Below are 40,628 nucleotides of genomic sequence, written 5' to 3'. Positions count from 1 at the left end.
GACAAAAACAGTGGACCATCCAGCCAAAGCCGGATCATCCATCCGATAACGCCTCCAAGAGAACCGGCGCCGCCGCCAAGACCAAAGTCCCGCTGGCCGCCGCCGATGAACAGGCTTCTACGGGCCCATAGCCCAACCGTCAACGGCCAAATGACCGAACGATGCGATTTTCGCGACAGATCAACGACACCCCAGCCAAAGACCCTGGGAACGTAGGGAAACGCCAGCCCAATCCGTCATGGCTGCGGGCCGGCATCAGCCCGCGGGTGAACGGCCCTCGACGATACGGCGCCGAAACCAATCCCGCAGCAGGTCACGCTCGTGGTCGAACGCTCCTTTGGCGAAGCGCGATGCCCGTAACAGGAAATTGAGGTCCGTCACCGTCTCCTCGGCGGCGGCCAATCGACGGCGGCCTTCTGTCAAGGCGTAGCGCAGGCGAAACCGCGGCGGAGAAATGTCGCTGACGACGCGTAGGCCGAACGGCACGTTGGCACCCGGTCGTTCGATGCCAGCGAGGTCGATGCCAGCGAGGTCGATGTCGAGAACGTCGATGGCGAGGGTCCGGCCCGGCGGCAATCCCCGTGTCGCGAGCCCTTCGAAGATGCGGCGGATCTCCCCGAGGGTGACCTGCAGTGTGGCGCCAGACCCGAAACGGTTCTCCGCATCGGTGTAGCGCTCGGGCTCGATGAAGCGGACAGTGACCTGCGCCGTGGCCGCATTGGTCCAGAGGGTCAAAGCAAGGGTGAGAAGCATCAGGCCGGCGCGCATCGTCAGAACCCCTTCTTCACCTGAGCCAACGCCCGCGTGAGTTCCTGCGCGATCTCCTCGCGATCGATCGGCGAGACGTCGCGTGCGACAACCACATACTCACGGCGCGACACCAGGGTCAGGGTTTGGAGGCCGTACTCCTCGTCCTCGATCCGGGTCAGCTTCGTCCACAGGGGGTTGAAGCGCCATTCGCGCCGCTCGCCCCGATGGGTGACACGGGCCAGCATCACCACGAGGGGCGTGATCATCACCTCCTCGAACGACCGTCCCCGACGGAAGCTTGCCTGGAGGGCAAGGTAGAGGCCGATCATATCGAGGCCGAAGAACCCGGCCACGGGCCAGAATCCGGCCCGGATACAGGCGATGGAGGTGACGAGGGAGACGAGCCCGCACCCGATCATCACGTTCCGGAAGCCTCGAGGACTCAAGGATTGGTTCGGCCGGATCGTCGCCCGGAACACCGGACGGTCGAAGCTGTCGGGGTCGAGGCCGTCAGGGTGCATCGGGATGTTGCCGCTCGCCATGCGGGCAATATAAGGCTCGGATGCGCACCCGACAGACGGCCTCGCCGAAGAACCCCCGAATTGTTGCCGCCCTTGTCGAACCGATCGTCGCAGAGGCCGAACCGGTCCGCTCGGTCGTGCCGCCGGATGTGCTTGCGGAAATCTTCGCGCGGTTGCGTGCCGCGGATCCCGAGCCGCGCGCCGAGTTGGTCTTCGGCAACGCCTATACGCTCCTTGTGGCCGTCGTGCTGTCGGCCCAAGCGACGGACAGGAGCGTGAACCTCGCCACCGCCCCGCTCTTCGCCATCGCGGACACACCGGAGAAGATGCTGTCGCTCGGCGAGGAGCGGGTGCGGGATTTCATCCGAACCATCGGGCTGTTCAACACCAAGGCGAAGAACGTCATCGCGTTGTCGCGCATCCTGGTGGAGCGGCATGGCGGTCAGGTGCCGAAATCCCGCGAAGACCTCGAAGTGCTTCCCGGTGTCGGCACAAAGACCGCGAGCGTCGTCCTCAACGTCGCCTTCGGGGTTCCGACCATTGCCGTCGACACGCACATCTTCCGGGTCTCCAACCGCATCCCCCTCGTGATCGCGCCGACGACGGACAAGGTTCAGGCCGGGCTGGAGGCTATCGTGCCGGAGCCCTACCGGCTCAATGCCCATCACTGGCTGATCCTGTTCGGCCGCTACGTCTGCAAGGCACGCAAGCCCGACTGTCCGATCTGCCCCATCGCAGACCTGTGCCGGTATCCAGCGAAGACTGCGCCCCCCTGAGCGCGGCATGTTCCATTCACCGTGCCGCCCGATACATGGGGCCAGCCCTCCCCCGCGCGGATGGCACCCATCCGGCCAACGCGTTGTGCTGACACGCCGCTTCGGGTAGTTTGCGCCACGGTCGCGGAGGCTTTCGACGAACGATGCGTTTTCACGGCCCGACCGCTTCGGCAGTCACCACGCCGCGGATTCCGCATCGTCTCTCGCTGAAAGGAGCCACGGCCCTTGGACTTCCTCAAACCACGGTACACGCCTATGAACCGCCGCCGTCGCATCTACGAGGGCAAGGCGAAGGTCCTCTACGAGGGTCCGGAGCCGGGAACGCTCATCCAGCATTTCAAGGATGATGCCACCGCCTTCAACGCGCAGAAGCACGATGTCATCGACGGCAAGGGCGTGCTGAACAACCGGATTTCCGAGTTCGTCTTCCAGCACCTCAACGACATCGGCGTGCCGACGCACTTCATCCGCCGCCTCAACATGCGCGAGCAGCTGATCCGCGAAGTCGAGATCATCCCTCTAGAAGTGGTGGTGCGCAACGTCGCCGCCGGCTCGCTCGCCACGCGCCTCGGCCTCGAGGAGGGCACACAGTTGCCGCGCTCGATCATCGAGTTCTATTACAAGAACGATGCGCTCAACGATCCGATGGTCTCCGAGGAGCACATCACGGCGTTCGGCTGGGCCACGCCCCAGGAGATCGACGACATCATGGCGCTCGCGATCCGGGTCAACGACTTCCTGTCGGGCCTCTTCCTCGGCGTCGGCATCCGCCTCGTCGACTTCAAGATCGAGACCGGCCGTCTCTGGGAAGGCGACATGATGCGCATCGTCGTGGCCGACGAGATCTCCCCGGATTCGTGCCGCCTGTGGGACATCAAGTCGTCGGACAAGCTCGACAAGGATCGCTTCCGCAAGGATCTCGGCGGTCTGATCGAGGCCTATACCGAAGTCGCCAAGCGTCTCGGCATCATGTCCGAGAACGAGAAGGTGCAGACGGGCGGTCCGCGCCTCGTCCAGTAGCCGTCAGCGTGGCGCGACCGGGCCGGTCATCTGCCAGCCGGATCGCAGCCGCGTGTAGGTGCCGAGATCGGGGTCGAACCCAGAATGATAATGGGGGTCCTGCGCCAGCAGCGGCCCCCATCGCTTTTTGAAGGCCGTGACCTCGCGTTCATGCCGTGCCTTGGCCTCGGGCGTCCAGCGGCGGCTCGCCGCTTCGTCGTGGATCAGGATCGCGCCGCCGACGTAGAGGGTGCGGTAACCGGCCTCGTTCAAACGCAGGCACAGGTCGACATCGTTGAAATCAACCGCGAAGGCGCCGGCGTCGAAACCGCCGACGGCTGCGAACTTTCGTGCTTCGATTACCAAGCAGGCCGCCGTCACCGCTGACACCGCACGGGTGGCGAGCAAGCCGGACAGATAGCCCGGAGCGTCCCCGGAAAAGTACCGATGCGCGTGGGTGACGAGGCCGCCGGGGCCGAGAATCACACCGCCGTGCTGGATGCGCCCGCGCCCGTCGATGAGCCGTGCACCGACGGCGCCGATCTCTGGCCGCAGGGCCTCGCGAACCATTCGGTCGAGCCAGGTCGGATCGGTGACGGTCACGTCGTTGTTGACGAAGGCGAGAACCCGCCCCTTTGCGACGGCCGCCGCCCGGTTGTTCATGGCCGCGAAATCGAACGGGCCGGGACACGGTACGACACGGATGACGCCGTCGGCTGCGAGATCGCCGAGATAGACCATGGTTTCTGGATCGCGACTGTCATTGTCACACACCAGGATCTCGCGGTCCGGCCAGTCGGTGCGATGGATCAGGCTGTCGAGGCAGGGTCTCAGGAGATCGAGGCGGTCGCGGGTCGGGACGATGAGGCTTACGCTCGGTACCGGGTCGGGTAGTGAGCGCCAGAGGGTGATGACGCCGTCCTCGTCCATCCGCGTCGCGACATCGCCCTCCCCCGCGCGCACGAGATCTCGGCGGACAATCGCGAGGCGGCCGGCGCGGCGGCTCCGCCCCCCCTCCCCTGCCGCAACCGCCGCGCCAATGGACAGGATCTGCGGGAGATGGCCGATACTGTCAGAGCCGAACCGTCCAGCGAGGCGCAGCAGAGCATCGAGAGCCGGCGCTTCGGGATCGAGATCGATGATGCCGCCGATCGCATCCAGGGCAGTGCGGCGCACGGCGACGACGGGGCCGATGTAATCCACCGCCCTCAGATACTCTGCATCGAAGGCAGGCCGGAGGAGGGGCATAATCCTGTCCCCCGACACGTCGAGGGCATCGCCATAGAGGGCAACACGGTGCGGATGCGCCGCGAAGGTGCGAACCAAACGTTCTTGGGAGCCCGACACCAGAGTGTGGCCGGGGGTGGTGAGAACGACGAGGTCCCTCTCTTCGATCACCGGCACGACCTCGCTCAGGAGATTGGCGATGCGCCGGTCCCGCCGCGTCAGCCAGAGTTTCCGGTGATCGAGCCCCAGCAGCGCGGCCCGGGCTTGTGCAGCACGGACGCGTTTGCCCATGAGCCGCGCCTTCGCGATGGCGAGGGTGGCGCTGGGGTGCTGCGCGAGGATCGCGACGGCCATGCGAAGGCGCGCGAGGATGCCCGGACGGATGCGGTGGGCGAACAGCAGGGCATCGCGGTGCTCGTCGGTCAGGGGACGCTCTCCCACCGGGGCGCCGTCATTCGAGATCCTCGCCGAAGGTCGTGAGCGACAGACCCGGATGATAGAACGGGTCGTGCCGGATGGTGTCCCGCCAGCGCGCGACGAAGCGATCGGCCTCAGCCTCGAACCGGGCGCGGGCCGGGCCGATGGATGGGCCGCGGCTCGTGGATTCGAGATGGGCGAGGACGGCGTGGGGCGTCCAGACGGTCTTGTAACCCGCTGCGTTCAGGCGAAGACACAGGTCGACGTCGTTGAAGTCGATGGGAAACGCTTCGGCATCGAGGCCGCCGACCGCGTCGAATTTGCGCTTCTCCACGGCGAGACATGCGGCGGTGACGGCCGAGACCTCGTGGGCGACCCGCAGCTGTCCGAGATGCCCGGGGCTGTCCGAGGGGCGCCGGCGCAGGATATGTCCGGCACGCCCACCGAGGCCGACGACGACGCCGGCATGCTGGAGGGTGCCGTCGGCGTAGAGCAGTTTCGCCCCGACGGCACCCACCTCCGGCCGGCAGGCCTGCCGGACCAAGGCGTCGAGCCAGTCGTCGCGCAGCACAGCGATATCGTTGTTCAGCAGGACGACGACCGAGCCCCGCGCCGCCGCGACCCCCGCATTCGTCATGGCGGAGAAGTCGAACGGAGCCGACCAGTCGAGGATCCTGACACGCGGATCACGTCGCAGACGCTCGTAGTAGGCGTGGACGTCCGCGTCGATGGAGCCGTTGTCGACGATGACGAGTTCGATCGCAGGATAGGCTGTGGCGCCGAGAACCCCGTCGGCGGCGATACGGATCAAGTCGAGCCGGTCTCGCGAGGGAACGACCACGCTGACGAGCGGGACGGGCTCGGGGAGGGGCCAGAGCAGATCGGCGATGGCTGGATCGACACGCGGGCGCGACGGAACTTCGACCGCCTTCAGATTTTCCTCGAGGCGTTCGGTGTGCCGCGCCGTGGACTCGTTCGTGGGCCCGCGAAGAAGGACCCGCGGCACGTGGGCGACACGCGCAGGCAACACCGTCGCCGCGGCACGAACGCCGAGATCGATCCGGCAATCCTCGGGTGCGCCGAGGGGCAGATCCAGCAGCCGCGCCAGGAGTACACCCTTATGGAGTGTGAAGCCGGCATAACCCTGCGCCAGAGCGAGATCGGGACTCCAGTCCGGTTTCAGCCGCGGGCATAACGGGGCATCGCCGGTTTCCTCGTCGGCGTAAGCCATCTCGCCGCCATCGGGCGATTCCAGAGCTCTGGCGAGGAGCGCGAGGGCCTCCGGCTGCAGGCATTCCCCAGGGCTGAGAACCCCGACACAGCCCATCTCATCGCCAACGAGATCCCGAAGGGTTCCGCCCGCGGGCCATTGCTGGTGGGTTACCCGGGGATCGGTCGCCTCGTCTACATCCGGTCCGTCGACCCAGGCGACGACCGCGCGCCAATCGGCTCCGACCTGGGCGGCGAGGCAGCGCAGGGTTTCGGCGACCCGGGCGTGATCGGCGTGCCGCGCCGGAAGGATCAGGCAGACCGGCAATGCCGAGGTGCCGACTGGGAGGACGGCGTCTCCCCTTCGCCGCGACTCGGCCCAGACGTCGTAGTGCGTCCGGGGTGTCGCGCCACAAGTACCGCGGAGGATGTCCCGAAAGCGGCGCTCGTCACCACGCATCGCATTGTAGAGGGCCGCCGCGGCACGCAATGGACGCTTGCCGAGGCACTCGGCCGTCACGCTCAGATGCGTGCGTAGGCCGACCCGCTCCAGCACGAACTCCGTGCGAGGATCGATGGCGAGGTGAAGATCGGTACAATCCTGCGGCAGGTAACCGAGCCAGGACGCCGCCCCGAGCGCTGACCCCGGCAAGACAAAGTCTTCGTACCGGGCTGGTCCGCGGATAAGGCGGAGCAGGGGCCGGAGCGGGCGCGCCACCGCCCGCTCGCGGTAGGTCAGCACGATCCAGCATCCGCGCGGCGACCCATGCAGGCGCAGGCGCCGACCGAAGACCGGATCATCCTGGGGCTCGAGGGTGAAGGCCGCGGCACGGCCGAGCCATCCACCGCGCGGCGGCGTGGTGCCGTCCCGTGCGCTCAGGAGCCGTGCCCTGGCGGCGGAGTACTCATTCGGCCGTCGCCGGAACAGCAACCGGCGCCTCGGAGGTCGCCAGCGGCGGCGCCGGCTTGCGCTTGGCCGGCGCGCGTTGAGGCGTCCCACCCCCGAGACGAACCTCGATGTCGTAATCACCCGTCTGGGCGACGGGCACCATCAGGTCGTCCTCGATGATGGAAAACAGACCCTGTGCCTCACCCGGCGGGACGATGACGGAGACGCGGCGGGCGCGGGAGACGATCGTCTTGCCCGAGGATTTGAGGGAGACCGTCAGCGGTGCCTCGAACCGGCCCGGCGCCCCGGCGGGGCCGAGGAGCACGTGGCCCTCGATACCGACCTTCACACGGATCGAGCCGTCCTGGAGCCGGTTGCATTCGCGGGCGAGGCGCCCGAGCGTGGTCTGGCTTCGCAATCCGGCGCTGCCCGTCGCACTGGGGGGATTGCGCAGGGCCGCGCCGCCTTCGGGCACATCCACCGTCGGGCAATAGGCCTCGTCGAGGGGCGCGGGCTGCGAGGGCGGAACGGTGGTACCGCCGTACCTGAACAGGTTCGAGAAGGCGTTGCCTTCCTGTGCCCCGGCCCCGTCCGCGGCGACGAGAACCGGAAGACCTACGATCAGGAGTCGCAGAGCGATCCGGCTGGCATGCTTCGACATGATCCGTTCCCGATTGGTGCCGGCGGACTGCCCGGTCCCGTTACTTCAGGCTCTCGAAACCTTGGCCGAACCCCTTCATGGAGAGGGGAATGCCGACGCCCTCCTCCGGGGTCTGGAACACGATGAATGTCGCCTGGGCACCGGCGTTGAACTGCTTGATCAGGCCTTCGTCCATCACGACCTCGGCGACGCAGCCCGTGGTGAGGCAGCGCACGAACCCGGCGCGGCCGACATCGGTCTTGTCGATCTTGAGCCCGAGGCCGGACGGCAGGAGCACGCCGAGCGGCGCCACCACCCGGAGCAGGTAGCCACGATTGTCGGCCGTCTTCAGAACGATCACCACGAGGGTCAGATTGGGGCGGTCCTCGGCGGCGAGATACTGCACCATGGCGCATTGCTCGGCTTTCGCGCCAGCCGGCGTCTCGCAGCGCAACTGCCAGTCCCCGAAGGTGTTGCGGACCATGCCCTGAGCGGCGGCGGGAAAGGCGGGCACAGCGCCCAGGAAACCCGCCGCTAGGGCGAAGCCGAACCAGCGGGCGACGGCACCTTCGCGTCGCAGCATTGCTCGAAACTCCACGCGCCAAACCCTTTCGTGCCGCGTCGGGCGCGGCGAAATCCGGGGCGTTGGGACCATGCGGACGCCGCATCTGTCAAGCGATGACCGTGCCGCGAGGCTCTCCAAACGCGAACAGGCGGCGCCATCGCGCCGCCTGTTCGATCATTCCGGACCTGACCGAGATCGGTCGGCCGATGAACGTTACTTCTTGCCGAACGACAGCGCGCCGAAACGCGAGTTGAAGCGCGAGACACGACCACCACGATCGAGCATCTTCTGCTCGCCACCGGTCCAGGCCGGGTGCGTGTTCGGATCGATGTCGAGGTTGAGGGTGTCCCCCTCCTTGCCGTAGGTCGACCGGGTCATGTAGTCGGACCCGTCGGTCATCACGACCTTGATGAAATGATAGTCGGGATGCTCGGTACCCTTGGCCTTGTCGGCCGCACTCTTTGCCATGACGAATCCTTGAGGTGCCACGCCGACCGGCTCGTCTGGCGGCCCGCGGCCATAGATCACGCGCAATCGGATGAAGGCGCGCCTATACCCCAGGCGTCGCCGCTGGACAAGCGCGCCGTCCCGGGCAATCGCGGGTCCGTCGAATTCCAAGTCCAGAGCAGCGACGTCCAGACAACCGGCGTCCCCAACACCGACGAGGCATGATGGCACGCGGTTCGAAGAAGAAGGCATCCGCCGAGGGACGGCCCAGGGCGCCCCTCGGCTCCCTGCGTCCGCTGGTCCCGTTCGCGGCCGTCTATCGCGGGCGCATCCTCGCCGCGTTCCTGTCCCTGCTGATGGCCTCGCTGGCGACCCTGGTGGTTCCCCTGGCGCTGCGCGGGGTCATCGATCACGGGTTCTCGCCGGAAGGTCAGAGCGTCATCAACGCTTATTTCGGCGGGCTCATCGGCGTCGTCGCCGTTTTGGCGATGTCGAGCGCCGCCCGGTACTACACCGTGGTCACGCTGGGCGAGCGTGTCGTCGCAGATCTGCGAAGCGCCGTGTTCCGCCGCCTCACCGAACTCGATCCGGCCTTCTTCGACCGGTCTCTCTCGGGTGAGATCATCTCACGGCTCACCGCCGATGCCACGCAGGTGAAGGCGGTGTTCGGCGTCAGCATCTCCATCCTGCTGCGCAACGCGTTCCTGTTCACCGGCGCCATCGCCATGATGGTGATCACAAGCCCGAAGCTCTCGATCCTCGTTCTCGTGGCGATCCCCCTCATCGTGTTCCCGCTGATCCTGTCGGGACGCGGCGTGCGTCGTCGCTCGCGCGCTGCGCAGGACCGGCTCGCCGATGCCTCGGCCTACGCCTCCGAGGCGGTGAGCGCGATCCGGACCATGCAGGCCTTCGGCATGGGTCGCTCCGCAGCCGCACGCTTCGCCGAAGCTTCGGAGAACGCATACGGCGCGGCCCGCAGTTCGATTCAGGCCCGCGCGCTTCTCACGGGGGTCGCCATCTTCCTCATCTCGGCGAGCGTCGTCGGGGTGATGTGGTACGGCGCGCAAGGCGTCCTCGCGGGCACCATGACGGCGGGCCAACTCTCGCAGTTCGTGCTCTACGCGGTGTTCGGCGCGAGCGCTTTGGGCCAACTGTCGGAAGTCTACGGTGAACTCGCCCAGGCGGCCGGTGCTGCGGAGCGCCTCGGCGAAATCCTGGCGGCCAAGCCGGCCATCGAAGCGCCGGCGGACCCCGTCGCCCTTCCGACCCCGCCGCGCGGCGAGGTCGCCTTCGAGGCCGTCCGCTTCCTCTACCCGACCCGACCCGAGCATCCGTCGCTCGACGGAATCAGCTTTACCATCGCCCCCGGCGAACGCGTCGCCCTCGTGGGGCCCTCGGGGGCCGGCAAGACCACGGTGCTGCAACTGCTCCTGCGGTTCTACGACCCCCAGAGCGGCACGATCCGCGTCGACGGCATTGACATCACCCGCACCGACCCGGATGCCCTACGCGAACGCCTGTCCCTTGTCCCCCAGGACCCGACCGTGTTCTCAGGCTCGGTCCTGGAGAACATTCGCTACGGCCGTCCGGACGCGACGGAAGCGCAAGTCCAGCGCGCCGCCGAACTCGCCCATGCCGACGGGTTCATCCGCGCCCTGCCCCAGGGCTACGCCACCACGGTCGGCGAGCGCGGCGTCACCCTCTCGGGCGGCCAGCGCCAGCGCGTCGCCATTGCCCGGGCCATTCTCAAGGATGCTCCGATCCTGCTCTTGGACGAGGCGACTTCGGCATTGGACGCCGAGAGCGAGCGGGCCGTGCAGACCGCACTGGACACCCTGATGCGCGGGCGTACCACCCTCGTCATCGCGCACCGCCTCGCCACCATCCGGGCAGCGGACCGCATCCTCGTCCTCGACGGCGGAAGAATCGTCGAGTCGGGCACCCACGAGACCCTGCTCGCGCGCGGTGCGCTCTACGCCCAACTCGCCGCCCTCCAGTTCACCGACGCCTTCGAGGATACCGCCCGCAGCCGCGAGCCGCGCCGCGAAGCGCTGCCAGCCGAGTAGGACTCGCCATGGACCTGTCGCGGTTCCCCCGTCTGCCGCTCCTCGACCTGCCGAGCCCCATCGAGCCACTGGACGGGCTCGCCCGCCATCTCGGCGATGGTCTCGCCGGGGTGCGCCTTTGGGTGAAGCGCGACGACCTCGCGCGGTTCGGGCTCGGCGGCAACAAGCTGCGCAAGCTGGAATACCTTCTCGGCGCGGCCCGGGCCGAGGGCGCCGACACGGTGATCACCGTCGGGGCGATTCAGTCGAACCACGCCCGCCTCACGGCAGCCGCGGCGGCCCGGGCGGGTTTCGCCTGCGACCTGTTCCTGACCCGGAGCGTACCGCGCACGAACGACGCCTATGCGCACAATGGTAACCGCCTCCTCGACGACTTGTTCGGCGCGACGGTGCACGAGCTCGCCGCCGGAGGCGATGCCCTGGAGTTGGCGGAACGGCGCGCCGATGAGCTCCGTGCAGCGGGGCGCCGCGTCTATGTCTTCCCCTCGGGCGGCTCCAGTCCCGTCGGCTGCCTGGGTTACGCGGCCTGTGCCGGTGAAATTTTCGCCCAGGCGGACGCAATGGGCCTGTCACTGAACCAGATCATCGTTCCCAACGGCAGCTGCGGCACCCACGCAGGCCTCGCCGCCGGCCTACGGGCGGACGGGCACGACCCGCGTCTCGCCAAGTCCTACGCGGTGCTGGAAACGGGTGAGCGAGCCGGGGCGATCACCCTCGACAAGGCCAACGCGACTTTGGCAATTCTGGCGCCCGGCCTGACGTTGACATCCGACGACATCGTCATCGACGGCGCGCATCGCGGGCCGGGCTACGGTATCCCCACGGCCGGCATGCTGGAAGCGGTCCGGCTCCTGGCCCGCACGGAAGGCCTGCTCCTCGACCCCGTCTACAGCGGCAAGGCGTTCGCCGGTCTCCTCCACGACGTTCGCGGAGGCCTTTACCCATCGGGAGCGAACGTGCTGTTCGTGATGACGGGCGGCGTACCGGGCCTGTTTGCCTACCCGGACGTGCTCACCGGACAGGTTGAGCAAACTACCGCTCCGTGAGTTTCATCTCGATTCGGCGGTTGCGCCCGTAGGCCTCCTCGGTCGTTCCCGAATCGAGGGGCTGGAACTCGCCGAAGGCACCGGCGAGGAGGTGCTGGGGCGGGACGCCCTTGGCCGCCATGGCCTGCACCACCGCGATGGCGCGGGCCGCCGAGAGGGACCAGTTCGACGGGAACTGGGCGCTGGCGATGGGCCGGGCGTCCGTGTGTCCGTCGACCCGCAGCACCCACGGGATATCGGCGGGGATCTGCCGGGAAAGTTCCAGAATCGCGCCGGCGATGCGGTCGAGTTCCGGTCCCGCCTCGGGCTTCAGTGTGGCGGATCCGGCCGGGAACAGAACCTCGGATTGCAGAACGAAGCGGTCGCCGACGACGCGGATATCCGTGCGTGTGCCGAGGATCTGGCGCAGACGGCCAAAGAAATCCGATCGGTAGCGAGCGAGTTCCTGCACTTTCTGAGCGAGGGCCACGTTGAGGCGACTGCCGAGATCGGCGATGCGGGCTTGGCTCTCCTTATCGCGATTCTCGGAGGCCGCGAGGGCATCCTCCAAGGCGGCGAGCTGCCGGCGCATCGCCGCGATCTGTTCGTTCAGCAGATCGATCTGGGTGGCAGCGCGGGCCGAGCCCGCCCGCTCGGCAGCGAGTTGCCGGTCGACGTCGCCCTGCCTGGCGCCGGCGCCCTGGCCCGATTCGGCCTGGAGCCGGAAGCGATCCCGCTCGGCCTCGGCGCCGAGCAACGTATTGCGCAGCGAAGAGGCGGTGGCCTCCTGCGCCTTGCGGGTCGAGCGTTCCAGGGCGAGGAGATCCGTGAGGTCGGCGATCTGGCGGTTGAGGCGGGTCAGCACCGAATCGCGGCCGGTGATCTCCTGCGACAGGAAGAATTGGCCGACGACGAAGATGGTCAGCAGGAAGACGACGGCGAGCAGCAGGGTCGCGAGGGCATCGACGTAGCCCGGCCAGACGTTGAGGGACCGGTCGCGCCGTGTGCGGAGCGAGGCCATCTCAGCTGCGCTCGCGGCCGAGGCGGTCGAGAACCTGCTTCAGTTCGCGCTCGCGGGTGGCCTGCGCCTCGACCCAGTCGCGGATCATCTGCTGCTCGGCCCGCATGTGCTGAACGAGGCCCTGGATGCCTTCGGCGAGGTTGGTCATCGCCTGTGTCGCCACCCGGCCGTTGGCGCCCTCGGCGATGACAGCCGTGAGGCGGTCTACCGCTTCCTGCAGTTCACGGGCGGAGGCCGGCTCCTGGGCTTTCGTCGGCGCGACCGCCACGGTCTCGCCGGAAACGAGCCAATCCTCCAGTTCGTTGTGGAAACGGGCATGCGCCTGTCCCGCCTGAAGATCCAGGAACCCGGTGACGAGGGAGCTCGCGAGGCCGAACAGGGAGGCGGAGAAGGCGAGGCCGATGCCCGACAGCGGCACGGCGAGCCCATTCTTGAGCTCGTCGAACATCGCCGCCGCCTCGCCGCCGCCGCGCATGGTCTTGATGACAGAGCCCACGGCGCTGAGCGTGTCGATGAGGCCCCAGAATGTTCCAAGCAGGCCCAGCAGGATGAGGAGCCCGGCGACGTAGCGCAGGATCTCGCGGCCCTCGTCGAGGCGCGCCGCCACGGTATCGAGGAAGGCGCGGGTGCCGGGCAGCGTGATCCCGTCCCGTCGGGCGGCCAGCGCGGACGCAAGCGGCGCCAGCAAAGACGGCGCCTTCGTGGGCGTTTCGCCGGCCGCCACGACGTTGACGTAGGCGACCTCGCGATAGAGCCGGATCACCTGCCCGAAGGCGAGCAGGACGGCGATGAACAGAACGCCGAGGATCAGGCCGTTCAGGCCCGGATTGGCGAGGAAGGCCGGGGTGATCTGCCGGAACAGAACGAAAGCGAGAAAGCCCACGAGGGCGAGGAACACCAACATCCGCACGAGGTAGATGCCGGGCTTGGCGAGCGTCGCGGTCGCGGGAGGGGTCGCCATCGGCTCGGACACTCTTCACGCAAAGACTTAAGTGCCTGCTCGACCGAGCGGACACTGGGCCAATCCCGGCCGCACATTGGCTGTAGGTCGAGCGTCGATCAACCCGCCTGCGGTGAACATCCCCCGTTGGCGAGCTAATCCCAGCCGCGCGGCCAGGTTTCCTCGAGGTGCGGCCCGAGGCGCACGGGCCAGACGCCCGTGGCGAGGCCGGTGCGGTCGTCCGTCTCCACCGCGATGCCGCACAGGGTCCCCTCCCCGTGCGCAGCCTCCAAGCGCGCGCCCGGCGTCTTTTGGAGGAAGCGGCGCAGAGGTTCGTCCTTCTGCATGCCGAGGATCGAATCGTAGTCGCCGCACATGCCCGCGTCCGAGAGGTAGGCGGTGCCACCGGGCAGGATGCGGTGGTCGGACGTCGGGGTATGGGTGTGAGTGCCGACCACCAGGCTGGCACGGCCGTCGAGGAAATACCCGAAGGCCTGCTTCTCGCTCGTCGCCTCGGCGTGGACATCGACGATGACCGCATCGGCGACCTCACCAAGCGGACAAGCGGTAAGTTCGCGCTCGGCCGCCGCGAACGGATCGTCGAGGGCGTCCATATAGATGCGGCCCATGACGTTGAGGACGAGGACCCGGGCGCCCTTGGCCGTCTCGACCACGGTGGCACCGCGCCCCGGCGTGCCGGGCGGGTAGTTCGCCGGGCGCACGAGGCGCGACTGCCGGGCGATGAAGACGAGGGCCTCGCGCTGATCGAACGAATGATTGCCGAGGGTCACGGCATCGGCACCGGCCTGGAGCAACTCGTCGCAGATGGCCTCGGTGAGGCCGAAGCCCCCTGCGGCGTTCTCGCCGTTGATCACGACGCAATCGAGACGCCAGCGTTCCCGGAGTTTCGGCAGGCGGTCGGTGATCACGTGGCGGCCGGGCCGGCCGACCACGTCGCCGAGGAAGAGAAGACGCATCGCTTGTTCGTCAGGCTCGTTTCAGCGGGACCGGGCCCGCTTCGGTGATGAGATGATCGAGGGGCTGATCGTGCGATTCGGCAGGGACCTCGTCCACCGCCTGCACGGAAAACGCGATCCCGATGGTCAGCACCGGTCCGTTTCGCCCGAGGCGCGCGATGGCCTGATCGTAATAGCCGCGCCCGTAGCCGATTCGGTGCCCGCGCGTGTCATAGGCGGCAAGCGGCACGATGAGCACGGTGGGATCGAGGGGCGGCAGGCTGTCGTCCGGTTCGCTCAGGCCGAAGCCGCCACGCACCAGGGCGTCACCGGCGCGCCATTCACGGAAGACGAGGCCGTCGGGTGTCACTTTCGGCAGAGCGACCCGCTGGCCGCGCGCGAACAGGCGCTCCATGAGCGGTCGGGGATCGACCTCGCTGCGGATCGGCCAAAAACCTCCGACGATGGGGGCTTCGGCAAGGCCATCGATGCGCATCACGGCATCGGCAATCGCCCGGGCACCGGCACGCCGCACCTCAGGATCGAGGGCATCGCGCCGCCCGAGGGCCGCTTGGCGAAGGGACGCTTTCAAGGAAGCGTGCGAGTGAGAGTGCGGAGCCACATGAGCCGTTGGAGTGTCGATCCCGGGAAACCTACAGTGTAGGTGGGCGCCGTGTTGGCCGAGTCCAGGGACAGGGCCAGGGACAGCTCCCTGGGGAGTCGATAAGGCCCCGGGGAAAGTTCTCCTGACGAACGCGGCAGCCCCGCAGAACCTATGTAGCGTCGGCCAATGGCTGGCGCCAGGGGCATGGTGGCGTCAACCAGCCGAAAGCGTCTTTGCCAAATGCTCGATCCGCTCGGCGCAACGGCCGAGGCCGGCGGCGATGCGGGTCTCCTCCGCGGCACGGGTCGCATCGGCGGTCTCTACCTGGGCGCGCAGGCCGGTGGTCTCGGCCTCCAAGGCGGCGAGCCGACGCCGCGTCTCGTCGAGCTCATCGGCTTGCAATAGCGCCGCCATGACGTGCAGGCGCATGTCGCCGATCTCGCCGAACGACGCCCGCAAACCGGTGATGCGCCCGTCGAGCTCCGTCGCGAGGGCGGTGAGATGCGGCTCCTCGCCCTCGGCGCAGGCCATACGGTAATTCTTGCCATCGATGGTGACGTTGATCTGGGGCATCGAATCCAGGCTAGCGCGCGGGGGAGGATGGGACCAGTACGCCCTCGACGGCGGCGATGGCCCGGCCGAGGCGATGCCCGACGTCGTCGGAGGCGGCCTCCACCGCGGCGAGACGGGCGCTGGCGGCATCGAGCTCCGCGCCCAGGCGAGCGCGGTCTTCTCCCATGATGGCGAGTTCGGTTTCGAGGTCGCTGGGATCGCGCTCGGCCTCGAACCGCTGCCCCACGGCCGCCTCCAGGCGGGTCAGGGCAACTTCGAGCCGCGACAGGGCGTCGTCGATGGCCTCACTCACGAAACGCGTCTCCCAAAGCTCCGCACCGGTCTGCATCCACATGCGACACGCCCCGATACCATGACGTGCGCCGCGCGGCACAGCTAGCATCCGGCGCGGGAATGGAGTCGAATGACAAACAGGCTCCCATGCCTGTGCGCGCAATGCCCGCAAGGCCCGACCGACCTTTGCCGGGCAGATCGAGCATGGTAGAGACCGGCCGCCCGCCAAACCGGATACAGCATTCCGTGACAAGTTCAGGCCCCTCGCGCGCATCGTCCGGTTCCCGGATGATCCCGAATGGCCGGATGGCGGTCGCAATTCATCGTGCGTTCAAACTAGATTCGCACAGAGCGAGCGATAAATCGGGGCTTGTCCTTCGGGCCGGCCGCTTCGATCTCCATGCTGGAGGGCGCCGCAGGGTCGGTGTCCGTTTAACGGAAGGGTTCACGCCGTGTCGGTGAAGGTAGCCATCAACGGGTTCGGACGTATCGGTCGCAACGTTCTACGCGCCATCCACGAGGCCGGTCGCAAGGACATCGAGGTGGTGGCCATCAACGATCTCGGCCCCGTCGAGACCAACGCCCACCTCCTGCGCTTCGATTCGATCCATGGCCGCTTCAACGCCAAGGTCGAGGTGGATGGCGAGTTCATCGTCGTCGACGGCAACCGCATCCGGGTCACCGCCGTGCGGAATCCTGCTGAGCTGCCGCACCGCGAACTCGGCGTGGACATCGCCCTCGAATGCACGGGCATCTTCACTTCGAAGGACAAGGCGAAGGCTCACCTCGATGCGGGCGCCAAGCGCGTCATCGTCTCGGCTCCCGCAGATGGCGCCGACCTCACGGTCGTCTACGGCATCAACCACCAGGCGCTCACCGCCGATCACCTCGTGATCTCCAACGCTTCGTGCACCACCAACTGTCTCGTGCCGGTGGCCAAAGTGCTGAACGATCTCATCGGGATCGAGCGCGGCTTCATGACCACGATCCATTCCTACACCAACGATCAGCCGTCCCTCGATCAGATGCACAAGGACCTCTACCGGGCCCGTGCCGCCGCCCTGTCGATGATCCCGACCTCCACGGGCGCGGCCAAGGCCGTCGGCCTCGTGCTGCCGGAGCTGAAGGGCAAGCTCGACGGAACTTCGATCCGCGTGCCGACCCCGAACGTTTCGGCCGTGGACCTCGTGTTCACCGCCAAGCGCGCCACCACCGTGGACGAGATCAACGGCGCCATCCGGGCCGCGGCGGACGGCCCGCTCAAGGGCGTGCTCGCCTACACGGACCAGCCCAACGTCTCCATCGACTTCAACCACGATCCCCACTCGTCGACCTTCCACCTCGACCAGACGAAGGTGATGGACGGCACCTTCGTACGGATTCTCGCTTGGTACGACAACGAGTGGGGCTTCTCGAATCGCATGGCCGACACGGCCGTGGCCATGGGCAAGCTGCTCTGATCCGTGCGGACTGACGGATCGTCCGCTCCTTGAAGAAACACGATGGTGTGCCCGAGATGACAGAGACCTCCCCCACCGGACGCGACTTCATCCCAGGCACACCTCCGGCCGGGCCGTCGGTAGCCCCGCCCCAGCCCCAGGCGTCCACGCCGGTCGTCGTGGGCAAGGCCGAGACGCTGTCTCCAACCGCGGCTCCGGGTGGCGATCAGCTTGCCCGTATCGAGGACAAGTGCGCCCGTATCGAGGACAAGTATGCTCGCTCGGAGGCGCTGCTGTCGCGTGTCGAGGAAAAGATCGAAGGCGCTGCCGCGCGCATGAACGAGGCCGCCCGACAGACCGATCTCGCCGCCCTGCGCAGCGAAGTCCGCGCCATCGGCGACCGAACCCGGGGTCTGCCGGGTTCCGGCGCCCTGGTGTTGACGGCGATCATCACGGCGGTGCTGACCGTAGCGCTCACCATCGCCGCCCAGCGCTTCCACCTCGACGCACTCATTCCGCCGCGCTGACCCTCGAATCGCCGCCCAATTCCTGCCCGCGAGACCAAGACCTACTCGCGGGACGCCGGTACTTTCCGAGACCAAGGCCCCGATGACCGCTTTCCGTACCCTCGACGATGCCGGCGCCCTGAACGGCAAGCGCGTTCTCCTTCGCGTGGACGTCAATGTGCCTATGGATAACGGTCGCGTCACCGATGCGACCCGGATCGAGCGCATCGTCCCGACGATCCGGGAGATCGTCGACAAGGGCGGGCGCGTGGTGCTGCTGGCGCATTTCGGCCGTCCCAAGGGCAAGCCGGTTGCGAGCGAATCCCTGAAGCCCGTGGTCGCGACCATCGCCGCGCACCTCGGCCGGCCGGTGGCTTTCGCCGAAGATTGCGTCGGCCCCGCCGCCGCCGAGGCCGTCGGTGCCCTGAAGGACGGCCAGGTGCTTCTCCTCGAGAACACCCGCTTCCATGCCGGCGAAGAGCAGAACGATCCGGCCTTCGTTGCCGAACTCGCGGCCAACGGCGACCTCTACGTCAACGAGGCGTTCTCGGCGGCGCACCGCGCCCACGCCTCGACGGAGGGGCTCGCCCACGTTCTGCCGGCTTATGCCGGGCGCCTGATGCAGGCGGAACTCGATGCCCTGACCAAGGGTCTCGAAGCGCCGACCCGGCCGGTCATCGCCCTCGTGGGCGGTGCCAAGGTGTCGTCGAAGATCGACCTGCTTCAGAATCTCGTCGCCAAGGTCGACATGCTGGTCATCGGCGGCGGCATGGCCAACACCTTCCTGCACGCGCAAGGCCTCGGGGTCGGCAAGTCCCTCTGCGAAAAGGATCTCGCCGAGACCGCCCTTCGCATCGTCGAGGCCGCCAAGGCTGCGAACTGCCGCATCGTCCTGCCGGTGGATGCCGTCGTGGCCAGCGAGTTCAGGGCCAACGCGGCGCACGAGACCGTCGCCGTCGATTCGGTGCCCGAGGCGGGCATGATCCTCGACGCCGGCCCCAGAACGGTCGCCGAGATCAACGCGGCCATCGACACCGCCGCGACCCTGGTTTGGAACGGCCCGCTCGGCGCTTTCGAGTTGTCCCCCTTCGACGCCGCCACCGTGGCGGCGGCCCGTCACGCGGCGGAGCGGACCACGGCCGGCAAGCTGGTCTCCGTGGCGGGCGGCGGCGACACCGTGGCGGCCCTGAACCACGCGGGCGTGGGCGAGACCTTCTCGTACGTCTCGACGGCTGGTGGCGCCTTTCTCGAATGGCTGGAAGGCAAGGAATTGCCCGGCGTCGAGGCCCTGCGCATCAGAGCTTGAGCGTCCGCCCACGTGGTCGTGACGGTTCCGACCGGCTTTATCCCGGCGAAACGATCGACAAGGCCGATTACGGTTGCAGTCGCGCCGTTCTGGCTTGAGAAGACGACGAATTCTGAAGGAAGGCGCTATCCGGCGCGTCTGAGCGAACTGCCCCGACGGCGGTCGAAATCGAGGAGAAACCCATGGCCCGCATCACCCTGAGGCAGCTCCTCGACCATGCCGCCGAGTACGAGTACGGCGTGCCGGCGTTCAACCTGAACAACATGGAGCAGGGTCTCGCCATCATGGCGGCGGCGGACGCCACCGATTCGCCGGTCATCCTCCAGGCAAGCAAGGGGGCGCGCGCCTACGCCAACGACATCGTGCTCGCCAAGCTCATCGACGGTCTAGTCGAGGTCTATCCGCACATCCCCGTCTGCATGCACCTCGACCACGGCAGCGACGAGGCCACCTGCGCCACGGCGATCCAGTACGGCTTCACCTCGGTGATGATGGATGGGTCCCTCAAGGCCGACGGAAAGACTCCGGCCGACTATGCCTACAATGTCGAGATCACCCGCAACGTCACCAGGATGGCCCATTGGGCCGGCGTCTCGGTCGAGGGCGAACTCGGCGTGCTCGGCTCCCTGGAGAGCGGCGAGGGCGAGGCCGAGGACGGACACGGCGCCGAAGGCGTGCTGAGCCACGACCAGCTTCTCACCGACCCGGACGAGGCCGTTAAGTTCGTCGAGGCCACCAAGGTCGACGCCCTCGCCGTCGCCATGGGCACCTCGCACGGCGCCTACAAGTTCACGAGGCAGCCCGACGGCGACGTGCTCGCCATGAACGTGATCGAGGAGATCCATCGGCGCCTGCCCACCACACACTTGGTGATGCACGGCTCCTCCTCGGTGCCGCAGGACCTGCAGGACATCATCAACCAGTACGGCGGCCAGATGAAGCCGACCTGGGGCGTGCCCGTCGAGGAGATCCAGCGCGGCATCAAGCACGGCGTGCGCAAGATCAACATCGACACCGACAACCGCATGGCGATGACCGGTCAGATCCGGAAAATCCTGGCCGAGAACAAGGCCGAGTTCGACCCGCGCAAGTACCTCAAGCCGGCCATGGAGGCGATGACGAAGCTCTGCCGCCAGCGCTTCGAAGAGTTCGGCACCGCCGGTCAGGGCTCGAAGATTCGCCCGATCTCCGTCGCCAACATGGCCAAGCGCTACGCGGACGGCTCCCTCGATCCGAAGATCGGCGCGGCACGCTGAGCGCCCGACGCTTCCTGAAGGACCCCTATGGCCGAGCCCCGTACCCGCCTCGCCCTCCTCACCCCGCACCGTATCGAGGCGGGTGACGCCGACGTCCTCGCGGCAGCCCTGACAGCCGCGTGCGCCGCCAGCGACGTCGCGGCCGTGATCCTGCGCCTCGCTCCCGCCGATGAGCGTAGCCTCGTCAACCTCGTCAAGCGTCTCGCCCCCGCGGCGCAGGGCACGGGTGCGGCCTTGGTCTTGGCCTGCACCGGTTTCCCGGGCGATCTGGTGAGCGTCTCGGCGCGTGGCGGCGCCGATGGAGTCCATCTCGACAAGCCGAAGGATGGGATCCTGGCGGACCTGCGCGGACGCCTCGACGACGGGCGCATCCTCGGGGCTGGTGGCCACGAGCAGAAACACGCGGCCATGGAGGCCGGAGAGGCCGGCGTCGACTACGTGATGTTCGGCGGCCTGTACGCCGACGGGATCGCGCCAGAAGCGGCCACGATCCTCGACCGGACGACGTGGTGGACGGAGATCTTCGAAACGCCCTGCATCGCCGTCGCCCACGAAGTCGAGGAGGTGGCGGCCCTCGCCGCGACGGGCGCGGAATTCCTCGGACTCGAAAGCGCCCTGTGGATGGGCAACGACGCGGACGTGGCCGCGATCCAGGCGATGGTGAACGCCGCGGGGTCGGCTCCATGAGTAGTGCCGCCCGTTTGCTTGCGTCGGTCCTGGCGTTGGCCGGCCCCGGAAGCGCGCTGGCACAGTCGCCCCAGCCGGTGATGCCCATCGTCCCGGGGGCGAACGCGCAGGCACCGGTCCCGAAGCCGGCGTCAAAGGAAGTCTTCACAGCGCCGCTGAAGGAATTGCCGACGCCCTACACGCCCGGCGTGATGGGTGCGAACCCGCCGACGTCGAACAAGGAAACCGATGTCGCGTTCGGTGCCTATCAGCGCGGCCAGTACACCACCGCCCTCCGCGAGGCGACGAAGCGGCTCTCGGCTAATTCCAGGGACGCGGCGGCGATGACGCTGCTCGGCGAACTCAACAACCAGGGCCTGGGCATCAAGCAGGACCCGGTGAAGGCCGCCGAGTGGTACCGTCTGGCCGCGGCCCAGGGCGATGTCCACGCCATGGCGTCGCTCGGTCTCATGTCCATCGATGGACGCGGCGGCCCCAAGGACCTGAAGGCCGGTCGGCGCTGGCTCGAACAGGCTTCGGACAAGGGTGACGCCACCGCCTCTTACAATCTGGCGCTGATCCTGCTCGGCTCGGGCACGGAGGCCGATCAAGCCAAGGCCGCGACCCTGTTCCGCAAGGCGGCCAACGGCGAGATCAGCGCCGCCCAGCACGGCCTCGGCGTCCTTTATCTTCAGGGCCGCGGGGTCGCGAAAGACCCGGCGCAGGCAGCCGAACTGTTCCGCCGGGCGGCCGACAACGGCGATCTCGCCGGCGAGGTCGAGTTCGCCATCCTGCTGTTTAACGGAACCGGCATCGCCAAGGACGAGGGCCGCGCCGCCCGCTACTTCCTCCATGCCGCCTCGCGCGGCAACGCCATCGCGCAGAACCGGATCGCACGCCTCTACGCCAACGGTCGCGGCGTACCGAAGAACCTCGTGGAGGCAGCGGCCTGGAACCTGGCCGCCGCGGCGCAGGGGCTCTCCGACGCATGGCTCGACCAGACCCTGACGGGACTCAGCCCCGAGGAGCGTACCCGGGCCGAGCAGATGGCGTCCGAACGCGCCAACGTGAAATAGGCGCATCCCGCCCGTGCTCCGACGGGGATGAGGCCGGCGCCAAACGTGCTATGGCCCCCCTCAGACCTCTCGCGTCTCCGACGCTCTTTGAATCGACCCGGACCCTTCAAGCGATGATCAGCTCACCCCTCATGACCGTCATGGTCGATGCCGTCCGCAAGGCCGCCCGCGGCCTCAAGCGCGACTACGGCGAGATCGAGAACCTTCAAGTCTCGCGCAAGGGACCGGGCAATTTCGTCTCGGCGGCCGATCGCAAGGCTGAGGAAGTCCTGCGCGACGCTCTGATGAAGGCCCGGCCCGGCTACGGCCTCGTGCTCGAGGAATCCGGCATCGTCGAGGGCGCCGACAAGAGCCACACCTGGCACGTCGACCCCCTCGACGGCACCACCAACTTCCTGCACGGCATCCCGCATTTCGCGATTTCCGTGGGCTTGGAGCGCGAGGGCCAGATCGTCGCCGGCGTGATCTACGATCCAGCCAAGGACGAGTTGTTCGTGGCCGAACGCGGCAAGGGCGCCTACCTCAACAACCGCCGGCTGCGCGTCTCAGGCCGTGTCGACATGGCCGACGCCCTCGTGGCCTACGGCTCACCCTACCTTGGGCGCGGCGATCATCCGAAGCTCCTGCGCGAGGTGGCGGCCGTGATGGCCGTGAGCGGGGGCATCCGCCGGTTCGGCTCGGCGGCTCTCGATCTCGCCTACGTCGCCTGCGGCCGCTCGGACCTGTACTGGGAGCGCGACCTGCAGACCTGGGACATCGCGGCCGGCATCATCCTGGTGCGCGAGGCCGGCGGCTTCGTCTCCAGCGCCGATGGCGGCGCCGAGCCCCTCGCCGCGCGTTCGGTGGCCGCCGGCAACGAGAACCTGCATGGGGATCTCGTGAAGCTCCTGCGCCGCGCCAACGCCTGAAACCCACGCCCACTCATCATCGAACTCGACGAAGGCCGCCGCCATGGATTCCCGCCGCCATATCGCGCTGAAAGAGTCGATCCGCTCGATTCCGGACTACCCGAAGCCCGGTATCGTGTTTCGCGACATCACCACGCTATTGAGCGATCCGCGTGCCTTCCGTCGGGCGGTCGATGCCCTCGTGCATCCGTTCGCGGGCGGCCGGATCGATCAGGTCGCCGGCATCGAGGCGCGCGGGTTCATCCTTGGTGGCGCAGTGGCGCACCAGCTTTCGTCGGGCTTCGTACCGATCCGCAAGAAAGGCAAGCTGCCCCACAAGACCGTGTCGATCGCCTATGCCCTCGAATACGGCACCGACGAAATGGAAATCCACGTCGATGCGATCAAGCCGGGCGACCGGGTGCTTCTGGTGGACGATCTCATCGCCACCGGCGGGACGGCCTGCGCGGCGGTGAACCTGCTTCGTCAGATCGGTGCCGAGGTCGTGGCCGCCTGCTTCGTCATCGATCTACCCGAGATTGGTGGCGCGCAGAAACTGCGGGATCTCGACGTCCCAGTGCGGACGCTGATGGAGTTCGACGGGCACTAGGTCCGTAAGACGCGCGGTCCTGCAAGAGGAAATGCATTAGCTGCGCGGAGGTCGTCTCCCTCGACCTCCCGCTCCGCGACCGCCCTCCCCGACACAGAGGGAGGGTCGAAGGCCCTATGCAGCCAAGCTCGCGAACAGGCCGCGCCCGTCCGTGCCACCGACGAGATCTTCGACGAAGTTCTCCGGGTGCGGCATCAGCCCGAGTACGTTGAGCTTCTCGGAATAAATGCCCGCGATGGAATTAAGCGAGCCGTTGCGATTGGCATCCACCGTCAGCGCGCCCGACGCGTCGCAGTAGCGGAACGCCACGCGGCCATCGCCTTCGAGGCGCACGATGGTGTCGGGATCGGCGAAGTAGTTGCCCTCGCCGTGCGCCACACACACGTCGATGACCTGATCCTTGGTGTAGGCCGTGGTGAAGCGGGTATCGGCGCGCTCGACGCGCAGGAGCTGCCGGTGGCAGATGAAGCGCCGGTCGACGTTGCGCATGAGGACGCCGGGCAGCAGACCCGACTCGCACAGAATCTGGAAGCCGTTGCAGATGCCCAGCACCAAGCCGCCGCGCGCCGCGTGCGCGCGCACGGCATCCATGGCCGCCGCGCGGCCCGCGATGGCGCCGCAGCGCAGGTAGTCGCCGTAGGAAAAGCCGCCCGGCAGGACGGCGAGGTCGGTGCCCGCCGGCAGTTCGGTGTCGGCATGCCAGACCTTGACCACTTCGGCCCCGGCCTGAGTCAGGGCACGGGCGACATCCGCGTCACGGTTGGAGCCCGGAAAGACGATGACGGCGGCGCGCATCAGGCGATCTCGATCGCGTAGTTCTCGACCACGGTATTGGCCAGGAGCTTCTCGCAGGCGGCCTTGAGGGTGGCCTCGGCTGCGGCGCGGTCGTCGCCCACGAGTTCGACGTCGAAGACCTTGCCCTGGCGCACACCGTCGACGCCGGACAGGCCGAACGACGTCAGCGCCGCCTCGATCGCCTTGCCCTGCGGATCGAGCACGCCGGTCTTCAGGGTGACGATGATGCGTGCTTTCATGGGGTCGAACTCGGCTGCGCGTGGCGGGGCGCCCCCGCGATAATCGGGAAACGCCGCCCTGGCAACGCGGAGGGACCCTGCTCGTCTAGCGGCGCTGTACGGCGGGGGCGGCGCGCAGGGGTTCGATGCTGATGGCCCGACGCCAGAGCTGCAACATCACCCAAGCGGCGAAGAGGCTGAAGACGGCCATCAGCACGTGGCCGACGGTGTCGCCGAGTTCGAAGATGCCGGCCAGCGCCCATCCGGCCGCAATGGCGACGGCGAAGACTTCCGTGCCCACTAGCACCATCATGCTGACGATCGTGATGAGGTTGCGCGTGTTCACTGGCGTGGCATCCCGATTGTCGTTCCGTCACCGCGCGATCCCGTTGCGCGGGCGGTCGAGGGAAGTAGCGCGATCTGGTCGGACCACGCAACTTCGCCCCTTCCCGTCGTCAGCGCGGCGCGCGTTTGGCCAGGATGCGCTGCAGGGTGCGGCGATGCATGTTGAGGCGACGCGCCGTTTCCGAGACGTTGCGGCTGCACAGCTCGTAGACCCGCTGGATGTGCTCCCAGCGCACCCGGTCGGCCGACATCGGGTTCTCCGGCGGATCGGCCCGCTCGCCCGGCTGGGCCATGAGGGTGCCGTGGATCTCGTCGGCATCCGCGGGCTTGGCGAGATAGTCGAACGCGCCGAGCTTCACCGCCGTGACCGCCGTGGCGATGTTGCCGTAGCCCGTAAGAATCACGCCGCGGGCCTCCGGGCGACGCTCCTTGAGACGGGCGATGACGTCGAGGCCGTTCCCATCTCCGAGACGCATGTCGATGACCGCGAAGGCCGGCGCCCGCGCATCCACCATCGAGACCCCCTCGGCCACGCTCTCGGCGACGTGGACCTCGTAGCCGCGCATCTCCATGGCGCGGGCGAGGCGGGTCGAGAACGGTTTGTCGTCATCGACGATGAGCAGGCTACGATCGGTGAAAGCGGCCAGCGGATCGTTATCGCCAAGTTGCATGATATCGGCGCCAGGCGCCGTTGTACCGGTCTGCGTCTGCATTCGACGCGTCTCCTGCGTTCCTGTAAGTCTTCAGGAACTTATATAGGCGCCGGAACGGTCCTGATCAGGGGTTGCCAGCTCTCCATTCTGTGCATGACGCGCAACCGCGATGCCGCGCTCGAACACGTGCCGCGCCCAGGACACGCGCACGACGGCGCCCGTCGCAGTGGGATCGGGCGCGTTCGACAAGGTGAGTTGCGCACCTGAGCGCTCGATGAGGGTTTTGGCGATGAACAAACCCAGTCCCAGGCCTGCACCCGTGGTCGCGCCGGATTTCGCCCGGTCGTTGCTCCGAGTGGTCACGTAGGGCTCGCCGGCGCGAAGCAGCACCTCGCCGGAGAAGCCGGGACCGTCGTCGCGCATCTCGAGCCAGACCTGCTCATAAGTCCAGCGCGCCTCGATGATGACGCGGGTCTTGGCGAAATCCACGGCATTGTCGACGATGTTCGCGAGCCCAAACAGGACGCCGGGGTTGCGCCGGGTCGAGGGCTCCTGCCCCTCCCCCCTGCTGGTGACGTCGAGGATGATGCCCATGGCGCGCTGGGGCGCCACCAATTCCTCGACGAGGTGGCTCAGGCTCACGGTCTGGAGGAAGCCCCCCCCATCCCCATCGAGCGATGTGAGCTTCGACAGAATGCTGCGGCAGCGATCGACCTGATCGCGAAGGAGCGCGAGATCCTCACGTACGCCCGGCGACGCCGTCGGAGCGAGCTGACGGCTCAGCTCCTTCGTCACCACCATGATGGTGCCGAGCGGTGTGCCGAGCTCGTGCGCCGCCGCCGCCGCCAGACCATCGAGCTGCGAAAGGTGCTGCTCGCGGGCGAGCACGAGCTCGGTGGCGGCAAGCGCCTGGGCGAGGAGCCGGGTCTCCTCGGAGACCTTCCAGGCGTAGACACCGGTGAAGGCCGTACCGAGGAGAATCGCGGTCCATACCCCGGAAATGTAGAGGAACGGCAGTTCGAGGCGGCCATCGGCGAACCACGGCAGCGGCCGGTGGATGAGGGCCAGCAGGGTCGCGAGGCCGATGGCGAGGAGCCCAAGGGCCAGGGTCCGCTCGGGCGGCAGGGCTGTGGCCGAGATCAGCACAGGGGCGAGGAACAGGAGCGAAAACGGGTTCTGCAGGCCACCCGTGAGGAACAGCAGGGCCGCGAGCTGAATGATGTCGAACGCCAGCAACAGTGCAGCCGAATCGTCGCTAAGGCGGTAACTCGCGGGAAACCGGATACGCAGGGCGAGATTCAGCCACGACGAGGCCGCGATGACGAGGAAGCACCAGCCGAACGGCAGTGGCAGCCCAAGGCCGAACTGGGCGCCGACCACGGCCGCGCTCTGGCCGGTGATCGCGAGCCAGCGCAGGCGGACGAAGGTATCGAGCCGGAGGTGCCGGGCGTCGCGCACGAAGCCGGTGGTGCTCATGTCCATCATGTCCATCAGAACGATAGGGCCGCGTGATCCAACGTCCATCCCATCGTGGGCAATCAAGTCTTCCGCACCTGGTTCGAAGCGGACGCTTTCGTTCGCATCGCCACGCCGATCCGTGACAGGACTTCGCTCTCCCGCGTCGGAGGTGGCAAAGCGGCCGGAACGTCACGCACGGGACTTGTCGCCGCAGGTTGCGCCCTAAGTCGGAGACAAGCCCGGGCTGAATGGCGCGGCACGAACCATGCGCCAACCTTCATGCATCAGGCAGGCGCTGCGTTCCGGAACAGGGGGAGGCCATCGTGAACCTGTCCTACTACTGGTATGAGACCGCCCGGATCATGACCACGCCGGCGCGGGTTGCCGCCGACATGGTCAAGCACAGCCTTCAGAACCCAGCCAATCCGTTGTCGTACGGCCCCTATGCCCGCAGCGTCGCGGCGGCCTGCGAGATGTTCGAGCGGATGACGCGTCGCTACGCCAAACCGGGCTTCGGATTCACCGGCACCTGGATCGAGGGCCACAGCGTGCCGGTGAGCGAACGCGTGGTGTGGGAGCGGCCGTTCTGCCGGGCCATCACCTTCGACCGTGGTTTTGTTCGCGGTCCGAGCCAGCCACAGCCGAAGCTCCTCATCGTGGCGCCGATGTCCGGGCATTACGCCACTCTCCTGCGCGGCACCGTGGAGGCGATGCTGCCGGACCATCAGGTCTTCATCACCGATTGGGCCGATGCTCGCATGGTGCCGCTGAGCGCCGGGCGCTTCGACCTCGACACCTACATCGACTACCTCATCGCCCTGTTCACCATGCTCGGGCCCGACCTCCACGTCATGGCCGTGTGCCAGCCGGCGGTGCCGGTGCTGGCCGCCATCGCGGTGATGGAGGCGCGCGGGCACGCCACCGTGCCGACTTCCATGACCCTCATGGGCGGCCCCATCGACACGCGGCGTTCGCCCACCGCCGTGAACTGCCTCGCCCAGGAGCGCGGCACGAAGTGGTTCGAGCGCAACTGCATCACGACCGTGCCGGCTGGGTATCCGGGGGCGTGGCGCAGCGTCTATCCGGGCTTCTTCCAGCTGTCCGGTTTCATGTCGATGAACCTCGATCGTCACGTCGACGCCCACGCGGAGATGTTCGACCACCTCGTCACCGGCGACGGCGATTCGGCCGAGAAGCACCGCGACTTCTACGACGAGTACCTCGCGGTGATGGACCTGACGGCGGACTTCTACCTGCAGACGATCAAGACCGTTTTCGTCGATCACGCCCTGCCGAAGGGCACGATGATGCACGCGGGCACGCGCGTCGACCTCGGGGCGATCCGCACCTGCGCGATCCTCGCCATCGAGGGCGAGAACGACGACATCTCGGGGGTCGGGCAGACGCAGGCGGCCCTCGATCTCACGCCGAACCTGCCGCCCGAACGAAAAGCCTATCACCTGCAGAAGGGCGTCGGGCATTATGGGGTGTTCAACGGCTCCCGTTATCGCACCGTGATCGCGCCGCGCATCGCCGAATTCATCCGCGCGATGCAGGCCCGCCCCGCCATCGCCCAGGAACCGGCGGACTGAGGCGACCTGCCCCCAGCAATTCGCCTTCCCGACGATGGCGGCGCGGCGGCGGCACCGCTAAGCTGCCCGCATGCGATTGGCGCTGCTGCGCGGGCCGGACCCGGACCATCTCGATATCGCCCACGAGGGTGAGACCTTCCGCATCGCCCTGCGGCGTCGACCGACGGCGCGTCGCTTGACGCTGCGCGTGTCGAGCGCCACCGGTGAGGTGGTGATGACCCTACCGGCGCGGACCTCGCTGGCGGTGGCGCAGAAATTCGCGATCAGCCATAGCGGCTGGATCGCCCTGCGGCTGGCCAAGCTGCCGGAGCGAATCGCCTTCGTGGATGGCGCGGTGCTTCCCCTGCGCGGCATCCCCCATCGCATCGTTCACCGGTCGTCGACGGGCGGCCTGACGCGGGTCGAGGCGACGGCGGACGATCCCGTGATCTCCGTTGCCTGCGAGGCACCGCACATCGCCCGGCGCATCGGCGATTTCCTCGAACGGGAAGCGCGCCGGGATCTGACCGCGGCCGTGAAGAGCTATGGGGGAGCCATCGGACAAGCGCCGACGCGCATCACCGTACGCGACACCCGCAGCCGCTGGGGTTCATGCACGGCCCAGGGTGCCCTTAATTTTTCGTGGCGGCTGATCCTGGCCCCGCCGCTGGTGCTCGACTACCTCGTCGCCCACGAGATGGCGCACCTGAAGGAGATGAATCACTCGGCCCGGTTCTGGAGTCTCGTCGGCGCCATCTGCCCGCATGTCGAGGAGGCGGAACGCTGGCTCAAGCGCAATGGATCGAGCCTGCATCGTTACGGCTGAGGACGTACTTCCCGAACGCTCACCCAGCTTCGGCACGAGACGACGGAGAGGCAGGACCCTTTTCGTCAGCCCTTCACCCGCAGAACGCGGCGGCGCGAACCGGGCTCCTCGGGCCAAGTCGGACGGGCATCGACCTGACCCGGCGCAAGGGTGCGCGGCGCGACGCTGTCGCAGACTTCGCGCTGACGCAGAATCACGGGTTGGCCGAACTCGTCCCGGCGGCGGATGATGCCACCCTCGTGGCAGAAGCCGGCGAGTTCGGCGGACGAGCCGGACTGACGCCCACCCGGCGTCCGGGCGATGGGCCGATGCTCGACGACGAGACGGCCGTCGCGGTTCAGGGAGTTCTCGACATAGGTGGTCTCGTCGACCGGAAGCGACCCGGCCTCCACCTGCGCCATCCCGGCGAGGAGCATCAGTGCGGGAAGGGCGCAGAATCGCATGGCGTTCGTCCGTGTTGAAGCGTAGCCGTCAGGATTAAGGCCTGGCTGCCCCTAGCGATAGTCCACTGCGGGAACATCGATTCCGGGACAAGCCTTCGGCCAAACCCGTTAAGAATTCGCTAACCATGCGGATCAACGCGGTATGCAGTCGATGGATCGCATCGGACCGCCGCTCGCGAGCGACGGTCCGGTCACATCCGTGTCAGTTCAGCAGGCGGTTCTGCGGGCGCGTCTCGGCCGCGAGGGTATCGCCCACGGTCAACCCGAGGGGCCCGAGCCGCACCGGCACCGATTCGCCGTCGTGGATCGATCCGGACAGGAGCTGCTCGGCGAGGCGGTCCTGCACCGCCTTCTGGATCACCCGCTTCAGCGGACGCGCCCCGTAGGCCGGATCGTACCCCTTGTCCGCGAGCCAGTCGCGGGCATCGGGCTCGACGTCGATGGTGATCTTGCGCTCGTCCAGAAGCTTCTGGAGACGCCCGAGCTGGATGTCGACGATGGCGCCCATCTCCGACCGCTTGAGGCGGTGGAACAGGATGATCTCGTCGATCCGGTTCAGGAATTCCGGCCGGAAGTGATGGCGCACCACACCCATCACCTCGTCGCGCACGGCATCGGTATCATCGCCCTCGGACTGGTTGACGAGGTACTCGGAGCCAAGGTTCGAGGTCATGATGAGGAGGGTGTTGCGGAAGTCCACCGTGCGCCCCTGCCCGTCCGTCAGGCGCCCATCGTCGAGCACCTGCAGGAGGACGTTGAACACGTCCGGATGCGCCTTCTCGACCTCGTCGAACAACACGACCTGATACGGCCGGCGTCGTACGGCCTCCGTGAGGGACCCTCCCTCCTCGTAGCCAACGTAGCCCGGAGGCGCACCGATGAGGCGGGCAACGGCGTGCTTCTCCATGTATTCCGACATGTCGATCCGTACGAGCGCCGTGTCGTCGTCGAATAGGAACCCGGCGAGCGCCTTCGTCAGCTCGGTCTTGCCGACGCCCGTGGGCCCGAGGAACATGAACGAACCGATGGGCCGGTTGGGGTCCTGCAGGCCGGCCCGGGCCCGGCGCACGGCGGTCGCGACCGCCTCCACCGCCTCGCGCTGGCCGACGACGCGCTTCGCCAAAGCCGATTCCATGGCGAGCAGCTTGTCGCGCTCGCCCTCCAGCATCTTGTCCACGGGCACGCCGGTCCAGCGCGAGACAACCCCGGCGATGTGGGCAGGGGTCACCGCCTCTTCGACCATGCCGTCGCGGCTGACCGCAGACTCGGCCGCCGCCTCGATCTCGGCGAGCTGCTTCTCCAGGCCCGGCACCACGCCGTAGGCGAGTTCGCCGGCGCGCTGATATTGACCCTGGCGCTGGGCGTTGGCGAGTTCCGTGCGGGCCTCGTCGAGCTTCTTCTTCAGGTCGGCCGCTGCCCCGAGCTTGTCCTTCTCCGCCTTCCAGCGCGAGGTGATGGCCGAGGATTGCTCCTCAAGATCGGCCAACTCCTTTTCCAGCCGCACGAGGCGGTCGCGGGAGGCGGTGTCGGTCTCCTTCTTCAGGGCCTCGCCCTCGATCTTCCGGCGCACGATCTCGCGGTCGATATTGTCGAGTTCCTCGGGCTTCGAATCGACCTGCATGCGCAGGCGCGAGCCCGCCTCGTCCATGAGGTCGATGGCCTTATCGGGAAGGAAACGGTCGGTGATGTAGCGGTTCGACAGGGTGGCGGCCGCGACCAACGCCGCATCCTGGATACGCACGCCGTGGTGCTGCTCGTACTTCTCCTTGATGCCGCGCAGGATCGAGACCGTATCCTCCACGGTGGGCTCGGACACGAAGACGGGCTGGAAGCGCCGCGCCAGGGCGGCGTCCTTCTCGACGTGCTTGCGGTACTCGTCGAGGGTTGTTGCGCCGACGCAGTGCAGTTCGCCCCGTGCCAGGGCGGGCTTCAGGAGGTTCGAGGCATCCATCGCCCCGTCGGCCTTTCCGGCGCCCACGAGGGTGTGCATTTCGTCGATGAACAGAATGATGCCGCCTTCGGCCGCCGTCACCTCGGACAGCACGCCCTTCAGGCGCTCTTCGAACTCGCCGCGGTATTTGGCGCCCGCGATCAGCGAGCCCATGTCGAGGGCGAGCAGGCTCTTGTCCTTCAAGCTCTCGGGCACGTCGCCGTCGACGATGCGTAGGGCGAGCCCCTCGACGATGGCGGTCTTGCCGACGCCGGGCTCGCCGATGAGCACGGGATTGTTCTTGGTGCGCCGGGACAGGACCTGGATCGTACGCCGGATCTCCTCGTCACGGCCGATCACCGGATCGAGCTTGCCTTCGCGGGCGGCTTCCGTGAGGTCGCGGGCGTATTTCTTCAGGGCGTCGTAGGCGTTCTCCGCCGTGGCGTTGTCGGCAGTGCGGCCCTTGCGCAGGGCGTTGATGGCCCCATTCAGCGACGCCGGCGTCACGCCCGCGGCGGCGAGCGCCTTGCCGGACTCGGTGTCCTTCTCGACGGCGAGCGCCAGGAGCAGGCGCTCCACGGTGACGTAGGAATCGCCGGCCTTCTCGGCCGCCTTCTCGGCGGTGTCGAACAGGCGCACGAGTTCGCGCGTCGCCTGGGGCTGGGACGAATTGCCGGACACCTTGGGCTGCCTAGCGAGCCATGTCTCGACCTGCGCGAGGGCGACCCGGGACTGCCCGCCCGCACGGTCGATGAGGCCGGCACACAGGCCCTCGGGGTCGTCGAGAAGCACCTTCAGGAGGTGACCCGGCTGCAATTGCGGATGACCCTCGCGCATGGCCAGGGTCTGCGCCGACTGGACGAAGCCGCGGGCGCGTTCGGTGTAGATCTCGAAATTCATGCTCTTTCCACCTCCCCGTGTCGGTCCGGTCCCGCCCGCATGAGGCGGCGCGGCCGTTCCGAGACGTCGTTCCCCGGCTCCGGTCCCATACCTTCACTGCGAGAACCCCGGCGCCATCCAGCCGCCGGTGACACGGATGTGGTGTTGTAAATACGCACCACAAGGGGGTCCGGATCGAAGTGGGGGCGGGATCTTCCGGACCCTTGCAAGCGGCTTCGTCACCGGTCCATGCTCTTCCGATGACGAACGAACTGCACCTCGACGCTCTCCATCGCTACCCCGTGAAGGGCCTCTCGCCCGAACGGCTCGACAGCGTCGATCTGGAGGCGGGCGACTACTTTCCCGGCGATCGCTTGTTCGCCGTCGAGAACGGCCCGTCCGGCTTCGATCCGGCGGCACCCGTGCATCAGCCCAAGATCAAATTCCTGATGCTCATGCGCCACGAAGCCCTGGCCCGCCTCGACGCACGCTACGAGGCGCATACGAACGTCCTGACGATCCACGGTGATGGCGGCGTCGCGGCGCAGGGTGATCTCGGCACGGCGGAAGGACGCGGCGCCATCGAAAGCTTCCTGGCCGGGTACCTGCCCGACGCCCTACGCGGCCCGCCCAAGGTGCTGGGCGCGCCCGACGGCTTCCGCTTCACCGATTCGCCCCGTGGCTTCGTTTCGCTCCTCAATCTCGCCAGCGTCGCGGCGGTCGAGACCCTGACGGGTGCTGCCGTCGATCCCCTGCGGTTCCGAGCGAATCTCCACGTCTCGGGTCTGGCGCCTTGGGCCGAACTCGACCTCGTCGGGCGCACGCTCGTCACGCACGGCGGGGTCGCGCTGCGCGTTCTCAAACGCACGGAGCGTTGCGCGGCGACCAACGTCGATCCGGTCACGGGCATTCGCGACCTCACGATCCCCCGCGCCCTGTCGCAGCACCTTGGCCACACGGATTGCGGAGTCTACGCAGAGGTGGTGGCCGGCGGCACCTTGCGGACCGGCGATCGCCTCACGCTCGAGCCGGCGAACGTCTGAGTAGGCCGACCGTCCGACGCCAACCGAAACCGTGCGTCGACGGAGCAGTCGTGCTGCGAGTGATGCGACGAAGTGGGGATCGACCGGGTTCGCGATCGGCCCCTTCGGCTTCAGATGGCGTCGCGGGGGACCAGGACAACGGCTGCCGCGTAGCCGGCGCGCCTCAGATGGCGCAGATCGGCGTGGCGGCGCTCGCAGGTGATCTTGAGGTAGCGATCGTCGCCTCCGGGCAACCCGGCCGACGCCGCCATGGCCTGTCCGTGGATCAGGCATTCCATCGGTGTTCTCGCGGGCGCGATGATCACGTCGAGGGCTGTTTGGCGGGAGCAGTTCTGAACCAGCATGGTTTGCATGCAGACGAGGGCGACGGACAGCAATTCGGACATGACGGACCTCTTGTTCGAGATGGCGAAGAAGGTCCGCGGAGTGGCTCTGGCGTTCGAGCGGCCGCGTGATTGTTGTCTGGGGCGTTCCTCGAAGATCTGGTTTCGGGTTATTGGTCTTGGTGTCCATCCTCCCCACGCACACCGTATGCCAGGGGCGGATTCTCGAGACGCATCGCGCCCGTGTGTGACGCTTGGGCCACCCTCAGTCCCGGCCCTGAAGCCAGAGAGGCTCGGGCTCGGCGCGCGGCAGCAGCGCCGCCACGGCGTCGAGATCGACGATGTAATGCTCGGTGAGACGGCGCCAGACCTCGGCCGTCGAGGCGGCCTCGGTGCCGATCCGGTGCAGCGCGCTGGCAAGCAGGCCCGGATTCGTCAGGGTCTGGCGGGGGGTGAAAGAATCGGAGTTGGACAACGGCTTAGTCCCTGATCGACGGGACCCAGGATCACGATTCAAAGTTAAGCGGACGTTAAAGGCCCGGTGCCTCCGGCGGAAATCAGTTCCCTCCAATCATCACGCTTCCGGGAGTGTCCGATGGATTGTGTTTCAGCATGCGGTCGCACCCGCAGATGAAGATCGGCCCGTCGTCGCATCGGAGCGCGGAACTCCAGGGGGACGGTGAGCGTCTCACAAGCCGGTCCCGCGACGCCTTCCCGGACGCGGCCGATGACGTTTCCCCCGAAGGACACCATGGACACGACGCCGCTTCCCGCCTCGGCCTTCAAGGCTCCCGCCATCCTGCTCTCCGGTCCCGTGGACCAGTCGATGTACAAGGATTTCCGCCAGCAGTTCGATGCGGCGTCGGATCAGGATTTCGTCGTGGTCGAACTCTCGACCCTCGGCGGTGATCCGGAAGTGGCTCGGATGATGGGCGAGGACATCCGCTTCGCCAGCGAGGTCGATCCGCACCGGCGGATCGTCTTTCTCGGAAAAGCAGCGATCTACTCGGCCGGCACCACCTTCATGAGCTTCTTCGCCCGCTCCAACCGCTACCTGACGCGCGGCACCCGCCTGATGATCCACGAGCGCAAGATCTCGAAGAAGCTGCACATCGACGGTCCGCTCACCACCTGCATCGCCACGGTGACGGCGGCCCTGCACGAACTCGAATGCTCCATCGAGATCCAGAACGAAGGGTTCGCCAACCTCGTCGCGGGATCGACGGTGAGCCTCGACGAAGTGCTGACCCGCGCCCCCTCGAACTGGTACATCGAGGCCGAAGAGGCCCGCGGCCTCGGCCTGATCGAGGCCGTCATCTGACGGACAGACCGGCGGTTGCGCCCGCTGCCGCGTGGCTGGGCGTAAAAATTGCCCGCTGCCTGCTTCGCAGGGTCACATGCCTGCGGTAGAAGCCCGGCGCCGTGCACGACCGCCCGGCACGCATCGAGGAACGAGCCCCACGATGAAAGACCCGTTGCCGAACGTGCACGTGCGTGCCGAAGTCCTGGTTCAGGCCCTGCCGCATATGCAGCGCTACGACCAGGAGATCGTGGTCATCAAGTATGGCGGCCACGCCATGGGCGACCGTGCCGCGGCGGAGGATTTCGCCGAGGACATCGTGCTCTTGGAGCAGTCCGGCCTCAAGCCCATCGTGGTCCACGGCGGCGGCCCGCAGATCGGCCGGATGCTCGGGCGGCTCGGCATCGAGTCGGAGTTCAAGGGCGGCTTGCGGGTCACCGACGAAGCCACCGTCGAGGTGGTCGAGATGGTCCTGGCCGGCTCCATCAACAAACAGATCGTCGGCTGGATCTCGGCCGAGGGCGGACGGGCCATCGGCCTGTGCGGCAAGGACGGCAATATGGTGCGGGCCAAGAAGGCCACACGCACCATCATCGATCCCGAGAGCCAGACCGAGCAAGAGGTCGATCTCGGCCTCGTCGGCGAACCGGATCACGTCGAGCGCGGCGTCCTCGATGCGGTGCTCAAGGCCGAACTCATCCCGGTCCTCGCCCCTGTGGCCTTCGGCGCCGACGGACAGACCTACAACGTCAACGCCGACACCTTCGCGGGCGCCATCGCGGGGGCGCTGCGGGCCAAGCGCCTGCTGCTGCTCACCGACGTACCGGGCGTCCTCGACAAGGACAAGAAGCTGATCCCCGAACTCACTCTGGAGGATTGCCGCCGGCTCATCGCCGACGGCACCATCACGGGCGGCATGATCCCGAAGGTCGAGACCTGTATCTACGCCCTGGAGCAGGGCGTCGAGGCGGTCGTCATCCTCGATGGCAAGGTCAGCCACGCCGTGCTCTTGGAACTGTTCACCGATTACGGTGCCGGGACCCTGATCCGCCGGAGCTGACACCGTGACCCGGTTCGCCCGGCAGGGCGAACCGGGAGGAGGGCGGTCACGCGGGCAGCGATTGCGGGATCGGTCGAAACGCCACCAGAGTCATGTCGTCCCGGCGCGCTTCGCTGCCACGGTAATCGGCAAGGGCCTGCTGCAGCGCCGCAACCTGATCGCCGAGGCCGTCATGCGATCGCGCCATGAGGATGTCGGCGACCCCACGATGACCGAGCAGTCGACGCCGCTCTCCGCCCATCTGGTCGGTGATCCCGTCGGTCATGAGGTAGAACGTCGTCTCCGCCGAGGTCTGGACGACGATCTCGTCCACCGCAAAGATTTCCCCTGCCCGCCGAGGATAGCCGAGGCCGTTCTTCGCGCCGCGGATGCGCGTGACGGTCCCATCCGTGACACTCGTGAGGGAGAGGCCGGCCCCGGCGAAGCGCAGGGTCGCGGTTTGCCGATCCCAGATGCAAATCCCGCAATCGAGGCCGTCATCGGAAACCGCGCCCCGACCGTCCTGGCGCAATTGCACCCGGACCATGGAGTCGAGGGCACGCAGCACCTCGACGGGGTCGCGCAGGCGCCGCTCGTGCAGGATGCGGTCGAGGGCCGTGGCGACGATGAGGGTGAGGAAGGCTCCCGGGACGCCGTGACCGGTACAATCCGCCACCACGATGATGCCGAGCCCGTCGATGTTCTCGAGCCAAAAGTAGTCGCCGCCGACGACGTGAAGCGGTTCCCACAGGACCCCGACCTCGAGGCCGGTGCTCACGAGCGCCGCGCGGTCGGGCAAAACCGAACTCTGGATGCGTCGTGCGTAGCCGATACTCTCCATGACGAGGCCGTTGGCCTCGGCGAGCTTGGCATGCGCCGTCTCGAGTTCCTGTAGCAGCCGCTTCGCTTCGTCGCCCGTTCGCAGACCCTCGACCATGCGGTTGAACGCCTGAGAGATCACGTCGATTTCGTTGCTGGCCCTGAAACGGGCACCGGATTCGACGGTGACCCAGTTCTTGTGCTCGACCTCGCGCATGGCGAGGAGCAGGCGCTTGAGGGGTGCTAGAACGTGCGCCCGTACATTGGCGTGGAGGGTCAACACGAAGGCGAGCATCAGGATGAGACTGGTCACGAGGGCCAGAATCGCCTGCTTTTCGGCGTTGCCGCGCAACGCCTCGGCCGAGATGGCCAGGGTGAGGTGTCCAACGGGTTTGGTCTCGGATGGGAGGGAGAGATCAGCCTGCTCGACGACCATGTCCCAGGACCGACCACGCGGCATGTCACCCAGCGACATGACCACGGCCCCCGCGGCATTGCGCAGAACCACCGCCCGGAACGCCGGATCCAGGGTTAGGGCCTGGACCTGATGCCGGTAGATCTCGGGCCGGGTACTCCAATCTGGCCGAGCGACGGCACTTGCGGTCAGGGCGGCGAGCAACTTTGCCCGCTCGGTGTAGAGCCGGATCTGGTCGCTGTAGTTCACCCAGGCGATGCCGATCTGCGTCACCAGGACGACGACGGCGATGACCGGGTAGATCCGCAGGAACAGGGTATGGGCGAGACTATCGAGGTCGCGCCCTCGGGCAGACCCGCGCAGGGATCCGGGCCTCATGGTCGGGCCGGCGGCGCTTTCGGCCAGCGGCATATCGGTGAACCCGGCGGCTTCGAGGAAGTCGCTGCTACGGCGTGGGCCGGCACCCCGCAGGGAACCGCCGCGCCGAACCGGCGCAGCTTCGGCGCTCGGCATGCCCTCGGGAATCATGGGCCCTCGGGGGTCATGCGGATCGGTCGACCGGGGGCGGAGCCCAATGCATCGGGGGCACTGCGCACACGATCGCGTCCGCTGTCCTTGGCCGTATAGAGGGCGGCGTCCGCGCGCTGCATGGCGGCTTCGAGGGATTCACCGGGTCGGGCCTCGGCGACGCCGATGCTGACGGACAGGATGACGGTCCCGCCCGGCGTCTCGATCGCGGCCGATGCGACCGCGACCCGCAGACGTTCGGCGATCGCCAGGGCCGCGTCGAGGGCGGTGTTCGGAAGCAGAACGGCGAACTCCTCGCCGCCGGTGCGGCCGATGATATCGTGTGGACGCAGGTTCGCCAGGCAGGCCGCCACACAAGCGACGAGAGCCGCATCACCGGCGGCGTGCCCAAAGCTGTCGTTCACGAGCTTGAAGCGGTCGAGATCGAGCATCATGACGGTGATCGGCGTGCCGTCGGTCGCATGGCGCTGCCACGCGCGGACGCTCATCTCCATGAAGCGCCGCCGGGCCAGGGCACCCGTCAGGTCGTCGGTGTCGGCGAGGCGGCGCAGTTCGGCTTCGAGGCGCGAGCGGTGTTCGATCTCCCTGGAGAGCGCTTCGTTGAGCGCCTGGAGATCGCGACGCTGCTCGGCGAGGCAGTGATTGGCCTTCTGCAAATCGAGTTGCATCCGGTCGCTCATGCGGACGAGGCGTTGCTGCTCGCGGTAGCCGCGGCGGTACGCTTCCGCCAAGGCGTTGACGCCGGCGGCGGCATCGGAAAGCCCAGCCAGCATCGTCTCAGCTTGCCGGATCACGGCTTCCTCGGCATCGTAGAGGCTGAAGGCGTCGCTCGCGGGGCGGGCCGTGGCGGCACGGGGCGCGGCCTTGGGCACCGGCGTCATGCGAACTCCTCGACCATCTCGAAGCGGGCATGGGAGAAATCGGCGGCGAAATCCTCACCGGCTTCCGCGATTGTCTCGTCGCCATCGGCGTAGAACCAGCGGATCGTCACCGGCCGACCCTCGGCGGCGGCATCCTCCAGGGGCATGAACAGATTCATGAGCGCCTTGGCACTCGAGGAATTGAAGTAAGCAAGCCCGACTTCGAACACGATGGGATCGGTGGCGGCCTCGGCGAGATATCCCCGGAGGGCCTGAAGAAGCGGTCCGTAGAACGCCGCGGCGTCCTCGGGATAGGATTCGCCGCGCAAGGCGAGGTGGCCGCGCCCGAAATCGAAATCGATGCGCGGCGACCGCTCGGTCGCGGGAAGGCTGATGGTATCCATCGGTCCGGCGCCGTTCAGATGTAGGCTTTGAGGCAGAAGAAGCTCCGCCCATCGCCGAGTTCCTGGAAATCGTACTCGACGGGCGCGCTCGACCGGCGGGCGATCTCGATGAGGCCGATACTACCGCCGAGGCTTCCCTCGTCGGGCGGCTGACGGAGTTTCTCACGGTAGAACGCCTTCAACTCGTCACCTGTCATCGTGGTCAAGTGATCGAGGCGCGCGCGCAGGGTCGGGACATCGCCGTCCGGGACCTCGTTGCCGCACACCACGTAGAACCGCTCGCCAGCGACCCCGACGACGATCATGCCGGCGCTGATCAGACCGCGGGAACCCGTTGGCTCGGCGACCTTGTCGGCCGAGTAGCGGATGATGTTCTGCGCCTGCTCGACGAAGATACCGAAGACGCGCTTCGTGACACTCGAATGCGTCGCATCCTGGCCCATGCGCAATTTCAGCACTTCCCCGAGGGAAAAAAGAACGTTCTCCGAGAGATCACCGCCGAACGACAGGATCACGCCCTCACGTCGCGACGCGTTGAAGAAGCTCCGAAAATCTTGGGCGAGCAATGCATCCCTCCCAAAGGGTTCGACGTGTCGATTGGGATCGTCGTGAGACGGGCTGAACCCAACCTAAGACTGGGGTCGTATATGAATGTTTAAAAACAGCGCCAAGCCTACCCATTTGCGCCGGATCGACAAACGCTAGACAGGGGTTTGGTCTTCGTGTCCATGAGCGAATACAGGAAGGTGGTGACGAAATAAACAGCATCCTTGGCGCGCGAATGCGCAAGTCGAAGACAAACTCGACGTACGAGGCTTCGATAGATTCCAGGGTGAACAATGGCCCTGTCCCATATCAGACCGCAATGCACCATTCGGGCCATTGGCGAACCTTGGCGCTTCCAATTTCGGCGCCATGCCCCATCTTAGCCGTCCCGGCCGGATCATCCGGCCCAACCCTTAAGTCGAAGCGCCTTGTTCCTTCCCGGCGAAAACCATTTCACCTCCGTCCGATCCCGTGGGTTCGATCATGTCGACACCTGGGTGTTCGATCTCGACAACACGCTCTACCCGAGCGACGCACGGGTTTGGCCACAGGTGGACGAGCGGATCACCCTCTACGTCATGCGCCTCTA

Annotated in this window: 44 protein-coding genes and 1 other RNA gene (1 of these 45 cut by a window edge); 18 read left to right on the top strand and 27 right to left on the bottom strand. The window is 67.3% G+C overall.

The window, feature by feature from the left end; genetic code table 11:
• Positions 1-255: 255 nt before the first annotated feature.
• Positions 256-768, bottom strand: a complete 513-nt coding sequence (locus ASF52_RS20420; protein ID WP_056176171.1) for a DUF3016 domain-containing protein — start codon at positions 766-768, stop codon at positions 256-258.
• Between the two features lie 2 nt (positions 769-770).
• The gene (locus tag ASF52_RS20415) at positions 771-1,292 is read right to left on the bottom strand and encodes a DUF2244 domain-containing protein (RefSeq protein ID WP_056176168.1); all 522 of its coding nucleotides are present in this window, start codon (positions 1,290-1,292) and stop codon (positions 771-773) included.
• Between the two features lie 20 nt (positions 1,293-1,312).
• On the opposite strand from ASF52_RS20415, the gene nth reads away from it, so the two are divergent.
• Positions 1,313-2,047, top strand: coding sequence for an endonuclease III (gene nth / locus ASF52_RS20410; RefSeq protein WP_082515413.1), 735 nt, complete (start codon positions 1,313-1,315; stop codon positions 2,045-2,047).
• A gap of 225 nt (positions 2,048-2,272) precedes the next feature.
• Positions 2,273-3,067, top strand: a complete 795-nt coding sequence (gene purC, locus ASF52_RS20405; RefSeq protein ID WP_055955211.1) for a phosphoribosylaminoimidazolesuccinocarboxamide synthase — start codon at positions 2,273-2,275, stop codon at positions 3,065-3,067.
• Positions 3,068-3,070: 3 nt separating this feature from the next.
• Here the strand turns inward: purC and ASF52_RS20400 are convergent, their stop codons facing one another.
• The 5 genes from ASF52_RS20400 to rpmE all read right to left on the bottom strand — a co-directional run bounded on the left by ASF52_RS20400 (position 3,071) and on the right by rpmE (position 8,461).
• Positions 3,071-4,627 carry a glycosyltransferase family 2 protein gene (locus tag ASF52_RS20400; protein WP_082515418.1) on the bottom strand — a complete coding sequence of 519 codons (1,557 nt, stop codon included), beginning with the start codon at positions 4,625-4,627 and terminating at the stop codon, positions 3,071-3,073.
• A gap of 97 nt (positions 4,628-4,724) precedes the next feature.
• Positions 4,725-6,830: a glycosyltransferase gene (locus ASF52_RS20395; RefSeq protein WP_244473881.1), complete on the bottom strand. Its 2,106-nt coding sequence runs from the start codon at positions 6,828-6,830 to the stop codon at positions 4,725-4,727.
• Positions 6,805-7,449, bottom strand: coding sequence for a hypothetical protein (locus tag ASF52_RS20390; protein WP_056176162.1), 645 nt, complete (start codon positions 7,447-7,449; stop codon positions 6,805-6,807). Before ASF52_RS20390 ends, ASF52_RS20395 begins: the two co-directional genes overlap by 26 nt.
• Before the next feature lie 40 nt (positions 7,450-7,489).
• Positions 7,490-8,011, bottom strand: coding sequence for an invasion associated locus B family protein (locus ASF52_RS20385; protein ID WP_056176159.1), 522 nt, complete (start codon positions 8,009-8,011; stop codon positions 7,490-7,492).
• Positions 8,012-8,206: 195 nt separating this feature from the next.
• Positions 8,207-8,461, bottom strand: a complete 255-nt coding sequence (gene rpmE / locus ASF52_RS20380; RefSeq protein ID WP_018045309.1) for a 50S ribosomal protein L31 — start codon at positions 8,459-8,461, stop codon at positions 8,207-8,209.
• A gap of 203 nt (positions 8,462-8,664) precedes the next feature.
• Here rpmE and ASF52_RS20375 point away from each other — a divergent pair, with 203 nt between their 5' ends.
• Together ASF52_RS20375 and ASF52_RS20370 are read left to right on the top strand one after the other, a co-directional pair.
• Positions 8,665-10,506, top strand: a complete 1,842-nt coding sequence (locus ASF52_RS20375) for an ABC transporter transmembrane domain-containing protein (protein WP_056176155.1) — start codon at positions 8,665-8,667, stop codon at positions 10,504-10,506.
• Between the two features lie 8 nt (positions 10,507-10,514).
• A complete protein-coding gene (locus tag ASF52_RS20370) occupies positions 10,515-11,552 on the top strand; it encodes a D-cysteine desulfhydrase family protein (protein ID WP_056176152.1) in 1,038 nt (345 codons plus the stop codon).
• On the opposite strand, the gene ASF52_RS20365 is transcribed toward ASF52_RS20370, so the two are convergent.
• The 7 genes from ASF52_RS20365 to ASF52_RS20340 all read right to left on the bottom strand — a co-directional run bounded on the left by ASF52_RS20365 (position 11,539) and on the right by ASF52_RS20340 (position 15,917).
• Complete coding sequence (locus tag ASF52_RS20365; RefSeq protein WP_056176148.1) at positions 11,539-12,552, bottom strand: peptidoglycan -binding protein; 1,014 nt, start codon at positions 12,550-12,552, stop codon at positions 11,539-11,541. The two genes, ASF52_RS20370 and ASF52_RS20365, sit on opposite strands and share 14 nt — an antisense overlap.
• 1 nt (position 12,553) lies before the next feature.
• The gene (locus ASF52_RS20360; RefSeq protein WP_056176145.1) at positions 12,554-13,513 is read right to left on the bottom strand and encodes a MotA/TolQ/ExbB proton channel family protein; all 960 of its coding nucleotides are present in this window, start codon (positions 13,511-13,513) and stop codon (positions 12,554-12,556) included.
• Between the two features lie 134 nt (positions 13,514-13,647).
• On the bottom strand, positions 13,648-14,469 hold the full coding sequence (locus ASF52_RS20355; protein WP_056176143.1) for a TIGR00282 family metallophosphoesterase: 822 nt from the start codon (positions 14,467-14,469) through the stop codon (positions 13,648-13,650).
• A gap of 10 nt (positions 14,470-14,479) precedes the next feature.
• Positions 14,480-15,070: a 5-formyltetrahydrofolate cyclo-ligase gene (locus ASF52_RS20350; RefSeq protein WP_056176140.1), complete on the bottom strand. Its 591-nt coding sequence runs from the start codon at positions 15,068-15,070 to the stop codon at positions 14,480-14,482.
• A non-coding RNA gene (gene ssrS / locus ASF52_RS22260) (6S RNA) lies at positions 15,060-15,216 on the bottom strand. Before ssrS ends, ASF52_RS20350 begins: the two co-directional genes overlap by 11 nt.
• Before the next feature lie 49 nt (positions 15,217-15,265).
• Positions 15,266-15,625: a cell division protein ZapA gene (locus ASF52_RS20345; RefSeq protein ID WP_056176137.1), complete on the bottom strand. Its 360-nt coding sequence runs from the start codon at positions 15,623-15,625 to the stop codon at positions 15,266-15,268.
• A gap of 10 nt (positions 15,626-15,635) precedes the next feature.
• A complete protein-coding gene (locus ASF52_RS20340; RefSeq protein ID WP_443136707.1) occupies positions 15,636-15,917 on the bottom strand; it encodes a DUF4164 domain-containing protein in 282 nt (93 codons plus the stop codon).
• A gap of 433 nt (positions 15,918-16,350) precedes the next feature.
• On the opposite strand from ASF52_RS20340, the gene gap reads away from it, so the two are divergent.
• The 8 genes from gap (at position 16,351) to ASF52_RS20300 (ending at position 23,644) form a co-directional block, all read left to right on the top strand.
• A complete protein-coding gene (gene gap, locus ASF52_RS20335; RefSeq protein ID WP_056176130.1) occupies positions 16,351-17,358 on the top strand; it encodes a type I glyceraldehyde-3-phosphate dehydrogenase in 1,008 nt (335 codons plus the stop codon).
• 56 nt (positions 17,359-17,414) lie between these two features.
• Positions 17,415-17,864 (top strand): hypothetical protein, encoded by a 450-nt coding sequence (locus ASF52_RS20330; protein WP_056176129.1) that lies wholly within the window; start codon positions 17,415-17,417, stop codon positions 17,862-17,864.
• A gap of 82 nt (positions 17,865-17,946) precedes the next feature.
• Positions 17,947-19,149: a phosphoglycerate kinase gene (locus ASF52_RS20325; protein ID WP_056176126.1), complete on the top strand. Its 1,203-nt coding sequence runs from the start codon at positions 17,947-17,949 to the stop codon at positions 19,147-19,149.
• A gap of 182 nt (positions 19,150-19,331) precedes the next feature.
• A complete protein-coding gene (gene fba / locus ASF52_RS20320) occupies positions 19,332-20,405 on the top strand; it encodes a class II fructose-bisphosphate aldolase (RefSeq protein ID WP_056176123.1) in 1,074 nt (357 codons plus the stop codon).
• 27 nt (positions 20,406-20,432) lie between these two features.
• A complete protein-coding gene (locus ASF52_RS20315; RefSeq protein ID WP_056176120.1) occupies positions 20,433-21,092 on the top strand; it encodes a thiamine phosphate synthase in 660 nt (219 codons plus the stop codon).
• Complete coding sequence (locus tag ASF52_RS20310; RefSeq protein WP_056176117.1) at positions 21,089-22,147, top strand: tetratricopeptide repeat protein; 1,059 nt, start codon at positions 21,089-21,091, stop codon at positions 22,145-22,147. Before ASF52_RS20315 ends, ASF52_RS20310 begins: the two co-directional genes overlap by 4 nt.
• 113 nt (positions 22,148-22,260) lie before the next feature.
• Positions 22,261-23,055, top strand: coding sequence for an inositol monophosphatase family protein (locus ASF52_RS20305; RefSeq protein ID WP_056176116.1), 795 nt, complete (start codon positions 22,261-22,263; stop codon positions 23,053-23,055).
• Between the two features lie 43 nt (positions 23,056-23,098).
• Positions 23,099-23,644, top strand: a complete 546-nt coding sequence (locus tag ASF52_RS20300; RefSeq protein ID WP_056176113.1) for an adenine phosphoribosyltransferase — start codon at positions 23,099-23,101, stop codon at positions 23,642-23,644.
• Positions 23,645-23,758: 114 nt separating this feature from the next.
• On the opposite strand, the gene purQ is transcribed toward ASF52_RS20300, so the two are convergent.
• The 5 genes from purQ to ASF52_RS20275 all read right to left on the bottom strand — a co-directional run bounded on the left by purQ (position 23,759) and on the right by ASF52_RS20275 (position 27,140).
• Positions 23,759-24,439 (bottom strand): phosphoribosylformylglycinamidine synthase subunit PurQ, encoded by a 681-nt coding sequence (gene purQ / locus ASF52_RS20295; RefSeq protein WP_056176109.1) that lies wholly within the window; start codon positions 24,437-24,439, stop codon positions 23,759-23,761.
• Positions 24,439-24,678 (bottom strand): phosphoribosylformylglycinamidine synthase subunit PurS, encoded by a 240-nt coding sequence (gene purS, locus ASF52_RS20290; RefSeq protein ID WP_056176106.1) that lies wholly within the window; start codon positions 24,676-24,678, stop codon positions 24,439-24,441. The genes purQ and purS overlap by 1 nt, the downstream gene beginning before the upstream one ends.
• 85 nt (positions 24,679-24,763) lie before the next feature.
• On the bottom strand, positions 24,764-25,003 hold the full coding sequence (locus ASF52_RS20285) for a hypothetical protein (protein WP_056176103.1): 240 nt from the start codon (positions 25,001-25,003) through the stop codon (positions 24,764-24,766).
• Between the two features lie 109 nt (positions 25,004-25,112).
• Entirely contained in the window at positions 25,113-25,715 is a 603-nt protein-coding gene (locus ASF52_RS20280; protein ID WP_056176100.1) for an ActR/PrrA/RegA family redox response regulator transcription factor, read from the bottom strand.
• A 30-nt stretch (positions 25,716-25,745) separates the two neighbouring features.
• A complete protein-coding gene (locus tag ASF52_RS20275; protein WP_056176232.1) occupies positions 25,746-27,140 on the bottom strand; it encodes an ActS/PrrB/RegB family redox-sensitive histidine kinase in 1,395 nt (464 codons plus the stop codon).
• Between the two features lie 296 nt (positions 27,141-27,436).
• On the opposite strand from ASF52_RS20275, the gene ASF52_RS20270 reads away from it, so the two are divergent.
• A complete protein-coding gene (locus ASF52_RS20270) occupies positions 27,437-28,705 on the top strand; it encodes a polyhydroxyalkanoate depolymerase (RefSeq protein ID WP_056176097.1) in 1,269 nt (422 codons plus the stop codon).
• Positions 28,706-28,775: 70 nt separating this feature from the next.
• Positions 28,776-29,510 carry a M48 family metallopeptidase gene (locus ASF52_RS20265; RefSeq protein WP_056176093.1) on the top strand — a complete coding sequence of 245 codons (735 nt, stop codon included), beginning with the start codon at positions 28,776-28,778 and terminating at the stop codon, positions 29,508-29,510.
• Between the two features lie 65 nt (positions 29,511-29,575).
• On the opposite strand, the gene ASF52_RS20260 is transcribed toward ASF52_RS20265, so the two are convergent.
• Together ASF52_RS20260 and clpB are read right to left on the bottom strand one after the other, a co-directional pair.
• Positions 29,576-29,953, bottom strand: coding sequence for a hypothetical protein (locus ASF52_RS20260; protein WP_056176091.1), 378 nt, complete (start codon positions 29,951-29,953; stop codon positions 29,576-29,578).
• A gap of 202 nt (positions 29,954-30,155) precedes the next feature.
• Positions 30,156-32,783, bottom strand: a complete 2,628-nt coding sequence (clpB, locus tag ASF52_RS20255; protein ID WP_056176087.1) for an ATP-dependent chaperone ClpB — start codon at positions 32,781-32,783, stop codon at positions 30,156-30,158.
• 239 nt (positions 32,784-33,022) lie between these two features.
• On the opposite strand from clpB, the gene ASF52_RS20250 reads away from it, so the two are divergent.
• Positions 33,023-33,805, top strand: a complete 783-nt coding sequence (locus ASF52_RS20250) for an MOSC domain-containing protein (RefSeq protein ID WP_056176085.1) — start codon at positions 33,023-33,025, stop codon at positions 33,803-33,805.
• Positions 33,806-33,915: 110 nt separating this feature from the next.
• Here the strand turns inward: ASF52_RS20250 and ASF52_RS20245 are convergent, their stop codons facing one another.
• Positions 33,916-34,191, bottom strand: a complete 276-nt coding sequence (locus tag ASF52_RS20245) for a hypothetical protein (protein ID WP_056176082.1) — start codon at positions 34,189-34,191, stop codon at positions 33,916-33,918.
• 202 nt (positions 34,192-34,393) lie between these two features.
• Complete coding sequence (locus ASF52_RS20240) at positions 34,394-34,603, bottom strand: hypothetical protein (RefSeq protein ID WP_056176079.1); 210 nt, start codon at positions 34,601-34,603, stop codon at positions 34,394-34,396.
• A gap of 252 nt (positions 34,604-34,855) precedes the next feature.
• Here ASF52_RS20240 and ASF52_RS20235 point away from each other — a divergent pair, with 252 nt between their 5' ends.
• Both ASF52_RS20235 and argB read left to right on the top strand, forming a co-directional pair.
• Positions 34,856-35,449 (top strand): peptidase S14, encoded by a 594-nt coding sequence (locus tag ASF52_RS20235; RefSeq protein WP_244472951.1) that lies wholly within the window; start codon positions 34,856-34,858, stop codon positions 35,447-35,449.
• Between the two features lie 142 nt (positions 35,450-35,591).
• Positions 35,592-36,488: an acetylglutamate kinase gene (gene argB, locus ASF52_RS20230; protein ID WP_056176076.1), complete on the top strand. Its 897-nt coding sequence runs from the start codon at positions 35,592-35,594 to the stop codon at positions 36,486-36,488.
• Between the two features lie 46 nt (positions 36,489-36,534).
• On the opposite strand, the gene ASF52_RS20225 is transcribed toward argB, so the two are convergent.
• The 4 genes from ASF52_RS20225 to ASF52_RS20210 are packed head-to-tail and all read right to left on the bottom strand — an operon-like array spanning position 36,535 to position 40,059.
• Positions 36,535-38,214 (bottom strand): SpoIIE family protein phosphatase, encoded by a 1,680-nt coding sequence (locus ASF52_RS20225; RefSeq protein ID WP_082515416.1) that lies wholly within the window; start codon positions 38,212-38,214, stop codon positions 36,535-36,537.
• A gap of 11 nt (positions 38,215-38,225) precedes the next feature.
• A complete protein-coding gene (locus ASF52_RS20220; RefSeq protein WP_056176069.1) occupies positions 38,226-39,110 on the bottom strand; it encodes a GGDEF domain-containing protein in 885 nt (294 codons plus the stop codon).
• Entirely contained in the window at positions 39,107-39,493 is a 387-nt protein-coding gene (locus ASF52_RS20215) for a DUF1987 domain-containing protein (RefSeq protein ID WP_056176066.1), read from the bottom strand. The genes ASF52_RS20220 and ASF52_RS20215 overlap by 4 nt, the downstream gene beginning before the upstream one ends.
• Positions 39,494-39,507: 14 nt before the next feature.
• Positions 39,508-40,059 carry a SiaB family protein kinase gene (locus tag ASF52_RS20210; protein ID WP_056176063.1) on the bottom strand — a complete coding sequence of 184 codons (552 nt, stop codon included), beginning with the start codon at positions 40,057-40,059 and terminating at the stop codon, positions 39,508-39,510.
• A gap of 408 nt (positions 40,060-40,467) precedes the next feature.
• Between ASF52_RS20210 and ASF52_RS20205 the strand changes: the two genes are divergently transcribed.
• Positions 40,468-40,628, top strand: partial view of a pyrimidine 5'-nucleotidase gene (locus tag ASF52_RS20205; protein WP_056176061.1) — the 5' end (the start) only. It continues 568 nt past the right edge of the window; only the first 161 of its 729 coding nucleotides appear in the window; its start codon is at positions 40,468-40,470; its stop codon lies off the right edge, out of view.

This window comes from Methylobacterium sp. Leaf112 (assembly GCF_001423295.1).
Taxonomy (GTDB): domain Bacteria; phylum Pseudomonadota; class Alphaproteobacteria; order Rhizobiales; family Beijerinckiaceae; genus Methylobacterium.
This window is presented reverse-complemented; position numbering and strand designations above follow the sequence as displayed.

Coding starts and splice junctions, on each gene's coding strand:
- ASF52_RS20420 (WP_056176171.1), bottom strand. CDS start 768: ATGCGCGCCGGCCTGATGCTTCTCACCCTTGCTTTGACCCTCTGGACC.
- ASF52_RS20415 (WP_056176168.1), bottom strand. CDS start 1,292: ATGGCGAGCGGCAACATCCCGATGCACCCTGACGGCCTCGACCCCGAC.
- nth (WP_082515413.1), top strand. CDS start 1,313: ATGCGCACCCGACAGACGGCCTCGCCGAAGAACCCCCGAATTGTTGCC.
- ASF52_RS20400 (WP_082515418.1), bottom strand. CDS start 4,627: ATGGCCGTCGCGATCCTCGCGCAGCACCCCAGCGCCACCCTCGCCATC.
- ASF52_RS20390 (WP_056176162.1), bottom strand. CDS start 7,449: ATGTCGAAGCATGCCAGCCGGATCGCTCTGCGACTCCTGATCGTAGGT.
- ASF52_RS20385 (WP_056176159.1), bottom strand. CDS start 8,011: ATGCTGCGACGCGAAGGTGCCGTCGCCCGCTGGTTCGGCTTCGCCCTA.
- rpmE (WP_018045309.1), bottom strand. CDS start 8,461: ATGGCAAAGAGTGCGGCCGACAAGGCCAAGGGTACCGAGCATCCCGAC.
- ASF52_RS20375 (WP_056176155.1), top strand. CDS start 8,665: ATGGCACGCGGTTCGAAGAAGAAGGCATCCGCCGAGGGACGGCCCAGG.
- ASF52_RS20370 (WP_056176152.1), top strand. CDS start 10,515: ATGGACCTGTCGCGGTTCCCCCGTCTGCCGCTCCTCGACCTGCCGAGC.
- ASF52_RS20365 (WP_056176148.1), bottom strand. CDS start 12,552: ATGGCCTCGCTCCGCACACGGCGCGACCGGTCCCTCAACGTCTGGCCG.
- ASF52_RS20360 (WP_056176145.1), bottom strand. CDS start 13,513: ATGGCGACCCCTCCCGCGACCGCGACGCTCGCCAAGCCCGGCATCTAC.
- ASF52_RS20355 (WP_056176143.1), bottom strand. CDS start 14,469: ATGCGTCTTCTCTTCCTCGGCGACGTGGTCGGCCGGCCCGGCCGCCAC.
- ASF52_RS20345 (WP_056176137.1), bottom strand. CDS start 15,625: ATGCCCCAGATCAACGTCACCATCGATGGCAAGAATTACCGTATGGCC.
- ASF52_RS20330 (WP_056176129.1), top strand. CDS start 17,415: ATGACAGAGACCTCCCCCACCGGACGCGACTTCATCCCAGGCACACCT.
- ASF52_RS20325 (WP_056176126.1), top strand. CDS start 17,947: ATGACCGCTTTCCGTACCCTCGACGATGCCGGCGCCCTGAACGGCAAG.
- fba (WP_056176123.1), top strand. CDS start 19,332: ATGGCCCGCATCACCCTGAGGCAGCTCCTCGACCATGCCGCCGAGTAC.
- ASF52_RS20315 (WP_056176120.1), top strand. CDS start 20,433: ATGGCCGAGCCCCGTACCCGCCTCGCCCTCCTCACCCCGCACCGTATC.
- ASF52_RS20310 (WP_056176117.1), top strand. CDS start 21,089: ATGAGTAGTGCCGCCCGTTTGCTTGCGTCGGTCCTGGCGTTGGCCGGC.
- ASF52_RS20305 (WP_056176116.1), top strand. CDS start 22,261: ATGATCAGCTCACCCCTCATGACCGTCATGGTCGATGCCGTCCGCAAG.
- ASF52_RS20300 (WP_056176113.1), top strand. CDS start 23,099: ATGGATTCCCGCCGCCATATCGCGCTGAAAGAGTCGATCCGCTCGATT.
- purQ (WP_056176109.1), bottom strand. CDS start 24,439: ATGCGCGCCGCCGTCATCGTCTTTCCGGGCTCCAACCGTGACGCGGAT.
- purS (WP_056176106.1), bottom strand. CDS start 24,678: ATGAAAGCACGCATCATCGTCACCCTGAAGACCGGCGTGCTCGATCCG.
- ASF52_RS20280 (WP_056176100.1), bottom strand. CDS start 25,715: ATGCAGACGCAGACCGGTACAACGGCGCCTGGCGCCGATATCATGCAA.
- ASF52_RS20275 (WP_056176232.1), bottom strand. CDS start 27,140: ATGATGGACATGAGCACCACCGGCTTCGTGCGCGACGCCCGGCACCTC.
- ASF52_RS20265 (WP_056176093.1), top strand. CDS start 28,776: ATGCGATTGGCGCTGCTGCGCGGGCCGGACCCGGACCATCTCGATATC.
- ASF52_RS20260 (WP_056176091.1), bottom strand. CDS start 29,953: ATGCGATTCTGCGCCCTTCCCGCACTGATGCTCCTCGCCGGGATGGCG.
- clpB (WP_056176087.1), bottom strand. CDS start 32,783: ATGAATTTCGAGATCTACACCGAACGCGCCCGCGGCTTCGTCCAGTCG.
- ASF52_RS20250 (WP_056176085.1), top strand. CDS start 33,023: ATGACGAACGAACTGCACCTCGACGCTCTCCATCGCTACCCCGTGAAG.
- ASF52_RS20245 (WP_056176082.1), bottom strand. CDS start 34,191: ATGTCCGAATTGCTGTCCGTCGCCCTCGTCTGCATGCAAACCATGCTG.
- ASF52_RS20235 (WP_244472951.1), top strand. CDS start 34,856: ATGACGTTTCCCCCGAAGGACACCATGGACACGACGCCGCTTCCCGCC.
- argB (WP_056176076.1), top strand. CDS start 35,592: ATGAAAGACCCGTTGCCGAACGTGCACGTGCGTGCCGAAGTCCTGGTT.
- ASF52_RS20225 (WP_082515416.1), bottom strand. CDS start 38,214: ATGCCGAGCGCCGAAGCTGCGCCGGTTCGGCGCGGCGGTTCCCTGCGG.
- ASF52_RS20220 (WP_056176069.1), bottom strand. CDS start 39,110: ATGACGCCGGTGCCCAAGGCCGCGCCCCGTGCCGCCACGGCCCGCCCC.
- ASF52_RS20215 (WP_056176066.1), bottom strand. CDS start 39,493: ATGGATACCATCAGCCTTCCCGCGACCGAGCGGTCGCCGCGCATCGAT.